This window comes from Methylobacterium sp. HMF5984, from assembly GCF_045033435.1.
GTDB lineage: Bacteria > Pseudomonadota > Alphaproteobacteria > Rhizobiales > Beijerinckiaceae > Methylobacterium.
In genome coordinates, this window is record NZ_JBJFLN010000001.1 from 3,470,515 (window position 1) to 3,526,836 (window position 56,322).

The 56,322-nt window shown below is 71.9% G+C and carries 50 protein-coding genes and 1 tRNA gene (2 of these 51 cut by a window edge); 21 read left to right on the forward strand and 30 right to left on the reverse strand.

Going from position 1 to position 56,322, the window contains the following annotated elements:
• The 3 genes in view from ACFZ8E_RS16810 to ACFZ8E_RS16820 are tightly spaced (at most 44 nt apart) and all read right to left on the reverse strand, a layout consistent with a single transcriptional unit that may run on beyond the window.
• On the reverse strand, positions 1–1,981 hold the 5' portion of the coding sequence (locus ACFZ8E_RS16810) for an ATP-binding protein (RefSeq protein ID WP_405043299.1). 731 nt of this gene lie to the left of the window's left edge; the window shows 1,981 of its 2,712 coding nt (coding positions 1–1,981); its start codon is at positions 1,979–1,981; its stop codon lies beyond the left edge, outside the window.
• A gap of 44 nt (positions 1,982–2,025) precedes the next feature.
• The gene (locus tag ACFZ8E_RS16815; RefSeq protein ID WP_243932138.1) at positions 2,026–3,063 is read right to left on the reverse strand and encodes an HD-GYP domain-containing protein; all 1,038 of its coding nucleotides are present in this window, start codon (positions 3,061–3,063) and stop codon (positions 2,026–2,028) included.
• A 37-nt stretch (positions 3,064–3,100) separates the two neighbouring features.
• Positions 3,101–4,513, reverse strand: coding sequence for a TadE/TadG family type IV pilus assembly protein (locus ACFZ8E_RS16820; RefSeq protein WP_405043300.1), 1,413 nt, complete (start codon positions 4,511–4,513; stop codon positions 3,101–3,103).
• Positions 4,514–5,093: 580 nt separating this feature from the next.
• Between ACFZ8E_RS16820 and ACFZ8E_RS16825 the strand changes: the two genes are divergently transcribed.
• Positions 5,094–5,651, forward strand: a complete 558-nt coding sequence (locus ACFZ8E_RS16825; RefSeq protein WP_405043301.1) for a TadE/TadG family type IV pilus assembly protein — start codon at positions 5,094–5,096, stop codon at positions 5,649–5,651.
• Positions 5,648–6,232 carry a TadE/TadG family type IV pilus assembly protein gene (locus ACFZ8E_RS16830; RefSeq protein WP_405043302.1) on the forward strand — a complete coding sequence of 195 codons (585 nt, stop codon included), beginning with the start codon at positions 5,648–5,650 and terminating at the stop codon, positions 6,230–6,232. The genes ACFZ8E_RS16825 and ACFZ8E_RS16830 overlap by 4 nt, the downstream gene beginning before the upstream one ends.
• 166 nt (positions 6,233–6,398) lie before the next feature.
• Here ACFZ8E_RS16830 and ACFZ8E_RS16835 read toward each other — a convergent pair.
• The 3 genes from ACFZ8E_RS16835 to ACFZ8E_RS16845 all read right to left on the reverse strand — a co-directional run bounded on the left by ACFZ8E_RS16835 (position 6,399) and on the right by ACFZ8E_RS16845 (position 7,784).
• Positions 6,399–6,473: transfer RNA gene (locus ACFZ8E_RS16835), tRNA-Gly, on the reverse strand.
• 118 nt (positions 6,474–6,591) lie between these two features.
• Positions 6,592–7,068, reverse strand: coding sequence for an NUDIX domain-containing protein (locus ACFZ8E_RS16840; protein ID WP_405043303.1), 477 nt, complete (start codon positions 7,066–7,068; stop codon positions 6,592–6,594).
• Positions 7,069–7,088: 20 nt separating this feature from the next.
• Complete coding sequence (locus ACFZ8E_RS16845; RefSeq protein WP_243988815.1) at positions 7,089–7,784, reverse strand: fumarylacetoacetate hydrolase family protein; 696 nt, start codon at positions 7,782–7,784, stop codon at positions 7,089–7,091.
• Positions 7,785–7,940: 156 nt separating this feature from the next.
• Between ACFZ8E_RS16845 and ACFZ8E_RS16850 the strand changes: the two genes are divergently transcribed.
• The 9 genes from ACFZ8E_RS16850 (at position 7,941) to ACFZ8E_RS16890 (ending at position 17,050) form a co-directional block, all read left to right on the forward strand.
• Entirely contained in the window at positions 7,941–9,404 is a 1,464-nt protein-coding gene (locus tag ACFZ8E_RS16850) for an FAD-binding oxidoreductase (protein ID WP_405043304.1), read from the forward strand.
• 321 nt (positions 9,405–9,725) lie between these two features.
• The gene (locus tag ACFZ8E_RS16855; RefSeq protein WP_147727054.1) at positions 9,726–10,019 is read left to right on the forward strand and encodes a DUF2218 domain-containing protein; all 294 of its coding nucleotides are present in this window, start codon (positions 9,726–9,728) and stop codon (positions 10,017–10,019) included.
• Between the two features lie 58 nt (positions 10,020–10,077).
• Complete coding sequence (locus ACFZ8E_RS16860; RefSeq protein WP_405043305.1) at positions 10,078–11,340, forward strand: aminopeptidase; 1,263 nt, start codon at positions 10,078–10,080, stop codon at positions 11,338–11,340.
• 64 nt (positions 11,341–11,404) lie between these two features.
• Positions 11,405–12,688, forward strand: a complete 1,284-nt coding sequence (locus ACFZ8E_RS16865; protein WP_243938276.1) for a beta-ketoacyl-ACP synthase — start codon at positions 11,405–11,407, stop codon at positions 12,686–12,688.
• A complete protein-coding gene (locus tag ACFZ8E_RS16870; protein WP_147727051.1) occupies positions 12,685–13,452 on the forward strand; it encodes an SDR family NAD(P)-dependent oxidoreductase in 768 nt (255 codons plus the stop codon). The genes ACFZ8E_RS16865 and ACFZ8E_RS16870 overlap by 4 nt, the downstream gene beginning before the upstream one ends.
• A gap of 2 nt (positions 13,453–13,454) precedes the next feature.
• A complete protein-coding gene (locus tag ACFZ8E_RS16875; protein WP_405043306.1) occupies positions 13,455–13,745 on the forward strand; it encodes an SH3 domain-containing protein in 291 nt (96 codons plus the stop codon).
• 395 nt (positions 13,746–14,140) lie between these two features.
• Positions 14,141–15,163, forward strand: coding sequence for a zinc-binding dehydrogenase (locus tag ACFZ8E_RS16880; RefSeq protein WP_147727049.1), 1,023 nt, complete (start codon positions 14,141–14,143; stop codon positions 15,161–15,163).
• Between the two features lie 113 nt (positions 15,164–15,276).
• Positions 15,277–16,278: a lipid A biosynthesis lauroyl acyltransferase gene (locus tag ACFZ8E_RS16885; RefSeq protein ID WP_243945498.1), complete on the forward strand. Its 1,002-nt coding sequence runs from the start codon at positions 15,277–15,279 to the stop codon at positions 16,276–16,278.
• A gap of 4 nt (positions 16,279–16,282) precedes the next feature.
• On the forward strand, positions 16,283–17,050 hold the full coding sequence (locus ACFZ8E_RS16890) for a thioredoxin family protein (protein WP_243988810.1): 768 nt from the start codon (positions 16,283–16,285) through the stop codon (positions 17,048–17,050).
• A gap of 128 nt (positions 17,051–17,178) precedes the next feature.
• Here the strand turns inward: ACFZ8E_RS16890 and tatC are convergent, their stop codons facing one another.
• The 7 genes from tatC to ACFZ8E_RS16925 form a co-directional block, all read right to left on the reverse strand.
• The gene (gene tatC / locus ACFZ8E_RS16895) at positions 17,179–17,979 is read right to left on the reverse strand and encodes a twin-arginine translocase subunit TatC (RefSeq protein ID WP_147727046.1); all 801 of its coding nucleotides are present in this window, start codon (positions 17,977–17,979) and stop codon (positions 17,179–17,181) included.
• Between the two features lie 3 nt (positions 17,980–17,982).
• On the reverse strand, positions 17,983–18,534 hold the full coding sequence (gene tatB, locus ACFZ8E_RS16900) for a Sec-independent protein translocase protein TatB (RefSeq protein ID WP_147727045.1): 552 nt from the start codon (positions 18,532–18,534) through the stop codon (positions 17,983–17,985).
• 101 nt (positions 18,535–18,635) lie between these two features.
• Positions 18,636–18,911, reverse strand: coding sequence for a twin-arginine translocase TatA/TatE family subunit (locus ACFZ8E_RS16905; protein WP_147727044.1), 276 nt, complete (start codon positions 18,909–18,911; stop codon positions 18,636–18,638).
• A gap of 159 nt (positions 18,912–19,070) precedes the next feature.
• The gene (nagZ, locus tag ACFZ8E_RS16910; protein ID WP_147858685.1) at positions 19,071–20,078 is read right to left on the reverse strand and encodes a beta-N-acetylhexosaminidase; all 1,008 of its coding nucleotides are present in this window, start codon (positions 20,076–20,078) and stop codon (positions 19,071–19,073) included.
• Positions 20,079–20,309: 231 nt separating this feature from the next.
• Positions 20,310–21,725, reverse strand: coding sequence for an SPOR domain-containing protein (locus tag ACFZ8E_RS16915; RefSeq protein ID WP_243937490.1), 1,416 nt, complete (start codon positions 21,723–21,725; stop codon positions 20,310–20,312).
• A gap of 38 nt (positions 21,726–21,763) precedes the next feature.
• Positions 21,764–23,524, reverse strand: coding sequence for an arginine--tRNA ligase (argS, locus tag ACFZ8E_RS16920; RefSeq protein WP_405043307.1), 1,761 nt, complete (start codon positions 23,522–23,524; stop codon positions 21,764–21,766).
• An 83-nt stretch (positions 23,525–23,607) separates the two neighbouring features.
• The gene (locus ACFZ8E_RS16925; protein ID WP_405043308.1) at positions 23,608–24,093 is read right to left on the reverse strand and encodes an acyl-CoA thioesterase; all 486 of its coding nucleotides are present in this window, start codon (positions 24,091–24,093) and stop codon (positions 23,608–23,610) included.
• 272 nt (positions 24,094–24,365) lie between these two features.
• On the opposite strand from ACFZ8E_RS16925, the gene rutA reads away from it, so the two are divergent.
• Genes rutA through rutD form a run of 4 tightly spaced genes read left to right on the forward strand, consistent with a single transcriptional unit; the run spans position 24,366 to position 27,421 of the window.
• A complete protein-coding gene (gene rutA / locus ACFZ8E_RS16930; RefSeq protein ID WP_243988821.1) occupies positions 24,366–25,466 on the forward strand; it encodes a pyrimidine utilization protein A in 1,101 nt (366 codons plus the stop codon).
• On the forward strand, positions 25,466–26,209 hold the full coding sequence (rutB, locus tag ACFZ8E_RS16935; RefSeq protein ID WP_244030238.1) for a pyrimidine utilization protein B: 744 nt from the start codon (positions 25,466–25,468) through the stop codon (positions 26,207–26,209). The genes rutA and rutB overlap by 1 nt, the downstream gene beginning before the upstream one ends.
• A 25-nt stretch (positions 26,210–26,234) precedes the next feature.
• Positions 26,235–26,654 (forward strand): pyrimidine utilization protein C, encoded by a 420-nt coding sequence (gene rutC, locus ACFZ8E_RS16940; RefSeq protein ID WP_147727583.1) that lies wholly within the window; start codon positions 26,235–26,237, stop codon positions 26,652–26,654.
• Positions 26,654–27,421 (forward strand): pyrimidine utilization protein D, encoded by a 768-nt coding sequence (gene rutD, locus ACFZ8E_RS16945; RefSeq protein WP_405043309.1) that lies wholly within the window; start codon positions 26,654–26,656, stop codon positions 27,419–27,421. Before rutC ends, rutD begins: the two co-directional genes overlap by 1 nt.
• Here rutD and ACFZ8E_RS16950 read toward each other — a convergent pair.
• Positions 27,390–29,243: an adenine deaminase C-terminal domain-containing protein gene (locus ACFZ8E_RS16950; RefSeq protein WP_405043310.1), complete on the reverse strand. Its 1,854-nt coding sequence runs from the start codon at positions 29,241–29,243 to the stop codon at positions 27,390–27,392. The two genes, rutD and ACFZ8E_RS16950, sit on opposite strands and share 32 nt — an antisense overlap.
• 108 nt (positions 29,244–29,351) lie before the next feature.
• Here ACFZ8E_RS16950 and hydA point away from each other — a divergent pair, with 108 nt between their 5' ends.
• Positions 29,352–30,761 (forward strand): dihydropyrimidinase, encoded by a 1,410-nt coding sequence (gene hydA, locus ACFZ8E_RS16955; RefSeq protein ID WP_405043311.1) that lies wholly within the window; start codon positions 29,352–29,354, stop codon positions 30,759–30,761.
• Positions 30,762–30,764: 3 nt separating this feature from the next.
• On the opposite strand, the gene ACFZ8E_RS16960 is transcribed toward hydA, so the two are convergent.
• The 11 genes from ACFZ8E_RS16960 to ACFZ8E_RS17010 all read right to left on the reverse strand — a co-directional run bounded on the left by ACFZ8E_RS16960 (position 30,765) and on the right by ACFZ8E_RS17010 (position 45,568).
• On the reverse strand, positions 30,765–33,659 hold the full coding sequence (locus tag ACFZ8E_RS16960) for a molybdopterin-dependent oxidoreductase (protein ID WP_405043312.1): 2,895 nt from the start codon (positions 33,657–33,659) through the stop codon (positions 30,765–30,767).
• Positions 33,656–34,477 carry a xanthine dehydrogenase family protein subunit M gene (locus tag ACFZ8E_RS16965; protein ID WP_147728322.1) on the reverse strand — a complete coding sequence of 274 codons (822 nt, stop codon included), beginning with the start codon at positions 34,475–34,477 and terminating at the stop codon, positions 33,656–33,658. The genes ACFZ8E_RS16960 and ACFZ8E_RS16965 overlap by 4 nt, the downstream gene beginning before the upstream one ends.
• 42 nt (positions 34,478–34,519) lie before the next feature.
• A complete protein-coding gene (locus ACFZ8E_RS16970) occupies positions 34,520–35,539 on the reverse strand; it encodes a biotin-dependent carboxyltransferase family protein (RefSeq protein ID WP_405043313.1) in 1,020 nt (339 codons plus the stop codon).
• On the reverse strand, positions 35,536–36,291 hold the full coding sequence (locus ACFZ8E_RS16975) for an allophanate hydrolase subunit 1 (protein ID WP_243937480.1): 756 nt from the start codon (positions 36,289–36,291) through the stop codon (positions 35,536–35,538). The genes ACFZ8E_RS16970 and ACFZ8E_RS16975 overlap by 4 nt, the downstream gene beginning before the upstream one ends.
• A gap of 4 nt (positions 36,292–36,295) precedes the next feature.
• Positions 36,296–37,057 carry a 5-oxoprolinase subunit PxpA gene (locus ACFZ8E_RS16980; protein WP_244030253.1) on the reverse strand — a complete coding sequence of 254 codons (762 nt, stop codon included), beginning with the start codon at positions 37,055–37,057 and terminating at the stop codon, positions 36,296–36,298.
• Positions 37,058–37,273: 216 nt separating this feature from the next.
• Positions 37,274–38,824, reverse strand: coding sequence for a Do family serine endopeptidase (locus ACFZ8E_RS16985; RefSeq protein WP_243945486.1), 1,551 nt, complete (start codon positions 38,822–38,824; stop codon positions 37,274–37,276).
• A 162-nt stretch (positions 38,825–38,986) separates the two neighbouring features.
• On the reverse strand, positions 38,987–39,682 hold the full coding sequence (locus ACFZ8E_RS16990; protein ID WP_243937477.1) for a DUF2459 domain-containing protein: 696 nt from the start codon (positions 39,680–39,682) through the stop codon (positions 38,987–38,989).
• 3 nt (positions 39,683–39,685) lie between these two features.
• The gene (locus ACFZ8E_RS16995) at positions 39,686–42,427 is read right to left on the reverse strand and encodes a valine--tRNA ligase (RefSeq protein ID WP_147858693.1); all 2,742 of its coding nucleotides are present in this window, start codon (positions 42,425–42,427) and stop codon (positions 39,686–39,688) included.
• Between the two features lie 93 nt (positions 42,428–42,520).
• Positions 42,521–43,096: a PopZ family protein gene (locus ACFZ8E_RS17000; RefSeq protein ID WP_187276683.1), complete on the reverse strand. Its 576-nt coding sequence runs from the start codon at positions 43,094–43,096 to the stop codon at positions 42,521–42,523.
• 197 nt (positions 43,097–43,293) lie between these two features.
• Positions 43,294–44,715 carry a TolC family outer membrane protein gene (locus ACFZ8E_RS17005; RefSeq protein ID WP_243988796.1) on the reverse strand — a complete coding sequence of 474 codons (1,422 nt, stop codon included), beginning with the start codon at positions 44,713–44,715 and terminating at the stop codon, positions 43,294–43,296.
• Positions 44,716–44,911: 196 nt separating this feature from the next.
• A complete protein-coding gene (locus ACFZ8E_RS17010) occupies positions 44,912–45,568 on the reverse strand; it encodes a protein-L-isoaspartate O-methyltransferase (protein ID WP_147729888.1) in 657 nt (218 codons plus the stop codon).
• A gap of 404 nt (positions 45,569–45,972) precedes the next feature.
• On the opposite strand from ACFZ8E_RS17010, the gene ACFZ8E_RS17015 reads away from it, so the two are divergent.
• Together ACFZ8E_RS17015 and ACFZ8E_RS17020 are read left to right on the forward strand one after the other, a co-directional pair.
• Entirely contained in the window at positions 45,973–47,166 is a 1,194-nt protein-coding gene (locus ACFZ8E_RS17015) for a PQQ-dependent sugar dehydrogenase (RefSeq protein ID WP_405044400.1), read from the forward strand.
• Positions 47,163–47,732, forward strand: coding sequence for a c-type cytochrome (locus tag ACFZ8E_RS17020; RefSeq protein WP_243938315.1), 570 nt, complete (start codon positions 47,163–47,165; stop codon positions 47,730–47,732). The genes ACFZ8E_RS17015 and ACFZ8E_RS17020 overlap by 4 nt, the downstream gene beginning before the upstream one ends.
• Before the next feature lie 8 nt (positions 47,733–47,740).
• Here the strand turns inward: ACFZ8E_RS17020 and ACFZ8E_RS17025 are convergent, their stop codons facing one another.
• Positions 47,741–48,247, reverse strand: a complete 507-nt coding sequence (locus ACFZ8E_RS17025) for a GNAT family N-acetyltransferase (RefSeq protein ID WP_243945665.1) — start codon at positions 48,245–48,247, stop codon at positions 47,741–47,743.
• A gap of 39 nt (positions 48,248–48,286) precedes the next feature.
• A complete protein-coding gene (locus tag ACFZ8E_RS17030) occupies positions 48,287–49,483 on the reverse strand; it encodes an MFS transporter (protein ID WP_147844362.1) in 1,197 nt (398 codons plus the stop codon).
• Between the two features lie 138 nt (positions 49,484–49,621).
• Here ACFZ8E_RS17030 and ACFZ8E_RS17035 point away from each other — a divergent pair, with 138 nt between their 5' ends.
• Positions 49,622–50,395, forward strand: a complete 774-nt coding sequence (locus ACFZ8E_RS17035) for a helix-turn-helix domain-containing protein (RefSeq protein ID WP_147860107.1) — start codon at positions 49,622–49,624, stop codon at positions 50,393–50,395.
• A 20-nt stretch (positions 50,396–50,415) separates the two neighbouring features.
• Positions 50,416–51,030, forward strand: coding sequence for an NIPSNAP family protein (locus tag ACFZ8E_RS17040; protein ID WP_243945667.1), 615 nt, complete (start codon positions 50,416–50,418; stop codon positions 51,028–51,030).
• A 10-nt stretch (positions 51,031–51,040) separates the two neighbouring features.
• Here the strand turns inward: ACFZ8E_RS17040 and ACFZ8E_RS17045 are convergent, their stop codons facing one another.
• From ACFZ8E_RS17045 to ACFZ8E_RS17055, 3 genes are all read right to left on the reverse strand, one after another.
• Positions 51,041–52,144, reverse strand: coding sequence for a microcin C ABC transporter permease YejB (locus tag ACFZ8E_RS17045; protein ID WP_147843590.1), 1,104 nt, complete (start codon positions 52,142–52,144; stop codon positions 51,041–51,043).
• A 63-nt stretch (positions 52,145–52,207) separates the two neighbouring features.
• Positions 52,208–54,064: an extracellular solute-binding protein gene (locus tag ACFZ8E_RS17050; protein WP_243945669.1), complete on the reverse strand. Its 1,857-nt coding sequence runs from the start codon at positions 54,062–54,064 to the stop codon at positions 52,208–52,210.
• Positions 54,061–55,959, reverse strand: a complete 1,899-nt coding sequence (locus tag ACFZ8E_RS17055; protein ID WP_405043314.1) for an extracellular solute-binding protein — start codon at positions 55,957–55,959, stop codon at positions 54,061–54,063. Before ACFZ8E_RS17055 ends, ACFZ8E_RS17050 begins: the two co-directional genes overlap by 4 nt.
• A gap of 170 nt (positions 55,960–56,129) precedes the next feature.
• Here ACFZ8E_RS17055 and ACFZ8E_RS17060 point away from each other — a divergent pair, with 170 nt between their 5' ends.
• Positions 56,130–56,322, forward strand: the 5' end (the start) of a protein-coding gene (locus ACFZ8E_RS17060; RefSeq protein ID WP_405043315.1) for an alpha/beta fold hydrolase. It continues 692 nt past the right edge of the window; 193 of the gene's 885 nt are visible here — the first part of the coding sequence; the start codon lies at positions 56,130–56,132; the stop codon falls past the right edge of the window.

A 56,322-nucleotide genomic window follows, 5' to 3' on the forward strand; every position in this document is an offset into this window, starting at 1 on the left:
CGCCGCAGCGCGCCAGCGCCTCGATCGCGACCTCCAGGTTCACGGCGCTGTCGTCGGCGACGAGCACGCGGGCCTGAGGGAAGCGCGGCAGGGCGTCGGCGGAGGTAGTGGAACGCGGCGCGTTCGCGGCGAACGGGCGGTCGGCGGCGAGCGCTGCCAGCACCGGCCGCCACTCTGCCTGCACCACGGGCCAGCGCAAGACCTCGTCGGCGAGCCCGGCGCGGAGCGCCTGCTGACCGGCCGGATCGCCCATCGGCACCACCGCGACCACCCGCAGGGCCGCGTCCGGGCGGCGCCCCCGCGCGAGCAGCTCGGCCGCATCCATGATCCAGGGTGCGCGATCCGGCGCGGTGTCCGCAAGCGGGGCGAGGTCCGCCTCGACGAGGCCCGCCGCCAGCGCCACGCGTGTCGCACCGCCGAGGCCGGCGAGCACGACGCCCTTCGGCGCCTCGGCCGACCGGCGGATCGTCTCGGCCGTCTCCGGCGCTTCGATCGGGATCCGCGCCCAGAAGGTCGAGCCCTCGCCGACGCGGCTCTCGAGGCCGACGCCGCCGCCCATCGCCGCGATCAGGCGCTCCGCGATCGAGAGGCCGAGGCCGGTGCCGCCGAAGCGGCGCGTGGTCGATTGGTCGGCCTGGGTGAAGGCGGTGAACACCCCGGCGATCTTGTCCTGCGGAATGCCGATGCCGGTGTCGACGACGGCGATCTCCAGCATCCGCCCGCCGTCGCAGGTCCTCATGCGGACGAGGACGTGGCCCGCTTCCGTGAACTTGAGGGCGTTGGAGACGAAGTTGCTGACGACCTGGCCGAGGCGCACCGGGTCGCCGACCATGCCGGCGGGCACGTCCGCGCCGATCTCGGCCGCGAGGTCGAGCCCGGCCGTGCGGGCGCGCTCGCCGAACAGCGTGACGACCGAGTCGGCGATTTCGGCCGGGCTGATCGCGGCGCGCTCTAATTCGAGCTTGCCGGCCTCCACCTTCGCGAAGTCGAGGATGTCGTTGATGATCGCCAGCAGCGATTGTCCCGAGCGCGCGATCACCTCGGCGTAGCGGCGCTGGCGCGGCGGCAGGTCGGTGGCGGCCAGGAGCTCGGCCATCACCAGCATGCCGTTCATCGGCGTGCGGATCTCGTGGCTCATGGTGGCGAGGAAGGTGGATTTCGCGGCGTTGGCGGCGTCCGCCTGCTCCCGCGCCTCGCTGAGATCGTGGGTCCGCACGCGGACCTCCTCCTCCAGCCCGGTGCTGTAGGCGGCGAGCTGCCGGTCGCGGACCTTCACCGCGCCGAGCAGGTCGTTGAAGGTCTGGGCCAGGGCCCCGACCTCGTCGTCGGTGGTGACGTCGGCCCGTCGGCTGTAGTCGTGGCGCGAGCGCACCGCGTCCATGGTGCCGGCGAGCGCGGTCAACGGCCGCGTCACGGCACGCTGAAGCCTGAGCGAGACCGCGAGGCCGACGGCCACCGCGACGAGGCCGGCGAGCAGCGCGTTGAGCGCGACGCCGCCGAGGCGGTCGGCGAGGTCGCCGGTCTCGGCCACCACCACGACCCGGCCGATCTCGCGCTGGTTCTCCAGCACCGGCTCGCCGACCTTGAGGGTCCGGGTGAGGAGCAGAGCGAGGAGCGACGGCTGCTCGGCGGCGTCGAGGTCGAGGTCGTTCGACAGCCTGAGCCCGATGCCCTGCTCGCCGAGGATGCTGCCGTCCGGGCGAATCAGCGCGGCGTAGACCAGCGAGGGGTTGCGCGCGATCGCCCGAAGGGTGGTGTCGGCCGCATCCGCGTCGTCGCTCGCGATGGCGCCGGCGCCGCTCTGCGCGAGCACGCGCGCGACCGTGCGCAGGGCCTCGCGCTTGTCGGCGGCGTAGCGGTCGACCTCGCGCCAGACCGAGAGCGTGGTCGCGACGAGGAGCGCCACCGCGACGGCGCCGACGACCGCCCAGGCGACCCGGCCCGCGAGGGACCGCCGCGGGTCCAGTGCCTTCCAACGCATCGTGCCCCGGCCTTCCTTCGAACGTCGCATCCGATCGCGTCGGCTCACGCGGCTGCGCGCAGCCATTGCCGCTCGACCTCGCCCCAGCCGGCCAGGAACGCCGCGACGCAGGCCGGGTCGAAGTGCGAGCCTGCGTTGTCGGACAGGAGCGCCCGCGCCTTCTCGAGCGACCAGGCCTCCTTGTACGGCCGCTCCGAGACCAGGGCGTCGAACACGTCGGCCACGGCGACGATGCGGCCCGACAGCGGGATCGCCTCGCCGGCCAGGCCCGCCGGATACCCGGTGCCGTCCCAGCGCTCGTGGTGGCTCGCGGCGATCTCGGCGGCGAGCTGAACCACGTTCGAGGTGCTGCCTTCGAGGATGCGGCGGCCGCGCTCGGCGTGCTTCTCCATCTCGCTGCGCTCGTCGACCGAGAGCGCGCCCTGCTTGAGCAGGATCGCGTCGGGCACGCCGATCTTGCCGACGTCGTGCATCGTCGAGGCGAGGCTCAGGAGGCGGCAATATTCGGCGTCGAAGCCGAGGTTCCTCGCGATGATGCCGACATAGGTCGAAACCCGCGCGATGTGGTTGCCGGTGTCGGTGTCGCGGTGCTCGGCCGCGCGCATCAGAAGGTCGATGATCTCGCGCTCGCGCGCCTCGATCACCGAGACGGCGGCGGCGACCTCGCGCGCCAGCCACGCCGCGCGGTCCTGCTCCTGGCGGTGGGCGTGGCTGATCTTCATCAGGTTGCCGACGCGCGCCCGGATCTCGGCGGGGTCGAACGGCTTGCCCAGGAAGTCGGTGGCGCCGGCATCGAGCGCCTGCCGGCGGATCGTGCGCTGGTCCATGCTCGTCACCATGACGATCGGCACGTGGGCGAAGCCCGCCACGCCGCGCGCGGCCGCAATGAACTCGAGCCCGGTCATCCCCGGCATGTCGTAGTCGGTGATGGCGATGCCGATGCGCTCGACGTTGTCGCGCAGGAACGCCAGCGCCGCGACGGGGCAGGTGAACTCGACCGGCTCGCAGTCGGGCACGGGCTTCAGCGCCTGGACGACGAGCAGGTTGTTGAGTTCCGCATCATCGAGGATCAGCGCGAGCATGAGGCTCCATCCCGTCGGCGGTGAAGGGGGCCCGTCGTCATTGCGTCAGCAGCAGCCGGCCGGAGACCGGGCCGACGCCCTTCGGCACCGGCACGCTCGTCGCGGCGTAATTCGCGTTGAGGACGAGGTTCGGGCCTTCGTAGAGGTTGATCTGCTGGGCCACGATCACGGTGTAGGCCGACTGGTCGGCCACCGGCCTGGATGCGTCGATCACCAGGCGGCCCGCCGGCAGGTAGATCGTGCCGAGCATGGTGCGGGCGTTGTCGCTGATGATGCGGTAGGTCCGCACCGGCTTGGTGAAGGCGAGCGGCGGCGGCGTCGGGCTGATGATGTCCCCGAGCAGGGTCTCGACGAGCGCCGTCGGATCGATCGGCAGGATGACCCCGCGATCCTCCGACAGCAGCAGGCCAGCCATGATCCCGGTCGTGGGGGCGGTCAGGCTGATGGTGGTCTTCTTGTCGAAGACCAGGCCGCCGTTGTTCCCGGTGAAGTAGAAGGCCACGTCGGTGCCGGTGAGCGTCGCCTTCTTGTCGACGACGAGCGGACCGTCCTTCATCACGTAGATGCCAGGCTTCAGCGTGACGACGGCGTCCTTGGTGATGTGCAGGCCGGCGCAATAGGTGCCCGGCTCCAGGGTGATGTCTCTGTCGATTGTCTTGATCGCGAGCACGTTGAGCAGGTTGAGCGGGAACGGCAGCGTCGCGCAGGCGCCGATCGGCGGCGCGGCGCGGTCCTTAAGCGGATCCTCGATCACCGGGCACCCGGTCTGCGGCGTCGGGCTGAAGTTCGCGCGCACGCCGAGGTAGCCACCGGCCGAGCAGATCGTCTGCGCCTTGGCGATTGCGTTGTCCTGGCCCACCATTCCCGTTCCCGAGACGGAGTTCGAGTAGAGGGCGCAATCGGTGGCGGTGACCTGCGCGTTCTTCTGCAGGTTGAACGCGCCGGCGGCGAAGGGGTCGAGCGCCAGCATGCACAGGCGCATCCGACCGACGACGCTCGCCTGCGCCTTCACCGCGAGCTTGGCGGCGGGCATCCCAACGAAGCTGCCGAAGGACAGATTGTAGCTCTCGGCGGCGATCGCCGCGACGTTGGTCTTGTCGGGCGCGACCGTGACCTGCACGGTCAGCGGCCGGTCCGGCGGCGATTTCGCCTCCGATCGCACCGTCTGCTCGGTGACGCCGACCACCGCGGCGGTGCTCGACAGGGCAAGCTTGAGGGCGTTGCCGCCGGCGAGCGCTCCGGCGTCGACGGCGGCCTGCAACTGGTTCCGCCGGGCCGCGAGGCGCGCATAGTCGACGCCGCCGCCGACGAGGCCGAGCAGCACCGTCGCGCAGAGGCAGAAGATGACGGCCACGGCGCCGCGTCCGTCGGCTCCGAACGCCCGGAAGCGAGACGCCGCGGACGCGAACGCCACGCCGCCGCGATGCTCCGTTCGCCACCCGCTCCCCATCCCGACCGCCTCCTCGGCCCATCTTGAACCGACGGGTCTACAGGCTTCGGATTAATGAAAGGCCCTCTCGATCCGATCGGATGGAGGCGGGCGCAGAGTGATCGCGTCTGGCGTGCAGGACTCTATGAAAACAATCAAGGATTGAATTTTTAGGGTCGATGCTCGTCTCCGGACGAGAACCATTGCAGGATCGAGCCTGAATCTACATCTACAGGTAGAAATTTGCGGCGGCCTGTCGACGACATCGACCGTAGCGCCCGGCCGGCATCGAATATCGGTATTACCCCAGGTTGTAGGCCTGTTCGCCGCTCGGATCGCGTCGTCGCCGCTGCGATTGCCTTGCCCGGCCTCAGGAATTTTAAAGCTCTACCACCGTAGACTGCGGTCCATTCGGGGTAGGACCGGGCCGACGATCGGCGGTCCGATGCCCTTCAGGCCGAGAATGCGTCGGACGCCCAGGACACGCTGCACGTTGCCGATCGATCGGCCCGGACCCGTCGGCTCGATCGCCGCTCGCGCTGCGGATCTCCGGGCGTGGCTTCGCCGCGCATCGGTTCACGCATGGGCGCGGGTCCGGTTCGTGCCCGCGGCGGCTCCGATCCGGGCGGGCCTGCTGGCCGACCGTCGCGGCGTCGCCGCCGTCGAGTTCGCGATGCTGGCGCTGCCCTTCATCGCCCTGCTCGGCGTCGTCGCCGAATCCGGCGTGGTCGTGCTGGCCCAGCAGACCCTCGACGTGTCCGTCGACCGGGCCTCGCGCCTGCTGCGGACGGGCGAGTTCCAGGACCGGGCCGACGGCTCGGACCCGGCACAGCGCCTGCGGCAGCTGATGTGCGGCAATTCCAGCCTGTTCTTCGCCTGCCGGGACGTCCGCCTCGACGTGACGCGGGCGGAGACCTTCAAGGGCTCGCAGGTGTCCGAGCCCTACGACACACAGACCAGGACCGTCTCGCAAAGTTTCGGCACCCAGTTCCAGTGCCCGACGGGGGACGACGTGATCGCGATCCGTGCGGCCGTCCCGATCCTGCGGCTGTTCGCGTTCCTCGACTTCACCGGGCGTCGCCTCGCCGACAACCGCCAGCTCCTCGTCTCGACCGTGATCTTCCGGGCGGAAGCCTACGACGCGAAGTCCTGCCAATGACGGCGGGCCGGGGCGGCCTCGGGCGGTTCGCGCGTGCGGAAGGCGGCGTCAGCGGCGTCGAGTTCGCCTTCATCGCCCCGATCCTGGTCCTGATGTTCATGGCCTCGATCGAGCTTCCGTGCGCGATCACCACGGGGCGCCGGGTCTCGCTCGCGGCGACGACGATGGCGGACCTGATCTCGCGCGCCGACGTGACCGACATTGCCGACGTCTACGCCGCCGCACAGGCCGTCTCAAGCCCGTACGACCTCGGCCGTGCCGGGATCGTGCTCACCGCCGGCGGGATCTACCTCGACGGGTCGACCCCCGTGGCGAAAGTCTGCTCCAGCGTCGCGCGCAACGACACGCAGCGCGCGGCCGGCTCGACGATCGGCCCCGCGCCGGCCGGAACGGCAAGCCCCGGGGACCGCCTGATGATGGCCGAGCTGCGCCTGCCCTACACCGCCGTGTTCGGCGTCTTCCCCGTCCTGAACCGCTGGACGTTCGTGGTCAGCAAGACCTGGCCGGTGCGGGCCGGCAAGACCTATCTCGGGCGCGAGGAAGTTGTGCTGCCCGGCGGAAAGCCCTGCGCGGCATTCTGAACGAAGACGCATCGCGCGCGCCGCGATGATCGAGCGGGAAGGCGCGGCCCACACGCACGAGGCGCGACGGCCGGCTCGATCAGGAAAGGCCGCGATTTCCGAAGACGATCCCGAAACGCAAAAAGCCGGCCTGAGCCAGCTCTTGCAGTTCGATCAGTGCCTGAATTGGAGCGGGCGAAGGGATTCGAACCCTCGACCCCAACCTTGGCAAGGTTGTGCTCTACCCCTGAGCTACACCCGCTCACAATGCTGGCCCGCTGGAAACTCTCGTGCCCGGCGGCCCCGGCGGCGCTCTCTAAACACCATTCCAACCGGCGTTGCAAGCGCCGGCTGCGAGGATTTTTCGCGTCCGTCCGATCTCACCAGAGATCGGCGGGCGGACGGCCGTCGCGGATCTCGCGCAGGCGTTCCACCGTCGCGCGGGTGGTCGCGTCCGGCAGGGCGTCGAGGGCGAAGAAAGCGCAGGCCGCGATCTCGCGGTCGGGCCGCTTCTCCCCGAGCACCGTGAAGGCGGGGGCGACGTAGAGGGCGACGTGGTCGCGCGGCGAGGCCGCGCGGTTGCGGTAGAAGCCGTGCAGGCGCAGCCCGACCGCGGGATCGACGGCGATCTCGGCTTCCTCCCGGAACTCGCGCGCCATCGCCTCCGGCGCGGTCTCGCCGCGCTCGACGCCGCCGCCCGGCAGCTGCCAGCCGCTGACGTAGGTGTGGCGCACGAGGCAGACCCGGCCCTGCGCGTCGAAGGCCGCGCCGCGGACGCCGAGCGTCATGCCGCGCGCCGCCAGCGCGCCGAGGTGGAACAGGTGGCGCGCCAGCGGCCGGTCGAGGAGCTTCGTCATTGGCGGAGCCGCGCGGCCGCTCAGGCCACGTCCAGGACGATCTCGCCCAGCCCCGCGATCGCCCCCACCATGCGCTCGCCCCGCCGCACCGGGCCGACGCCGGCCGGCGTGCCGGTGAAGATCAGGTCGCCCGGCTCAAGCGCGAAATAGGCCGAGAGGTAGGCGATCTGCTCGGCGACAGACCAGATCATGTCGCCGAGGTCGCCGCGCTGGCGCTCGGCGCCGTCGACCGAGAGGGTGATCGGTCCGGCCGCCGGATGGCCGATCTCGGCGACCGGATGGATCGGGCCGATCGGGCCGGAGAGGTCGGCCGCCTTGCCGAGGTCCCATGGCCGGGCCAGGGCCTTGGCCTCGTCCTGCAGGTCGCGCCGGGTCATGTCGAGGCCGATGGCGTAGCCGTAGACGTGATCGCGCGCGGCCTCGACCGGGATGTCGCGGCCGCCGCTGGCGAGCGCCGCCACCAGCTCGATCTCGAAATGGTAGTTCTCGGTGCGCGGCGGATAGGGGTGCCGCGTCGGCTCGGGCCCGCAGGGCTGCAACGCGTCGGCCGGCTTCATGAAGAAGAACGGCGGCTCGCGGTCCGGGTCCTTCCCCATCTCGCGGGCATGCGCCGCGTAGTTGCGGCCGACGCAGTAGACCCGGCGCACCGGGAACAGGTCCGTGCTGCCGGCGACCGGCAGGGCGACGCGGGGCGGGTTCGGGATGACGGACAGCATGGCGTGCCTCGTGAGACAGGGGCGGGTCGTCGTTCGGGCATCGGGTGGACCGGGCGCCCGCTGCGGCTAGTCTTAGGCCACCGACCGGTCCATGCCAGCCCGCAGCGTTTGCATCGCGGCCGCGTCCGCGAGCGAATCCCCGCCGAAGAACCGATCATGACCGAACCCGCCCTCGCCCCGGCCCCGTCCGCCGACACCCTCCTCGAAACCCTGCGCGCGCGCCTCGGGGCCCCCCATGTTCTGACCGACCCGTCCGACCTCGACCCGTATCTCGTTGAGTCCCGAAAGCTCTACCGCGGCTCGGCGCTCGCGGCCGTGCGGCCGGGCTCGACCGAGGAGGTCGCCTTCGTGGTCGAGGCCTGCGCGGCGGCGGGCGTCGCAGTGGTGGCGCAGGGCGGCAACACCGGGCTCGTCGGCGGCGGCGTTCCGCATGGCGGCGTGGTGCTGTCGCTCGCGCGGATGAACCGCGTTCTCGCGCTCGATCCGGTGAACGCCAGCATCGTGGTCGAGGCCGGCGCGATCCTCGCCGAGGTGCAGGACGCGGCCGACGCCGCCGGGCTGCTGTTCCCGCTCTCCTACGCCTCGCGCGGATCGGCGCGGATCGGCGGCGCGCTGGCGTGCAATTCCGGCGGGATCGCGGTGCTGGCCTACGGCAACGCCCGCGACCTCGTCCTCGGGCTCGAGGTGGTGCTCGCCGACGGCCGGGTGTGGAACGGCCTCAAGGCTCTGCGCAAGAACAACGCCGGATACGACCTCAAGCACCTGTTCGTCGGCTCGGAAGGCACCCTCGGCATCATCACCAAGGCGGTGCTGAAGCTCTTCCCGAAGCCCGCCTCGCGCACGGTCGGGTTTGTCGGGCTGCCCTCGGCCCGCGTGGCGCTCGACCTATTCGCGCGCCTGCGCATGCGCGCCGACCGGGACCTCACCGCCTTCGAGTTCATCCCGCCGGTCGGGCTCGACATGGTGCTGCGGCACATGCCCGGCACGGTCCGCCCGCTCGCGGGCGAGCACGGCGCCTACGCCCTGATCGAGCTCGCCTCCGCCCGGCCCGACGCCGACACCCGGGCCGAGCTCGAGGCGGCGCTCTCCGAGGCGATCGAGGACGGGCTCGTGGAGGATGCGACGCTCGGGGCGAGCGAGGCGCAGAACCTCGCGCTCTGGGCCTTGCGTGAGCATCTCTCGGATGCGCAGGGCTACGAGGGCGGCTCGATCAAGCACGACGTGTCGGTGCCCCTGTCGCGGCTCGCCGACTTCGTCGAGCAGGCGAGCGCGGCCTGCGAGGCGGCGATGCCGGGCCTGCGGGTCTGCGCCTTCGGCCATGTCGGCGACGGCAACATGCACTTCAACCTGAGCCAGCCGGTCGGCATGGACAAGGCCGCGTTCCTCGGCACCTGGGCGGACTTCAACCGCATCGTCCACGACATCGTGACCACGATGGACGGCTCGATCGCCGCCGAGCATGGCGTCGGCCTGATCAAGCGCGACGAGCTGCAGCACTACGCCGACCCGGTCGCCCTCGACCTGATGCGCGCGATCAAGGCCGGGCTCGACCCGCAGGACCGGCTCAACCCGGGCAAGGTCGTCGCTCTCTCCGACGATCCGCAGCCCGCCCTGCCCTGAGCCGACCGCCGCGGTGTGCCGAGCCGGCTGGATTTCGATTGTGCGACGCACCATGTCTTGCCATGATGCGATGACGCATCGCGCCATAAATCGGCTCTCCGGCCGGTCCAAGGTTCGAATCGCGACTGGTCGGGAGAAGACCGGGAGCGTGCGGGTTTCCCTGCGTTAGCGGGGCGTTAACGGCTGAGGTTGCGTTTTATCGTCAACCCCGGTCGCGGCGCCCGGCGCCAGGGTCCGGCACTTGCTTGGGTCCCCGCCTGCCTTCGCAGTCGCGAAGGCGACGGCCGGCTCGCGACGAGACGTTTCAAGGAGACCATCGAGATGCCCACCTCTCAGGCCCGCGTGCAGACCGCCGAGGCGAGCCGCTACCTGCAGCAGCTCTGCCGCCACTGGAGCCACAAGTTCCCGGTTTCGGCGACCCCCGAGCACGGCACCGTGCCGTTCAGCGAGGACCGCGTCTGCACCTTCGACGCCGAGCCCGACGCCCTGCTGATGCGGATCGCCACGTCCGATCCCGCCGGGCTGACCCGCCTGGAGAACGTCGTCTCCGACCACCTGATGCGCTTCGCCTTCCGCGAGAGCCTCGGCGAGATCACCTGGTCCCGCGCCGCTTGACTCGATGGACCCCGCACCGATCTTGCACCACAGGATCGGACGTTTCGAAGGGGTCGCGATGAACGCGCATGCTGAGCCGCCGGTCGCGAGGTCGGCGCACGAGGAGCGGCTCGACCGGCTCGCGACGGTTGCGGTCCGGGTCGGGCTCAACCTCCAGCCCGGGCAGGAGCTTGTCCTGACCGCGCCCCTCGACGCGCTGCCGCTGGCGCGTGCCATCACCGCCGAGGCCTACCGCGCCGGGGCGTCGCTGGTGACGACCCTGCTCGGCGACGACGCCGCGACGCTCGCGCGCTTCGCCCACGCCTCCGACGCGGCCTTCGATACAGCCGCCGGGTGGCTCTATGCGGGCATGGCGGAGGCCTACCGCAACGGCGCCGCCCGCCTCGCGATCAGCGGCGACGACCCGTCGCTGCTGTCGGCCCAGGATCCGGAGAAGGTCGCCCGCGCCAACCGGTCGCGCTCCAAGGCCTACGTGCCGGCGCTCGAGTTGATCGCCAACTTCGCCACGAACTGGACCATCGTCTCGGCCGCGACCCCGGCCTGGGCCCGCACGGTGTTCCCTGACCTCCCCGAGGCGGAGGCGGTCGCCAAGCTCTGGGATGCGGTGTTCGCCGCCTCCCGCGTCGACGGCCCCGATCCGGTCGCCGCCTGGGCCGCGCACAACGCCCACCTCCACGCGCGCAAGGACAGGCTGAACGGACACCGCTTCTCGGCGATCCGCTTCCGGGGGCCGGGCACCGACCTCACCGTAGGCCTCGCCGACGACCACGAATGGTGCGGCGGCGCGGCGACCTCGCGCAGCGGCATCACCTGCAACGCCAACATCCCGACCGAGGAGGTCTTCACCACGCCGCACAGGGCGCGGGTCGAGGGCCACGTCGCCAGCACCAAGCCGCTCTCGTACCAGGGCACGCTGATCGAGGGCATCCAGGTGCGGTTCTCGGAAGGCCGCATCGTCGAATCGGCCGCCACCCGGGGCGCCGACGTGCTGGCCCGCGTCCTCGACACCGACGAGGGCGCCCGCCGCCTGGGCGAGGTCGCGCTGGTACCGGCTTCCTCGGCGATCTCGGCATCGGGGCTGCTGTTCTACAACACGCTCTACGACGAGAACGCCGCGAGCCACATCGCCCTCGGCCAGGCCTACTCGAAGTGCTTCGTGGGCGGTGGCGAGGACTTCTCGGAGGACGACCTCGCGGCACGCGGCGCCAACCGCAGCCTGATCCACATCGACTGGATGATCGGCTCGGCCGAGGTCGACGTGGACGGCATCGCCGCCGACGGGCAGTCCGTGCCGGTGATGCGCCGGGGCGAGTGGGTCTGACGGCCGAGCCCGGTCCGTCACGCCGCGGGATGCACGGCCGAAAAAAACCGATTAAGACGGCGCCATGGCAGGACATTCCCATCGCGACGCCCGCGGTCGCCCGCTCGTCGCCGTCACCGGTCTCGGCATCGTCTCCTCCCTCGGGCACGGCCAGGACGCGACATGGACCGCCCTGACGCAGGGGCGATCCGGCATCCACGCGATCGCGCGCTTCCCGACGGACGGGCTGCGCACGCGCATCGCCGGCACGGTCGACTTCCTCGACACCGATCCACTGGTCGCCCCCGCCCTCTCCGAGCGCTTCGCCCGCGTGGCGGCCGAGGAGGCGGTGACGCAGGCCGGCATCGGCGCGGCCGGAGACTTCCCAGGCGCCCTGTTCATCGCGGTGCCGCCGGTCGAGATGGAATGGCCGCAGCGCCAGGCCCTGGCGGAGGCCTGCGGCGGCGACGGGCCGGTGACCTATGCCGGTCTCCAGCACGCGGCGGCCTCGCGCAAGTTCGACGCGTGGCACGACCTCTTCATCTTCGGCACCGTGGCCGACCGCATCGCCGACCGCTTCGGCACCAAGGGCTCGCCGATCTCGCTCTCCACCGCCTGCTCGTCGGGCGCCACCGCGATCCAGCTCGGCGTCGAGGCGATCCGGCGCGGCGAGATGACGGCGGCGCTCTGCATCGGCACCGACGGCTCGGTGAACCCGGAATCGCTGATCCGCTTCTCGCTGCTCTCGGCGCTGTCGACCCAGAACGACCCGCCGGAGACCGCCTCGAAGCCGTTCTCGAAGAATCGCGACGGCTTCGTCATGGGCGAGGGCGCGGCCGCGCTCGTGCTCGAGGACGCGGCCTCGGCCGTCGCGCGCGGCGCGACGATCCTCGGCTACGTGCTGGGCTGCGGCGAGAAGGGCGACGGCTTCCATCGCACCCGCTCCAGCCCCGACGGCGCGCCGATCATCGCGGCGATCCGCGCCAGCCTCGACGATGCCGGGATCGGGCCGGAGGCGGTCGACACGGTCAACGCCCACGGCACCTCGACGCCCGAGAACGACCGCATGGAGGCGATGGGCCTGATGGCGGTGTTCGGGGACGCCGCCGCGCGCATCCCGGTGACCTCGAACAAGTCGATGCTCGGCCACACGCTGACCGCCGCCGGGGCGATCGAGGCCGTGATCTCGCTGCTGACGATCCGGCACGGGCGCATTCCTCCGACGATCAACTACGCCGTGCCGGATCCGGCGATCCCGCTCGACATCGTCACCGCGGCGCGCGACCTGCCCGTGGCGCGCGTCCTGTCGAACTCGTTCGGCTTCGGCGGCCAGAACACCTGCCTCGTGCTCGGGTCCGAGCCGGCATGAGCGCGGCACCGACCGCGGCTCGCCGCATCCTCGTCACCGGCGGCGCCTCGGGCCTCGGCTCGGCGATCGTGCGGGCGATGGCGGCCGCCGGGCACGGCGTCGACTTCACCTTCCGCGCGTCGCAGGCGCCGGCCGAGGCCCTGCTCGCCGAGCTGCGCGACCGCCATCCCGACGCGGATTTCGAGGCGATCCCGCTGGATCTTGCCGACCGCGGCGCCCTCGACGCCTTCTGCGAGGCGGCGGAGGCGAAGAGCTATTACGGCTTCGTCCACAATGCCGGCCAATCCTACGACGCGCTCGCCGCGATGCTCGATCAGGAGCGTGCCGAGGCCCTGATGCAGGTGAACTTCTTCTCGCTGACGCGGATCGCCAAGAGCCTCGTGCGCGGGATGATCCGGGCGCGGGCCGGGCGCATCGTCGCGATCGGCTCGGTGGCGGCGCTGCGCGCCAACACCGGCAACGCGGCCTATGCGGCGACCAAGGGTGCGCTGATCGCCTATTGCCGCACCCTGGCGATCGAGTCGGCCAAGCGCGGCGTCACTGTCAACGTGATCGCCCCGGGCTTCGTCGACACACCGATGATGGCCGGATACGCCGCCCACCGCGCCGGCATGGAGCGCCAGATTCCCGCCGGCCGCTTCGCCGACCCGACGGAGGTGGCGGCGCTGGCCGCCTTCCTGATGGCGGATCCCGCCGCCTACGTCACCGGCGCGGTCCTGCCCGTCGACGGCGGCCTGACGGCGATGATGGGCGTCCACCGCTGATCATGCGCGCCTCGCTCCTCGTCCGTCCGGCCCTCGCCGGCCTGCTGCTTCACCTCGGCACCGGTGCGGTGCGGGCCGATCCGGTCCCGTACCGCGTCGACGGCCTGCCGCGCGGCGAGACGCTGAGCATCCGCGCCGAGCCCGACCCGGCGGCCGAGGTGGTCGGCGAGATCCGCACCCGCGCGCTCGTCGTCGGCTGCACCAACGATACGCCGAGCCGCACGACGTGGTGCCGGGTCAAGGTCGGCCGCACCGTGGGCTGGGCGCGGCGGCGCTACCTCGCGCCGGAATGAGATCCCCGTCTCGGATTCGGTCGTGCAGGCCGATGTGATGGCAGCTCGGGCTCCAAGCGATGCGGGATCGGACGACCCGTCGCTGCATCTCCTCGGTCTCGATCCTCGCCTCGAGGAATGGCGTGGCGAGCAGGATGCGGCGGTCCGTGACGATCTCGGCGTTGTCGCACCGCCATGCGCTGGTGCTGCGGACGGATGAGATATGTTACGGCCACCCCGCGCCCTCATCCCGAGGTGCCGGAGCGAAGCGGAGGCCTCGAAGGAGAACTCCAGGGATCGCTCCGCCCGCTGGAGGGCTCCTTCGAGGCCCGCTGGCGCGAGCACCTCGGGATGCGGGCGTGATTGGGATCGGCCGAGGTCCGGGCGGGGCCGGCCAAGCGTTTGAAAGTCATCCGATGCAAGCCCTGCAACTCTTCGGCGACCGCGACCTGCGCCTGACCGAGGTCGAGGCGCCCCCTCCCCCCGGTCCCGGCGAGGTTCGGGTGCGCGTCCGCGCGGTCGGCCTGAACTTCATCGACGTCTGGGGCTTTCGCGGGATGGCCTTCGCCAAGCGGCGTCTGCCGCTGACGGTCGGCGCCGAGGCCGCGGGCGAGATCGCCGAGCTCGGCGAGGGCGTCGAGGGGCTCGAAGCCGGCGACAAGGTCGCGCTCTACGGCGCGATGACCTGTGGCCGATGCCGCGCCTGCACCGAGGGCCGCGACAACCTCTGCGAGGATGTCGGCGGGGTGATGGGCTTCCACATCGACGGCTTCGCCCGCGAGTTCGTCACCATGCCGGCCCGGCTCGTGGTCAAGGTGCCCGACGCGGTCAGCCTCACCGACGCGGCCTGCGCCGGCATCGCCTTCGGCACGGTGCAGCACATGCTGTTCGACAACGCCAAGCTCGAGCCCGGCGAGAGCATCCTGGTCCATGCCGGAGGCTCAGGGATCGGCACCGCGGCGATCCGCATGGCCAAGGCCATCGGCTGCACCGTCTACACGACGGTGGGCGACGACGAGAAGGGCGCCAAGGCCGCCGCGCTCGGGGCCGACCACGTCGTCAACTACCGCACCGAGCGCTTCGAGGGCGAGGTCCGCCGGCTGACCAAGCGGAAGGGCGTGGACGTGGTGTTCGAGCATGTCGGCCCCGACACCTGGAACGGCTCGCTGCTCTGCCTCAAGCGCGGCGGCCGCCTCGTGACCTGCGGCTCGACCTCGGGCGTCTCGACGACGATGAACCTGATGCAGCTGTTCCAGCAGCAATACCGCATCACCGGCTCGTTCGGCTGCCGGCTCGCCAACATTGCGGAATCGCTCGACAAGATGGCCGACGGCATCCGCCCCGTCGTCGACACCGTCTATCCTCTGGCGGACTTCGCGCAGGGGCTCGAACGGCTGGAATCGCGCAAGGTCTTCGGCAAGATCCTCGTGAGCTTCTGACGCCCTCCCCTGTCGCGATGAAATGATCTAAGCCCGCGGAGCTTCCCGCGCGGCGTCGCCCGCCGCGCCCGCGCCCCGCCTCGACGGGACGCCTCCCACCCGAGAGTGACCCGTTGCTGCGCCTCGCCCTGACCCTGAAGCGCAACCTGCCGCGGCTCGCCGGCTATGCGATGCTGCCACTGATCCGCGCGGTGTTCTGGCTGTCGCGGGTCCTCGGCCCCGAGCGCGCGGGGGATGCCGGCGGCGCGCTGCTGCGCGCGCTCGGGCCCTGGCTGCCCTCGCACCGGACGGCGCTGACGAATCTGCGCGCCGCCTTCCCCGACGCGTCCGAGGCCGAGATCCGAGGGATCGCGCGGTCCGCCTGGGACAATCTCGGCCGCACCGGCGCCGAGTACGCCCATCTCGACACGCTGTTCGACTTCGACCCCGCCGACCCCGCGACCCAGCGCATGCAGGTCGAGGGCCTGGAGCATTTCCTGGCGCTGCGCGACGACGGCCGCCCGGGCCTCGTGTTCTCGGCCCATCTCGCCAACTGGGAGCTGCCGGCGATCTGCGCGGCGAAGTTCGATCTCGAGACCACCGCGGTGTTCCGCGCGCCGAACAACCCGGCCGCGGCGCGCCTCGTGCAGGAGGTCCGGCGCAAGACCATGGGGCGGCTCGCCGCCTCCGGGCCGGGCGGCGCCTTCGCGATGCAGGGCGTGGTCGAGCGCGGCGGCCATCTCGGGCAGCTGATCGACCAGCACTTCACCCGCGGCGTCGTGGTGTCGTTCTTCGGGCGTCCGTGCCTAGCGAACCCGCTGCTCGCCAAGCTCGCCCGCCACTACGATTGCCCGGTGCACGGCGCGCGCGTGGTGCGCCTTCCGAACGGCCGGTTTCGGCTCGAGCTGACCCCGCCCCTCGACCTGCCGCGCGACGCGGACGGGCAGATCGCGGTGGCCGGCGCGATGCAGGCGATGACCGCGATCGTCGAGGGCTGGGTGCGCGAGAATCCCGGGCAGTGGTTGTGGATGCACCGGCGCTGGCGGCCGAATATGCTGCCGAAGGCGCGTGCGACCGAGGTCGCCGAGCCTCAAGCCAACGTGATTTCCCAGCCGGCGTCGCGTGCGCTCTCCTGAGGCGATGACGGCGACCCACGCTCGTTCCCACGCGTTCGTCCCGATCCGCGTCCTGCTCGCGGCGTTGGCCGCCGGCCTGCCGTGCGGTCCGGCTGCGGCCGAGCCGTTGCGCGCGGTGGTCGAGCTGTTCACCAGCCAGGGTTGCGCCGCCTGCCGCTCGGCCGATCCGGTGATCGGCGACCTCGCCCGCCAGCCCGGCATCCTCGCGCTGACGCTTCCCGTGACCTACTGGGACTATCTCGGCTGGAAGGACACCCTGGCCCAGCGCCCGTTCGGCGAGCGGCAGCATGCCTATTCCGGCGTGCACGGCGCGCGCCAGATGTTCACCCCCCAGGCCGTGATCAACGGCTCCGCCTCGACCGTCGCCTCGGACAGGGCCGCCCTGGAGAAGCTGCTGCGCGAGGCGAACGCCCGCGGCGGTCTGCCCGTGCCGGTCCGCGGCGAGGAGCGCGACGAGCGGATCGTGATCGAGATCGGGGCCGAGCCGGTACCGAAGGCGGATCTGAAGGGCGACGTCTGGCTGGTTCCGGTCCTGCGCAGCCGCCCGGTCGCGATCGGCGGCGGCGAGAACCGCGGCCGAACCGCCACCTACGTCAACGTCGTGCGCGGCCTGCAGCGCCTCGGGCCCTGGACCGGCCAGGCGGTGCGGTTCGAGGTGCCCCGAACGGCGGCCCGCGTCGCGGAGGCCGATGCCTGGGTCGTGGTGGTTCAGGGGACGGTCGGCGGTCGGCCGGCCAGGATATTCGGCGCCGCCAAAGGGCCCGGTCTCTGAAGGGGCCCGGTCGCTGCGGCACGGAGCCTCGAACCGGAGCAAGCCCCGCCTGGGATCCTCAAAATCGAGCCTCACCCGCAGCCGGGTCATGCCCCGTCGTCGTCGACGCCCGGCGTCGCGGCTCGGTCTTACGGGTCGAGCCCTTCGGCGATGCGGCGGCGGGCGCGCAGCGTCTCCATGCGCGACACCGAGAACACCGAGGCCTCGTAGAGCAGCAGCATCGGCAGCGCGAGGGAGAGCTGCGAGATCACGTCGGGCGGCGTCAGCACGGCGGCGGCGACGAAGACGAGGACGATCGCGTAGCGCCGCTTCTCGCGCAGGAACTTGGCGTCGATGATGCCGATCTGCCCGAGCAGCGTCAGGATCACCGGCAGCTGGAAGGCGATGCCGAAGGCGAAGATTAGCGTCATGATCAGGGAGAGGTACTCGTCGACCTTCGGCAGCAGCGCGATCGTCGGCTCGCCGGCGACGCCGACCTGCTGCAGCGACACCGAGAACTTGATGAGCAGCGGCATCGCCAGGAAGAACACGACCAGCGCGCCGAGCACGAAGAACACCGGCGTGGCGACGAGGTAGGGCATGAACGCCTTGCGCTCGTTGCGGTACAGGCCCGGGGCGACGAAGGCGTAGATCTGCGTCGCGATCACCGGGAAGGCGAGGAACGCCGCGCCGAAGACGCTGAGCTTGATGTTGGTGAAGACCTGCTCGAGGAAGTGCGTCGCGATCAGCTTGGCGTTCTCGACCCCGACGATCGAGACGTAGGGGTGGACGAGGATGTTGTAGATCTCGCGCGAGAAGAAGAAGCACCCGAAGAACATGATCACGAACGCGATCAGCGACTTGATCAGCCGTGCGCGCAATTCGATCAGGTGGTCGAGGAGCGGCGCCCGCGACGCCTCGATCTCGGCCTCGTCCGTCTGGTCGATCATCGCTTAATGGCCTGCGGCCGGTGCGGAGGGGGCCGGGCCGTGCGGCGCGGGCGTCGGGTCCGGGGCCGGCCCGTAGGGGTCGTCGACGGATCCCGGGACGGGAAGCGGCTCGGGGGCGGCCTGCACTTCCGCGACGGGCTGGGCGACGGGCTGTTCCAGGGCCTTCGGCACGTCGTAGGCGCCGCCGGTCGTCGGAGCCGCGCTCTCGGCCGCCTTCAGCTGCGCGGTGGCGTCGGCCAGCGTCGCCGAGCTCGGCTTCGGCGCGCGGGCCTCGACGGCGCCCTTGAGCTCGTCGCGGATGGTCTGGACCGGGTTGAAGCCGCCGCTCGCGCCCCGCACCGTGTCGCGGATGCCGTCGACCTCCTTGCGGACGTCGTCGAGCTCCGCCTCGCGGATCGCCTCGTTGAACTGCATCTGAAACTCGCCCGCCATGCGGCGGACCTTCCGCGTCACCTGCCCGACGGTGCGCAGCGCCTTCGGCAGGTCCTTCGGCCCGATGACGATGAGGGCGACGCCGCCGATCAGCATCACCTCCCCCCAGCTCATGTCCAGCATGTCGTCGACGGTCCTGCAGCCTCGGGCCCGTCGCCACGGCGCCGACGGGCCTCGGGAAATGAGCCGTGCCCCCACACGCGGGGGCGCGGGCCCGGGCCTCCTCAGACGGGCTTGCGCTCGCCCTGCGGCAGGTGGCTCGCCGGGATCGCGGTGCCGGGGCTGGTCTCGCCCGCGTGCGGGATGGTGCGGACGGGCTCGGCCGGGGCGACGGGCGGGGTCGCGGCCTGCGTCGGCGCCTCGTCCTCGGCCATGCCCTTCTTGAACGCCTTGATGCCCTTGGCGACGTCGCCCATCAGGTCCGAGACCTTGCCGCGGCCGAACAGCAGCATCACGATGACGGCGACGACGACCCAGTGCCAGATACTCATGCTGCCCATGGCAACCTCCTGCGCCACGGGTCACGCATCGTGAGAGACGTGTCCGCGTCGGCACGTGTCCGCGGTTGAATTTCGGGCAGAACCTAGGGACCGCGCCGGGTTAACACAAGCGGTCAAACCCGGATCGCCCCGGCAATCCCATGCGGGGACCGCGCCCCGTCAGGCGGCCTGCGCTAGGGCCGCGGCGAATTGCGCACGGGCCAGCGGCAGGTCGAGGCCGTCGCGGGCGCCCCCGAGCCGGGCGAGCGCCGCCTCCGCGCGGCGCAGGGCGGCACCGGCCAGCGACGGCGTGCCCTCCGCGACGGCGCGCATCTCGTCCGCGTCGCCGTTGCAGTGGAGCGCCACGTCGATGCCGGCGGCGAAGGCCGCCTCGGCCCGGGTGCGGAACGGCCCGGTCAGGGCATGCATCGACAGGTCGTCGGTCATCAGCAGGCCGTCGAAGCCGATCGCGCCGCGGATCACGTCGGCGATCACGGGCGCCGACTGGGTCGCCGGCCGGTCGGGATCGATCTGCGTGAATACCACGTGGGCGCTCATTGCCATCGGCAGGTCGGCGAGGGCGCGGAAGGGCCGGAAATCCTGGGCCGCGAGGGATTCGAGGCTCGCCTCGACCACCGGCAGGCCGTGGTGGCTGTCGCAGGCGGCGCGGCCGTGCCCGGGGATGTGCTTCATCACCGGCAGCACCCCGCCGGCCATCAGGCCCTCGGCCACCGCCCGGCCGATCTCGGCCACCTGCTGCGGCGTCGTGGCGTAGGCGCGGTCGCCGATGATGTCGTGGGCGCCGGGCTCGGGCACGTCGAGGACGGGCGCGCAGTCGACGTTGATGCCGACGTCGGCGAGGTCGTGCGCCATCAGGCGCGCGCCGAGCCGCGCCATCGCGGCGGCCGCCCCGTCGAGCCGGCGGAAGCGCCCGCCGGCCGGGTAGGCCGGCCAGTGCGGCGGCCCCATGCGCTGAACCCGGCCGCCCTCCTGGTCGATCAGGATCGGCGCGTCGTCCCGGCCGATCGTGGCGCGCAGCGACGCGGTCAGCGCCCGGACCTCGTCCGGCGTGCCGATGTTGCGCTTGAACAGGATGAAGCCCCAGGGCCGCACGTCGCGGAAGAACGCGGTCTCGTCCGGCGACAGGGTCTTGCCGGCGCAGCCGAGGATCAGGGCACGGGAGGTCATCGGGGACGGTCTTCCCGGGAGGGTTGGGTTGCGGGCATCGCCTGCCCGGACGAAGAATACGAATCCGTGGCGAGCGTCCGACAGGAGATGCCCGCGCCGCAAGGCCAAACCGCGACGTCTGCCGGACCATCGGTCCGCGCACGCTCGGGTGTTGCGCCGGCGACTCAGGCGCGGCCCCGGCGGATCGCCGATCTCAGGCGATCCGCCGACGCGGGTTTTGTGGAGGCGGGCTCAGTTCTTGGCGACGAAGCACTGTCCGCCGGCGCCCTGAAGCTCGGTGCAGAGGCTCGTGGCTTCCGCCTTGGCCAGCGGCCCGACGCGGACCCGGAAGATCGTCTTGCCGTTGACCTCGGCCTGGCGGATCAGCTCCGGCTTGCCGGCGAGCTGGCTGTACTTGCCCTGCATCTCGCGGAAGGCGGTCTGGGCTTCCTTGGCGCTGGTGCGGACGCCGAGCTGGACCGAGAACCCGCCGACGGCGGCGTTGCTCACGGTCGCCGTCGTGGCCGGGGCCTCGACCGGGACGGCGGCCTCGGGCGCGACGGCGGCGACGCGCTGCGGTGCCTTCGGCTTGGCCGGCGGCGGGACCGCCGCAGCGGGCGTGCGCTCGGGCGCCGGCGGCGCCTGCGTTGCGGCGGGCTGCGAGGGCGGCTGCGCGGTCGCGGTCTGGCTCGGCATCTGCGGCGTCGAAGCCGCCGCCATCCGGCCGGGCTTGGGGCGTGCGGCGGATGCATCGTCGCCCGGCAGCGTCATGGTCGGGACCGGCGAGATCGGGGACGATTCCGCCTGGGCCTCGCGCTGGACCGCCGGGGGCGGGGTGTCCGGCCGGACCACGACGGTGCGGACCTTGCGCGGCTGGCCGAACACGTCGAACGAGGCCGAGCCCGGCGTGAGGTTGGCCGTCTCGCCGCGATCCTGTGCCGGCCGATCCTGCCCTTGCGCCGCGCGGGCGGCCTGGGCCACGTCGAGGGGCTGCTCCTCGCGGTTGACGATGCGGATCTGGCTGTCCTTGGCCTTGGGCTCGTAGATCTGGCGGTTCTGGTCCGGGATCTCGACGCCGTCGGCGACCTTCGGCGCGACCTTCACCGGCGAGGTGTCGGCCTGGATCACCGGCACGCCGCCGCCGCTGCCGCCGCGGCTCAGGCCCTTGTAGGTCAGTGCGCCGGTCACCGCGACGACGACGACGGCGACGCCGGCGCCGACCGTGACCAGCCGCCGGCGCGGCTTCACCCGCTTCAGGCTGCGCTGGTCGTAGGCCTCGGAACCGCCGTCCTGGTAGGTCTGCGCGTCGCCGTAGGCCACCGGCTGGTCGGAGCCGTGGTCGACCGAGGCGAGATACTGGTCGAACGCGTCGGCCGGGGTGTTGCGCTGCGGCTCGGCGTAATCGTTCGGATGATGGGCGGCCTCGTTGCCGAAGCTCGGCTCCTGGCGGCCGCGATGGGCGGACGCCTGGGGCGCGGGCTCGCGCCGGTCGTCGCGGGCGGCGAGGAGGGCGCGGAAAGGATCGTCCTGGCCGACGATGCGGGCGAGTTCCGCCAGCGGGTCGGGCTTCTGTGCGGCAGGTTCGACGGCCCGCGGGGCCGGCGAAGGCTGCTGCAGATCGCGCGCGAAGGCGTCGAAATCGACAGGCGCACGCGAAGCGTTCGTCATGGCAGCATCCTTATCCTACGCCGACTTAGGGGGCGCACTCATCGCATCGCGTCCGGAGCGCTCACGCCAAGCACGGCGAGACCGGATGCCAGGACGCCTCGCAGCGCTTCGATCAGCGCCAGCCTCGCCCGAGTCGACTTTCGGTCGGTTGGATTAACAAACCGTAATTGCGGCAAGTCTTTGCCCTTGTTCCAGAAACTATGCAGGCTGCTCGCCGTTTCATAGAGGTGGAACGCGATCCGGTGCGGTTCGTGGGCGGCGGCGGCCGCCTCCAGCACGCGGGGGTATTGCGCGATCAGCCGCAGCATCTCGGCCTCGCCCTCATCGGACAGCAGCGCGAAGTCCGCATCACCCAGCGCCGCCGCATCGGCGGGATCGAAGTCGGGGAACGCATCGCGTGCCTGCCGCTGCACCGAGCGGATGCGGGCATGGGCGTACTGGACATAGAAGACCGGGTTGTCCTTCGACTGCTCGACCACCTTGGCGAGGTCGAAATCGAGGGTCGCGTCGTTCTTGCGGTAGAGCATCATGAAGCGGATCGCGTCGCGGCCGACCTCGTCGATGACCTCGCGGAGCGTCACGAACTCGCCCGAGCGCTTGCTCATCTTCACGGGCTCGCCCGCGCGCAACAGCCGCACCAGCTGGCACAGCTTCACGTCGAGGCTCGCCCGCCCGTCGGTGACCGCCTTCACCGCCGCCTGCATGCGCTTGACGTAGCCGCCGTGGTCGGCGCCGAGGACGTCGATCAGCTCGGTGGCGCCGGCGAGGTACTTCGCCCGGTGGTAGGCGATGTCGGAGGCGAAGTAGGTGTAGGAGCCGTCCGACTTCAGCAGCGGCCGGTCGGTGTCGTCGCCGAAATCCTTGGTGCGGAACAGGGTCTGCTCGCGGTCCTCCCAATCCTCCGGCACCTGCCCCTTGGGCGGCGGCAGGCGTCCCTCGTAGACGAGGCCCTTCTCGCGCAGCTCCGCGAGCAGCGCGGCGACCGCGCCGCCGCCCTCCCCCTGCAGGGTGCGCTCGGAGAAGAACACGTCGTGGTGGATGCCGATCGCGGCGAGGTCCCCGCGGATCATCGCCATCATCGCGGCGATGGCGGTCTCGCGCACCACCGGCAGCCATTCGGATTCCGGTTGCCCGAGCAGCGCGCGGCCGTGGGTCTCGGCCAGCGCCTGCCCCAGCGGCACGAGGTAGTCACCGGGATAGAGACCCTCGGGGATCGCCCCGACCTCCTCGCCCAGCGCCTCGCGGTAGCGCAGGTAGGCGGAGCGGGCGAGCACGTCGACCTGCGCGCCGGCGTCGTTGATGTAGTACTCGCGCGTCACCTGCCGGCCGGCGGCGACCAGGAGGTTGGCCAGCGCGTCGCCGAACACCGCCCCGCGGCCGTGCCCGACATGCATCGGGCCGGTCGGGTTGGCCGAGACGTACTCGATGTTGACCGGGCCGCCCGCCATCCGTCCGCGCCCATAGCCGGCGGGATCGGCCAGCACGCCGCGCAGAACGTCGTGGAACACGGCGGGCGCGAGGCGCAGGTTGATGAAGCCGGGGCCGGCGACCTCGGCTCCGACCACGCGCGGGTCCGTGCGCAGCTCGGCGGCCAGCGCCTCGCCCAACGCCTTCGGGTTGGTCTTGGCCTCCTTGGCGAGCACCAGGGCGGCGTTGGTGGCGAGGTCGCCGTGGCTCGCGTCGCGCGGCGGCTCGACCACGACCCGGGCGAGGTCGAGGCCTTCGGGCAGCGTCCCGCCGCGGACCAGCGCCTCGACGGCCTCGCGCACGCGCGCCTCGAACAGGGCGAAGATGTTCATGATCGTGTCAAATCCGCTCGCACCGGCGCCCGACGATGCGACGGTGTCTCATCCCCGCGCCATAGCAAGGGGGGGCGGAGGTGTCACGGCAGGGACGGCTCCGCGGTGCTGGTCCACCCTTGCAGGACCGTGCGCAGCGGCTTCGGCAACGCGACGGGCCGGCGGGTGGCGCGGTCGACGTAGACGTGCACGAAGAAGCCCTCGGCCGCGGCCTCGTCGGCGTCGCCGCGGAACAGCCCGATCTCGTAGCGCACGCTCGACCGGCCGATCCGCGCGACGCGCACGCCGGCGGTGACCACGTCTGGGAAGGCGATCGGCGCGTGGTAGCGGCAGCCGGTCTCGACGACGAGGCCGATCACCGGGGATCGCGCGATGTCGAGCACGCCGGCCTCGACCAGCAGGCCGTTCACCGCGGTGTCGAAGAACGCGTAGTAGACCACGTTGTTGACGTGCCCGTAGACGTCGTTGTCGGCCCAGCGCGTGCCAATCGAGACGTGGCGCGGATAGGACGCCCGGTTCGTGGCGGCGCGGAGTGAGGTGGCGGCGTTCGGGGCAGGCGTCTCGCGCATCGCGGCGTCCATCGGGCAGGGCACGTGATGCCCGGTCTACCAGATCGCGGGCGGCGTTTCGCGCATCCGGGCGGCTCGATCCGCACCCGGGATCGCTTCCCGGCTAGGCGGATCGCGCGCATCGCCTGAGCAACCCGCGGAGATTTTGTGCAGAGCCGCGTCCGCGATTTGACGGGCTGGTTCGAGCGGTTACCGTTCCCCGTCTCGGGCCCGCCGCGAGCGGGTCGGGTCGCGTTCGGAAGAGGTGGCCGATGGACGAACCCGCCGCAGCGATGAATGTCGGGGTCTTCATCCCGATCGGCAACAACGGCTGGTTGCTCTCCGAGAATGCTCCGCAATACAAGCCGAGCTTCGCCCTCAACAAGGCGGTGACGTTGAAGGCCGAGGGCTACGGCCTCGACTTCGCCCTGTCGATGATCAAGCTGCGCGGCTTCGGCGGCAAGACCGAGTTCTGGGACCACAACCTCGAATCGTTCACGCTGATGGCCGGGCTCGCCGCCGTCACCTCGCGGATCAAGCTCTACGCCACGGCGCCGACCCTGTGCTTCCCGCCCGCGATCACGGCGCGGATGGCCGCGACGATCGACTCGATCTCCGAGGGACGCTTCGGCCTCAACCTGATCACGGGCTGGCAGAAGCCGGAATATTCGCAGATGGGCCTTTGGCCCGGCGACGCCTTCTTCGCCGACCGGTACCGGTACCTCTCGGAATACGCGCAGATCCTGCGCGAGCTCTGGGAGACCGGGCGCAGCGACCTCAAGGGCCAATACTTCCAGATGGACGATTGCCGCCTGAGCCCGCGGCCGCAAGGTGCGATGAAGGTGATCTGCGCCGGCCAGAGCGAGGCCGGCATGGCCTTCACCGCAACCTACGCCGACTACAATTTCTGCTTCGGCAAGGGCGTGAACACCCCTACCGCCTTCGCGCCGACGGTTGCGCGCCTCGAGGCCGCCAAGGCGAAGACCGGCCGCGACGTCTCCTCCTACGTGCTGTTCATGGTGATCTCCGACGAGACCGATGCCGCCGCCCACGCCAAGTGGGAGCACTACAAGGCGGGCGCGGACCAGGAGGCGATCGCCTGGCTCGGCGTGCAGGGCGCGGCCGACACGAAGTCCGGCGCCGACACCAACGTGCGCCAGATGGCCGACCCGACCTCGGCGGTGAACATCAACATGGGCACCCTCGTCGGCTCGTTCGAGAGCGTGGCGCGGATGCTCGACGCGGTGATGACCGTGCCCGGCACCGGCGGGGTGCTGCTGGTGTTCGACGATTTCCTGAAGGGGCTCGACGATTTCGGGCAGAAGATCCAACCGCTGATGCTGACCCGCCGGCACGTCGCCGCGGCTGCGGCGCCGCTCTCCGAGGTCGCGTGATGGAGGCGCCCGCCGGATACCGCGACGCCGCCGGCCGCTTCGGCGGCGTGACGCTGCCCGCGCGGCCCGAGCCGATCGCCTTCGCGCCCGAGGCCACCGCGCTCATCGTCGTCGACATGCAGAACGCCTACGCGACGAAGGGCGGCTACCTCGATCTGGCCGGCTTCGACGTGTCGCAGACCGGGCCGGTGATCGGCCGCATCGCCGCCGCCGTCGCGGCCGCGCGGGCGGCCGGCATCGTCGTGCTGTGGTTCCAGAACGGATGGGACGCCGACTACGTCGAGGCCGGGGGGCCGGGCTCGCCGAACTGGCACAAGTCCAACGCGCTGAAGACCATGCGCCGGCAGCCGGGGCTGAACAGCCGGCTGCTGACCCGCGGCACCTGGGACTACGACCTCGTCGACGCGCTGAAGCCGCAGCCCGGCGACATCGTCATGGGCAAGCCGCGCTACAGCGGCTTCTACAACACGGCGCTCGACAGCACCCTGCGGGCGCGCGGCATCCGCACCCTGGTCTTCACCGGAATCGCCACCAACGTCTGCGTGGAATCGACCCTGCGCGACGGGTTCTTCCTCGAATATTTCGGCATCGTGCTGGCCGACGCCACCCACCAGGCCGGCCCGCCGAGCCTGCAGGAGGGCGCGCTCCTCAACATCGAGACGTTCTTCGGCTGGGTCTCGGACGTGGCGGCCTTCGAGACGGCGCTCGGTGCCGAGCCGCGTCGCACCGAAGCCGCCGAGTGATCGCCAACGGAAAGTCCCGAATACAATGCCCAAGACCGTCGTGATCCCGCCCGGCACCGGCAAGCCGCTGGCGCCCTACGTGCCCGGAACCCTGGCCGACGGCGTGCTCTACGTCTCGGGCACGCTGCCGCTCGACGCCGACGCCAACGTCGTCCATGTGGGAGACGCGTCGGCCCAGACCCGCCACGTGCTCGAGACGATCAAGGGCGTCGTCGCGGCCGCCGGCGGGACCATGGACGACGTGACCTTCAACCACGTCTTCCTGAAGGACTGGGCCGACTACGCGGCGATCAACGCGGTCTATGCCGAATACTTCCCCGGCGAGAAGCCGGCGCGCTACTGCATCCAGTGCGGGCTGGTGAAGCCGGACGCGCTGGTCGAGATCGCCTCTGTGGCGCATGTCGGCAGGCCGGTCGGCGCGCTCGCCGTCGACACCTCGGTCTGATGCCGGTCCATCACGACGTCGCCGGCGACGGCGCGCGGACCGTCCTGCTCTCGCCCGGGCTCGGCGGGATGGCGGGCTACTTCGCGCCGCAGATGCCCGCGCTGGATCCGCACTTCCGCGTCCTGACCTACGACCATCGCGGCACCGGCCGCTCGAAGGGCCCGCTCGAGCCCGGCCACGACATCGCGGCGATGGCGGAGGACGCGCTGTCGGTCCTCGACGCCACCGGCACCGCGAGGGCGGACGTCGTCGGGCACGCGCTCGGCGGGCTGATCGCGCTGCAATTGGCGCTCAACCACCCGACGCGCGTCGGGCGCATCGTCGTGATCAACGGCTGGGACGCGATCGATTCCGCGACGCTGCGGTGCTTTTCCGCCCGCAAGGCGCTCCTGAACCATGCCGGCCCCGAGGCCTTCGTCCGCGCGCAGGCGATCTTCCTCTATCCCGCCCGGTGGCTGTCCGAGAATGCCGCGCGGGTGGCGGCGGACGAGGCGCATGCGCTGGCGCATTTCCCCGGGCCCGAGACGGTGCTCGCGCGGATCGGCGCGCTGGAGCGCTTCACCCTGGCCGGGCGGCTCGGCGCGATCCCGCACGAGACCCTGGTGATGGCCGCCCGCGACGACGTGCTGGTGCCCTACACCGCGTCCGAACGCCTCGCCGCCGGCCTCGCCAAGGCCCGCCTCGACTTGGTGTCCGAGGGCGGCCACGCCCACAGCGTCACGCGGGCGGAAGCCTTCAACCGGACGCTGTTCGACTTCCTGCTCTGATTGGGCGGAAACTCTCCGAGGCCGGCTCGAACAGCGGCACCTGGCGCATCTCCGGCACCAGCACCAGGCCCCTGTCGGTGATGCGGATCTGCGGGATCACCGAGAGCGGGATCAGGTTGAAGCCCATGTAGGGGATGGTGCAGCCGGCCCGCTCCCAGGCGACCTTCAGAGCGCGGACCTCCTCGGCGACCGCGCCGACGCGCTTGTCCGAGAGCAGGCCCGCCACCGGCAGCGGCACCATCGCGACGACCGCGCCGTCCTCGACCACGCAGACCCCGCCCTGATGCGCCGCGATGGCGTCGACCGCGACCCGCATGTCGGCCTCGTTCAGCCCGGCGACGATGAGGTTGTGCGAATCGTGGCCGACGCTGCTCGCCACCGCGCCGCGCTTCAGCCCGAAGGCGCGCAGCAGCCCGTGCGCGGCGTGGCCGCCGAGCCCATGCCGCTCCACCACGGCGACGTGGCACAGATCGTTCTCGGCGAGCGTCGTCGGCCAGTCTACGGCGGGATCGAGCGTGATGCGCTCGTGGACGAGCTCGATGCCGGGCAGCGTCGTGCGGATCGCGTTGACGGTGCAGGGGGCTTCCGGCAGCGTCGGGATCAGCGACGGCACCGGCACCGGCAGGTGGACGGTGGCGTAGGCGCGCGCCGGGTAGCGGTAGGGGCGCGACAGGGCCGCGTCGAGGCGCGGCGTGATCGAGCGGTTCTCGACCACCAGCTCGCCGCCGTACCAGGTCGATTGCGGCACGAGGTCGTCGTCGAGCAGCACGAGGTCGGCCCGCCGGCCGCCGCCGAGGCCGCCGATCTCGCCGTCGAGGCCGTAGCGCGTCGCGGGGTGCAGCGAGCCCATCGACCAGGCCGCCGGCTTCGGGATGCCCATCCGCACCGCTTCGCGCACCACCCAGTCGAGCCCGTAGGCGAGGAGGTCCTCGGCGTCGCGGTCGTCGGTGCAGCAGCAGACTCGCTTCCAGGCGGCGCCGTAATCGACCACCGTGCCGATCGCCTTCGGCAGCGAGTGCCACGGCGTCGTCGGCGGCCCGCCGCGCAGGAAGATCCAGATGCCGGCGTCGAGCAGGTCGTCGGCGATGTCGCGGTCGATCGCCTCGTGGGTGTCGGTGACGCCGGACGCGGCGTAGGCGGCGACGAAGTCGCGGCCGTAGATGTGGCCCGAGACCGGGCGCCCGCGCGACAGCGAAGCCGCGATGATCGCGTGGGCGCGGGGATCGCCCTCGGCGACCGCGACGAAATCCATCTTCTCGCCCAGGCCCAAGGCCTCGGGCCAGGCGTCGAACAGGGCGGCGATCTTCTCGGCGGTGAGGTCGCCGCCGGCGGTCTCCAGCTCCGGCGTCGTCGCCGGCACCGTGCTCGGCACGGTGAGGTAGATGTTGAGCGCCGCCGCGCGGGCATCCTCCAGCATCCAGGCGACGCCGTCGGCATCGAGCACGTTGCCGATCTCGTGGCTGTCGCAGACGATCGTCGTCGTGCCGTTCAGAAGTGCCGCCTCGGCGTAGGCGCAGGCGGTGATCATGCTGCTTTCGATGTGCAGATGCGGGTCGACGAGGCCCGGCGCGATCAGCCCGCCGCCCGCATCGAACCGCGCCGCGCCGCCGCGATGGCTGCCGGCGGGCTTCACCGCGGCGATCCGGCCGCCCGCGATCCAGACCTCGCGCTCGGGCAGGATGCGGTCGGAATAGGTCGAGAGCACCCGCGCGCCGGCGATCACGAGGTCCGGCTCGGCCCGGCCCGACGCCACGTCGGCGAGGCGGCGCGTCATCTGCGCGAGCGGCGCGACGGAGAAGCGGTTCAGCGGCGTTTGCGACATCGGGTCGGACACTCTCGCGGGCGGATGGAGGCGATCCGGGCACGCATCGTGCCAGGGCGGCCGGACCGGTCGACAGGACCGAGGTTCCACCCGAGAGGCGGCGAAACCATGCCCGACTTCGATCTCGCGATCCGCGGCGGCACCGTCGTCACCGCCGCCGACACGCTGCGTGCCGAGATCGGCATCCGCGACGGCCGCATCGTCGCGGTGGCCGAGCGGGTGGCGGACGCGGCCCGGACCATCGACGCGTCCGGGCTGCTGGTGCTGCCGGGCGGCATCGACAGCCACGTCCACATCGCGCAGCCCTCGGGGCCCGGCATCGTCATGGCCGACGACTTCGCCTCGGCGACGCGGGCGGCCGCCGCCGGCGGCAACACCTGCGTGATGCCGTTCGCGTTGCAGCCGCGCGGCAGCTCCCTGCGCGCGGCGGCCGAGGCCTATCGCGGTCTGGCCGAGGGGCAATGCCACGTCGACGCGGCGATCCACCTGATCGTCTCGGACCCGACCGAGGCGGTGCTCGGGCAGGAGCTGCCGGCGCTGATCGCCGCCGGCTACACCTCGTTCAAGGTCTTCATGACGTACGACGACTTGGTCCTGAACGACCGGCAGATCCTCGACGTGTTCGACGTCGCCCGGCGCGAGGGCGCCCGCGTGATGGTCCATGCCGAGGGCTACGACGCGATCCGCTACCTCGGCGAGCGCCTGGAGAAGGCCGGGGAGACCCGGCCCTTCGGCCATGCGCTGTCGCGGCCGCAACCGGTCGAGCGCGAGGCGGCGCATCGGGCGATCAGCCATGCCGAGCTGGTCGACCTGCCGATCGTCATCGTCCACGTCTCGGGCGAGCAGGCGATGGAGCAGATCGCGTGGGCGCAGGGGCGCGGCCTGAAGATCCATGCAGAGACCTGCCCGCAATACCTGACGCTGACGGCCGACGACATGAAGGGGATCGGCGACGACCCGATGTCGGGCGCGAAGTACGTCTGCTCGCCGCCGCCGCGGGATGCCGCGAGCCAGGCGGCGATCTGGTCCGGCCTGCAGCGCGGGATCTTCGACGTGGTCTCCTCCGACCATTGCCCGTTCCGCTACGACGACCCCCAGGGCAAGCTCAACCCGCGCGGAAGAACCTCCTTCCGCTGGATCCCGAACGGCATTCCCGGCATCGAGACCCGGCTGCCGGTGCTCTTCTCCGAGGGCGTGTCCAAGGGCCGGATCTCGCTGAACCAGTTCGCGGCGCTTACCGCGACGAACCACGCCAAGCTCTACGGCCTGTATCCGAAGAAAGGCTCGATCGGCCCCGGCTTCGACGCCGACCTGACCCTGTGGGACCCGAACCGCCGCGAGACGATCACGCAGGCGGCGCTCCATCACGGCGCCGACTACACCCCCTGGGAGGGGCTTTCGGTGACCGGCTGGCCGGTGATGACGATCGCGCGCGGGCAGGTCGTCGCCGAGGACGGCCGGGTGCTGTCCGTGCCGGGCCAGGGCCGCGTGCTCGACCGGAGCATCGTGCCGGGCTGAAGGTCAGGCCGCCCCGACATCCCGAAAGATCCGGTCCGGCGCGAACGGCGTCGCGGTGAGCCGCGCGCCGGTCGCGTCGCGGATCGCGTTGGCGAGCGCCGGGGCGACCGGGTTGAACGGGCTCTCGCTCATCGATTTCGCGCCGAGCGGGCCGATGCTGTCGTGGGTGTCGGCGAACAGCACCTCGGTCGCCGGCACGTCGGCGCAGGCCGGGATGTGGTAGTTCCGGAACGTCTGGGTGATCACGCGGCCGGCCTCGTCGAGGCGCACGTCCTCGTACAGCGCCGCGCCGAGGGCCTGCGCGACGCCGCCCTCGACCTGCCCGCGGCACTGCATCGGGTTGATCACGCGGCCTGCATCGGCCGCGTGGACGCTGCGCAGGATCCGGACCTCGCCGGTCCCCGGATGCACGGCGACCCGGAACGCCTGGACGTTGAAGGCGACCGAGCGCGGCGAGCCGTCGGCCCGGCCTTCCGCTTCGAGCGGACCCTCGGCGATGAGGTCGGCCAACGCGATGCGGCCCCCCGGAACGATCACGTGGTCGGCTTCGAGGCGGCAGTCGGCGGCCGCGGCGCCCGCCTGCGCCGCCGCCCGGGTCAGGATCGCGCGCGCGAGCGCCTCCGCCGCGTTCAGCGTCGCGCGCCCCGCCACGACGATGCCGGTGCTGCCGTAGGCGCCGGTGTCGTGGCCGACCGCGTCGGTGTCGGAGGCGCGGATGCGGATGCGGTCCGGCGCGGTGCCGAGGGCGGCCGCCGCGATCTGCGCATGCACGGTGGTGGTGCCGTTGCCGAACTCCGCGGTGCCGACCGAAAGCTCGTAGACGGCGCCGTCGGAAGGGTCGCCATCACCGCGACGGACCCCCTCTCCCGTGCGGGAGAGGGCTGGGGTGAGGGACGAGGACGCGCCGGAGAGGCCACGCCCCTCACCCTGTCCCGCTCCCCCTGGGAGAAGGGACCCGCGATCGGATGGCCCGGACAGGGAAAGCCGGATGCGCGCGTCCGAAAAATGCCCGCGCGGGGGGATCGTGTCGATCATCGCCATCGCCATGCCCTCGCCGACACGCCAGCCTTCCGGAGCCGGGTCGCCGCCGGGGGCCGCCATCGCACGCTCGGCGAGGTCGAGGCACTGGTCGAGGCCGTAGCTGCCGTATTCGACGTCGTGCGGCTCCAGGCTGGTCGAGACCATCGGGTCGCCGGGCCGCACCGCGTTGCGGCGGCGCATCGCGTAAGGGTCGAGGCCGAGGTCGCGGGCGAGCTCGTCCATCGCCGATTCGACGGCGAAGATCGTCTGGCTGAGGCCGTAGCCGCGGAAGGCGCCGGCCGGCAGGGTGTGGGTGTAGACGGCGTAGCCGTCGACGCGCTTGTTCGGGCAGCGATAGGCGCCGATCACCTCGTTGGTGCCATGGTGGAGCACGCCGCCGGCATGGTTGCCGTAGGCCCCGGTGTTCGAGACGACGTCGAGCTGGATCGCGGTGAGCGTGCCGTCGGCTCGCGCGCCGAGCTTCACCCGGACCCGCATCGGATGGCGGGTGGTGGTGGCGGTGAACTGCTCCTGGCGGGTGAGCTCCCACTTCACCGGGCGCCCGGTGCGGAGCACCGCCAGCGCGACGAGGTCCTCGGTCAGCATCTCCTGCTTGCCGCCGAAGCCGCCGCCGACGCGGGCCGCCATCACCCGCACCTGCGATCGGTCGAGGCCGAACAGCGTGCAGAGCGCGTCGCGGGTCAGGAACGGCACCTGCGTTGAGGAGCGGATCACGAGGCGGCCGTCCGCGTCCCGCCAGCCGATCGCGCCGTGGGTCTCGAGATGGGCGTGCTGCACCCGCTGCGAGAGATAGGTGCCCTCGTGGATGCGGTGCGCCTCGGCAAAACCCGCCTCGACGTCGCCGACCAGGCCGTGCGCCTCGGCCGCAAGGTTCGCGCGGAACGCCTGCGGCGGCGCGTCCGCCCCCGACACGACCCCGCCGTGGACGCGCGGCGCGTCGGGCCGCATCGCATCCTCCGGGTCGAACACCGCCGGCAACGGCTCGTAGGCGACAGCGAGCGCCCGCACGCCGGCCTCCGCCGCGGCTTCCGTCTCGGCGACCACCGCGGCGACGCGCTGGCCAACGAAGCGGACGGTGTCGTCGAGCACGCGGGTATCAGGCGCGTCGTCGGCCGGGTTCTCGTGTCGGCCGGTGGAGAAGCGCAGGTTCGGCACGTCCGCATGGGTGAGCACCGCGACGACGCCCGGGAGCGCCAGGGCCGCCGCGCGATCGATCGCGACGATCCGCGCGTGCGCGTGGTCTGAGCGGAGCACCCGCATGTGCAGCAGGCCCGGCATGGCGAGGTCGAAGGTGTAGCCGGCGCGGCCCGACACGATGTCCGGCGCCGCGGGCGCCGGCACGCTGCGCCCGATCGGGTCGCTCGCGGTCGCCGCCTCGGCCGAGGCGATGCCGGCGATGGCGTCGCGGATGGCGCGGTAGCCGGTGCAGCGGCAGAGATTGCCCTTCAGCGCCGCGCCGAGGTCGCGCTTCTGGCCCTGGTCGAGGGACGCCGCCGTCATGATCATCCCGGGCGTGCAGAAGCCGCACTGGAAGCCCTGGGCCGCGACGAAGGCCGCCTGCATCGGGTGCAGCGGGTCCGGCGCTCGATCCGGCGCCCGGTCCGGCACCCCCTGCCCCGGCCGGCACGGGCCGGACAGCCCCTCGATGGTGGTGACGCTGCGCCCCTCGGCCCGGAACGCCGGCAGCAGGCAGCTGTGGATCGGCTCGCCGTCGAGGTGGACCGTGCAGGCGCCGCAATCGCCGGCGTCGCACCCCTTCTTGACGCCGAACCAGCCCTGCTCGCGCAGCAGCGTGCGCAGGCACTGGCCGGGACGCGGCGCCACCTCCTCGGCATGGCCGTTGACGACGATCCTCATGCGCCCTCGCTGAGCTCGGCCCGGATCTCCTCGGCGAGCAGGCCGGTGACGTGGTGGCGCCAATCCGGCGCGCCGTGCACGTCGTCGTACCAGAGCGCGTCGTCGATCCGCGTTGCGATCGCGTCGGCGAGGTCGCGGGCGCTCGGCGGCGCCGGGAAGACGAGGCGCACCGGGCGGCGGGTCGAGGCCGTGACGGTGACGACGCGCGTGCCGTCGGCGTCCCGCGTGCCGATCAGCAGGGCGCCGGAGCGGCCGTTCGGGCTCAGCGAGATCCGGCGGAAGGCCGCGCGCCGCTTGAGGGCCGAGGCCGGCATGTCGAGGCGCAGCAGGACCTCGTCCGGGGCGAGCGCGGTCGCCTGCGGCCCGAGCACGAACTCGGCCACCGCCATCCGGCGCTCGCCGCCCGCGCCGGTGCGGATGGTGCAGACGCCGTCGAGCGCCACGGCGAGCGCGATCATCGGCCCGGCGGGCAGCGCAAGGCAGAGGTTGCCGCCCACGGTCGCCCGGTTCCAGATCTTGAACGAGCCGAGCAGCGCCCGGCAGCTCTGCCCGACGAGCGGCGCGGCGATCCAGGCGGGCGGCAGCTCGATCCGGTCCAGCTCGGCGATCGTGCAGGTGGCCGACAGGCTCAAGCCCGCTTCGGTCGCCGCGCTCGGCGGAAGCGCCAGGGCGGTGAGGTCGATCAGCCGCGCGAGATGCGGCTGCGGCTCCGAGAACAGCCAGGTGCCGCCGGCGAGCCACGCGTCGCCCGCGCGCCAGCCCGGCAGCGAGCCGGGCTCCCGCGGGGTGAGGACCGAGCTGATCGTATCGAGATCCATGCGGCTGCGCCCAAGCAAGTCTTCGTCCAACCGCCTGCGCGATCAGCGGCGTGCGTCGACGACGCCGTCCACGAGATTCAGCCCGAGCAGCAGCTCGGACGGGAATGCGGTGCGGACCACCGGCTCCACCCGGATCTCGGGCGCGAGGCACGCGGCCTCCGCCCTGCGGGCCGCGACGGCGTCCGCGATCGAGACCGCGGCGAAGCGCAGCCGGGTGCCGGCCTGGGCCTGGGCGAGCCGCCCGAGGTCGGGGCCGATCACCGTGGCGATCTTCGGGTAGCCGCCCGTCGATTGCCGGTCGGCCATCAGCACGATCGGCAGCCCCTCGCCCGGCACCTGGATCGCGCCCATGGCGATGCCGTCGGAGACGATGTCGTGGCCGCGTGCATGGGTCAGGCGCGGGCCGTCGAGGAAGCAGGCCATGCGGTCGCCGCGCCCGGCGACCGTCCACGGGCCGTCGAGGAACGCCGCGATCTGGTCCGCCGCGAAGGCGTCGTCCTGCGGCCCGAGCACCACGCGGATCGTGTCGGCCGGCCGGTCGAGCCAGGGCGCGACCAGGGCCTGCGGATCGCCGGCGCCGGCGCGCGCCGCGTCGATCGCGAGGCTGTCGCCGGCCGCCAGCGCGCGGCCATCGAGGCCGCCGAGGCCGGACCGGGTGTGGGTCGCGGTCGAGCCGAGCACCGGCGCGACGGCGATACGTCCGCACACCGCGAGGTAGCACCATGCCCCGGCCGAGCCCGCCCGCACCGCGAGCGTCCGGCCGGGCTCCAGCGTCAGCGCGACGGCGGCCGGCAGCGCCTGGCCGTCGAGGGCGATGCGGAAGCCCGTGCTCGCCAGGACGAGGCCGAGCGGGCCGCCCTCCGCCGCGACGGCGATGCCGCCGGCCGAGACCTCGATCGCCGTCGCGCCGGGCGGGTTGCCGGCGGCGCGGTTGGCGGTGTCGAAGGCGAGCGCGTCCATCGGCCCGGCAGAGGTGATGCCGTAGCGCAGGTATCCGTGGCGCCCGGCATCCTGCAGCGTCACGCTCGGCCCGGCGGCGAGGATCGCGAGGCGCGGGCTCACGGCGCCGGGTCCCCGGCATAGGCCTCGCGCCGGGCCACGACCTCGCCGGCTGCGGCGCGCCGCTCCAGGGCCGAAAAGGTCGCGGCGTCCACCGGCGCGAAGCGGATGCGGTCGCCGGCGGCGACCGGGAAGGTCTCGTCGCGCTCGGGCGCGTAGAGCCGGGCCGGGGTCCGCGCGATCACGTACCAACCGGTCGGCATCGGCACGGTGCCGATTGCGGCGAGCCCTCCGCCGACGAGGAGCGCGTTGGCCGGATGCGGCGAACGGGGCTTTGCCCGGCGCGGCACCGCCAGTTCCCTCGGCAGGCCGCCGAGATAGGCGAAGCCCGGCGCGAACCCGTACATGTAGACCCGGTAGGTCGCCCCCGCATGCAGGCCTGCCACCCGCGCCGCGGAAAGGCCGGTGCGCTCGGCGATGGCGGCGACGTCCTCGCCGCAGGGCTCGCCCGCGCTGGTCTCGGCATAGCAGCAGGGCAGCGTCCAGAGCGTCGGCGCGGCTCGGCCCGCACCGGCAGCGTCCGCGAGCGCGACGACCCGCGCAGCGAGCGCCGCGCGATCGAGCACGAGCGGATCGTAGTGCATCATCAGCGAGCGGTAGGTCGGCACGGTCTCGCGGAGGCCGGCGGGCGGGTCGGCGCGCAGGGCGTCGTCGAGCGCCAGCACCCGGTCGTTGATCGCCGGATCGACCGCGCTGCCGAACTCGGCGACGAGCGCTGCCTCCCCGGCATCGAGCAGGCGCGGAGGCGGTCCCACCTCTTCAGGCCCGGAACGGGGCGAGGCGGATGCCGGCGCCCTCGAGCCGGTCGCGCACCGCCCGGGCGGTGGCGACCGCGTGCGCGGAATCGCCGTGGACGCAGACCGAGCGGATCGGCGTCGGCAGGCGGGTGCCCTGCGCGGTGACGATCGCGCCGGCCTCCACCATGGCGAGGACGCGGCCGGCGGCCTCCTCCGCGCCGTCGATCATCGCCCCGGGCCGGCCGCGGGCGATCAGCTGGCCGTCCTCGGCGTAGCCCCGGTCGGCGAAGATCTCCTGGTGGACCTCGAGGCCCGCCGCCTCGCCGGCCGGCACCTGCGCCGTCAGCGCGATGGCGAGCAGCGCCAAGTCGCGGTCGACCGCGCGCACGGCCCGGGCGATCGCGTCGGCGACGTCGCGCTCGGCGGCTGCGAGGTTGGCGAGCGCCCCGTGCGCCTTCACGTAGGCGATGCGATGGCCGGCATAGGCCGCGAGCGCCTCGGCGGCGCCGATCTGATAGGCGACGAGGCGCTCGATCTCGGGCGCGGTGAACGGCATCCGCCGCCGCCCGAACCCCCAGAGGTCGGGAAAGCCCGGATGGGCACCCACGGCGACGCCGTTCGCCTTCGCCCGCGCGAAGGTCTCGGCCATGATCTCCGGGTCGCCCGCATGCATCCCGCAGGCGACGTTGGCCGAGGTGACGATGGCGAGCATCGCCGCGTCGTCGCCGCAGGCATAGGCGCCGAAGCCCTCGCCGAGATCGGAGTTCAGGTCGACGCTCGCCATCCGGTCGCGGATCCCGTGGAGTTCGCGGAGCCGACTATAGCGCGCCTAGAACGAATTCCGAAGCAGGCCCCGGCCGATCCGGTTCAAGATCCGTTCCATCGGCGCGAGCGAGCGGTCACGACGAGACGGCACCGGCCGAACGCGTCCGCGTCCTGCCGATGCCGTGCGTGGGTCGATCGGGATCGCCGGGGGCAAGGCCCCGGCGCGCGTGTCGGATCAGCCGTCGTTCTTGGTCAACGAGATCGCGACGAAGCGGGTCACGCCCTTGCTGCTCTTCACCCGCATCAGCACCGCCTTGCGCCCGCTGGATTCGGCCGTGCGGATCTGCTCGGCGACCTCCGAGGGGCGGGTCACGCTCTTGCCGGCCACGTCGAGGATGACGTCGCCCTGCTCGATGCCCTTGGCGGCGGCCGGACCGTCCGGATCGACCTGGACCACCGCGACGCCGCTGTCGGACAGGCCGACCTCCGCCGCCGGCGCCAGGCTCAGCCCGAGCCGCGGCTGGCCGCCGGCCATGCCGGTGTCCGAGGAGGCCACCTTCGACCCGTCGGTCGGGAGCGCGCCCAGCGTGATCGTCGCGTTGTCGGACTTGCCGCCGCGGAGATAGGCGATCTCAACCTTGGCGCCGGGCTTCAGCCCCGCGATCTTGCGGGACAGCTCCTTGGCGTCGTTGATCGGGTTGCCGTTGACCGACTCGATCACGTCGCCGGACTTGAGGCCGGCCTTGGCCGCCGGTGTGCCGTCCTCGGCGTGATCGATCAGGGCGCCCTTCGGCTTGGCCATGCCGAGCCCCTCGGCGATGTCCTGCGTCACCGGCTGGACCTGCACGCCGAGATAGCCGCGGGCGACCTTGCCGTCGGTCTTGAGCTGATCGACCACCGCCTGCACGGTCTCGGCGGGGATGGCGAAGGCGAGGCCGACGCTGCCGCCCGACGGCGAGGCGATGGCGGTGTTCACGCCCACGACCTCGCCGTTGACGTTGAAGGTCGGGCCGCCGGAATTGCCCTTGTTGATCGGCGCGTCGATCTGCAGGAAGTCGTCGTACGGGCCGGCGCCGATGTCGCGGCCGCGGGCCGAGACGATGCCGGCGGTCACCGTGCCGCCGAGGCCGAACGGGTTGCCGATCGCCACCACCCAGTCGCCGACCCGCGGGGCCGCCTTGCCGAACTGGACGTAGGGGTAGCTGCCGGAATCCTTGATCTTCAGGAGCGCGATGTCGGTCTTGGAATCCTTGCCGATCACCTTGGCGTCCAGCGTCCGGCCGTCGTCGAGCGTCACCTGCACGGTCTTGGCGTGGTCGACGACGTGGTTGTTGGTCACGACGTAGCCGTCGGCGGAGATGATGAAGCCGGAGCCGACGGCGCCGCGCGGGCCCTGGTGCTGCGGCTGCATGCCGGGCGGTCCACCGTTCGGGCCGTTCTGGCCGAAGCGCTTGAAGAACTCGCGCAGCTGCGGCGGCACGTTCTGCAGGTTCTGGCCCTGCTGGCCGCTCGGGCCGTCCTCGTCGTCGCTGGACGCGGAGTCGTCGAGCTTCACCTTCACCGAGACGACGCCCGGCTTCACCTTGTCGACGATGTTGGCGAACGAGCCCGGCGGGTGCTCCGGCGCGGCGATCGGGGATTGCGGCAGCGCCTGGGCGAGGGCCGGCGTAGCGGCCGGCAGATAGCCGCTGCCGAGGGCGCCGCCCGCGATGAGGGCGGCGGCGGCGACCGAGGCCAGGGCCCGGCGGCTGGTGCGGGCGGTGGTGCGGGTCTGCGGAACGGACATGCGACAAGTCTCCGGGGACATCTTCGGCGCCGCCGGCTCGGCGGGCGATGACCCTGTCCTAAGGCCCGGCGCCTCACCCGCCCGTGACGGGCGCATTACCGTTTCGACAGGTTGGCCGGACGCCGCCGGGCCGACGACGGCGCGCGCAGCGTGGCGCGAGCGTCACGGGACCGCCGTCGCGCCGGAGCGCCATTCGAGATCGAGGATGAGCCCGCGCGGCAGCGTCGCGAGCACCGGCGCGACGGGCAGGCCGGCCGCGTTGACGAGGCCGGCGGTCCAGTGGTTGCACACGTTGGTCCAGGAGAACCGGCCTGCGCCCCGGTAGAACAGGCTCGGCCCATAGAGGCCGGGGCCGACGTCGACCGGATGGCCGTCGGCGAGCGCGAAGCCGGCTTCCAGCCGCGCGAGGAGCTTTTCCAGCCCGGCGGCCGAGACCGGGATCGCCAGGATGTCGGCGTGCGGAAAGCTCGCGCGTGGGTTCGCGTCGAGGCCGACCACCTGGATCACGCCGTCGCTGCCGCCGGGCGTGAACAGGGCGCCGAGCGCCAGCCGCCAGTCGAACTCCGCCAGCGTCGGCGTCGCCGCGTAGAACCGGGCCTCGCCCCAGCCGAACTCGAGCGTCGGGTAGGCGCGGAACCGCACGGCGATGTCGCGGAGCGCCGGCCCCGCCCCCGGCCCCGTCAGCGTCGCGACTGGAAGCGCGATCCCGCTGTGCCAGCCGTGGCTGACCACGTGGATCACCTGCGGCGCCGCCTCCGCGGGCGGATAGAGGGCCGGGTCGCCCGGTCGCGCCGTGAGGATCACGGCAAGGACGAGCGCTCCGACGATGCCGGCCAGCGCCTTCGCCAGCCGGCGCAAGGCTCAGGACGCCGGGTCGCTCAACCGCGCCAGCGCCTCCTGAAGCTTGGCCAGCCGCTCGGCCTCGGCCTCGCGCCGCTCGCGGCTCTCCTCGATCACCTCCTCGGGGGCGCGCGCCACGAAGTCGGCGTTCCCGAGCTTGCCGTCGAGCTTCCTGATCTCGCCCTCGGCCTTGGCGGCCTCCTTCTTCAGGCGCGCCACCTCGGCGCCGAGGTCGACGATGCCCTCCAGCGGCAGGGCCGCGACGCTGCCGCGGACCAGCAGTTGCACCGCGTTCTTCGGCGCGGCGTCGGCGAACCCGATCTCGGAGAGGCGGGCGAGGCGCACCAGCGTGTCGTGCCAGGCGCCGATCCGCGCCCGCACCGCCGCATCGGCCCCGACGATCACCAGCGGAACCTGCGCGCCGGCCGGCACCCCGGTCTCGGAGCGGGCCGAGCGCACCTCGGAGACGAGGTCGACCACGAAGCCGATCTCGGTCTCGGCCTCGGCATCCGCCAGCCCCGACAGGTCGGGCCAGGGCTGGAGCGTGAGCAGGCCGCGATCGGGCAGTGCCGCGCCCTTGATCGCCCACAGCTCCTCGGTGAGGAACGGCATGAACGGATGCAGCAGCTTCGCGATCTGGTCGATCAGGAAGGCGATGGTCGCTTGCGTCTCGCCCTTCAGCGCCGGGTCGACACCCTCGCCCTGGAGCACGGGCTTGGCCAGCTCGATCGTCCAGTCGCAGAAGATGTTCCAGACGAAGCGGTAGGCGGCGGCCGCCGCGTCGTTGAAGCGGTAGGCCTCCAGAGCGGCGGTGACCTCGGCGACGGCACGCGCGGCCTCCCCGAGCGCCCAGCGGTTCAGCGGCTCCCGTACCGCCTTCGGATCGAAGGCGGGATCGAGGGCGCAGCCGTTCATCTCGGCGAAGCGCGCGGCGTTCCAGAGCTTCGTCGCGAAGTTGCGGTACCCTTCCACGCGGGCCGGGCTGAGCTTGATGTCGCGCCCCTGCGCGGCGAGCGCCGTCAGGGTGAAGCGCAGCGCGTCGGCGCCGTACTGGTCGATCAGCCCGAGCGGGTCGACGACGTTGCCCTTCGACTTCGACATCTTGGCGCCGGAGGCGTCGCGCACCAGCGTATGCAGGTAGACCGTGTCGAACGGGACCTCGTCGGTGACGTGCAGGCCGAGCATCATCATGCGGGCGACCCAGAAGAACAGGATGTCCTTGCCGGTCACCAGCGTGTTGGTCGGGTAGTAGCGCGCGAGCTCGGCGGTCTTCTCCGGCCAGCCCAGCGTCGAGAACGGCCACAGGGCGGAGGAGAACCAGGTGTCGAGGACGTCCTCGTCGCGGCGCAACGCGACCGGCGAGCCCTGCTTGGCCGCGGCCTGCGCCTCGGCTTCCGCCTCGCTGCCGGCGACGTAGATGCCACCCTCCGCGTCGTACCAGACCGGGATCTGGTGACCCCACCAGAGCTGGCGCGAGATGCACCACGGCTCGATGTTCTCGAGCCACTGGAAGAAGGTCTTCTCGGAATTCTCCGGCACGAAGCGCGTGCGCCCGTCGCGCACCGCCTGAAGCGCGCGCTCGGCCAGCGGCTTCACGTTCACGTACCACTGGTCGGTCAGGTAGGGCTCGATCACCACGCCCGAGCGGTCGCCGTGCGGGACGGCGTGGGTGTTGGCTTCGATCTCGCGCAGGCGTCCCGCCGCCTCCATCAGCGCGACGACGGCCTTGCGGGCTGCGAACCGGTCGAGGCCGTGGAGGGCCAGCGCCTCCGCATCCGGGTTCGCGTCGGCCAGGAAGTCGGCGTTGCCGTCGAGTGCGATCCGCGCCTCGCTGTCCAGGATGTTGATCGGCCGGCAGCCGTGGCGACGGCCGACCTCGAAGTCGTTGAAGTCGTGCGCGGGCGTGATCTTGACCGCGCCGGTGCCCTTCTCGGGATCGGAATAGTCGTCGGCGACGATCGGGATCAGGCGCCCGACCAGCGGCAGGCGCACGTGCTTGCCGACGAGCGCGGCGTAGCGCTCGTCCTCGGGGTGGACGGCGACGGCGGTGTCGCCGAGCATGGTCTCGGGGCGCGTCGTGGCGACCGTGATGATGTCGCCCGTCTCGATGCCGGCCGCGTCCACCACCGGATAGTCGAAGTGCCAGAGGTGGCCCTTCACCTCGACCTGCTGGACCTCGAGGTCCGAGATCGCGGTCTGGAACTTCGGGTCCCAGTTCACGAGGCGCTTGTCGCGGTAGATCAGCCCCTGCGCGTGCAGGTCGACGAACACCTTCGTGACCGCGCGGACCATCTGCTCGTCGGGCGCGCCGCGCTCGCCCATGGTGAAGCGCTCGCGCGACCAGTCGCAGGAGGCGCCGAGCCGCTTCAGCTGCGAGACGATCGCGCCGCCCGATTCCGCCTTCCAGGCCCACACCTTGTCGAGGAAGGCCGCGCGGCCGATCTCGCGGCGGCCCGGCTCCTGCGCCTCCATCATGCGGCGCTCGACCACCATCTGCGTGGCGATGCCGGCATGGTCCATGCCCGGCTGCCACAGCACGTCGCGGCCGCGCATCCGCTCGAAGCGGGCGAGGATGTCCTGCAGCGTGTTGTTGAGGGCGTGGCCGATATGCAGCGAGCCCGTCACGTTGGGCGGCGGGATGACGATGCAGTACGGCTCGGCACCGGCCCGGTCGGGCCGCCCGGCGCGGAACGCGTCGGCGCTCGTCCACGCGGCGCTGGCGCGCGCCTCGGCGCCGGCCGGGTCGAAGGTCTTGTCCATCATGGGCGGGCGATCGCGGGTCCGTCTCGAGAATTTCGAGCCCGCTTTCAACCCGTCACGGGCCTCCCGTCAACACGGGCGGCGACACGCGCGACCTCAGCGGCCGCGGGCGACCCGCTCGATCTCGACGCGCACCAGCCGCTCGACCATCACCGGCAGGTTGTCGTCGAGCCAGGCCTTGAGCATCGGCTTCAGCATGTCCTGGACGAGGTCTTCCAGGCTGCGCGCGTTCTGGCTCGACACCGTGTTGGCGAGCAGGTTGAAGGCCTGGTTGACGCTGGCGCCGGCCGCGGACGAGATCAGCCCGGGCTCCGGCGCGGGGTCGGGCCTGCGCGCCGGCTCCGGCGCGGCGGCCCGCGGCGCGGGGGCCGGCTCGGGCTCGGGCTCCGGCTCCATCGCGTCGAAATCGATCGCGTCGAAATCGAGCGTTTCGAGCTCCAGCGGCACCGGCTTGGCGGCCGGGCGCGGCGGCGGCGCGGGTTCTTCCATCTCGGCAAGGTCGAGCACGTCGTCGTTCTCGTGCGAGGGGGGGCGAACCGCGGCCGGCTCGGGCGGCTTCACCGCCTGATCGTCGGCGATGATCCGGCGGATCGACGCCAGGATCTCCTCCATGGAGGGCTCGTGCGCCTTCTCCGCCGCCTTGTCCTGGATCTTGGGGCTCGCTGCACTCATCCGGACGGCGCTCGAGAAGGTGGGAGGGACGAAAAACGGCTGTCGAATGGAGTATTCCACGCCGCGCGCACGCGACAAGCGCAGCCGGAGCACAGTCCTCGGGAAATCACCCGCCGGGCGCCGTTATTCCGCCTGCCCGTATTCCGCTTGCCCGCGCCCGCCCGAACCCTCGGGTCGCGGGCGCGAATCACGCCGCCTCAGCGGCCGTCCGGTGAGCGGACGCCGTACCAGAGGTCCTTGACCTGGTCGTAGTGGACCTTGGCGCTGTAGACCGCCACCGGCACCGCGGTGTAGCGCACCGTCAGCCGGCCGATCGCCTGGACCACGCCGTAGGAGAAGATCACCCGGTCGCGCTGGGCGGTGATCAGGTTCACGCGGGCGTTGAGCAGTTCCTGCTGCGCGTTGAGCACGTCGAGGGTCGTGCGCTGACCGACGCGGGCTTCCTCGCGGACGCCGTTCAGCGCGACCTCGTTGGCCTGGACCTGGGCCTGGGCGGCGATCACCTGTGCCTTGGCGGCCTCGAGCCGGCCCCAGAAGTCGACCACCTGCGCGCGGACCTGATCGCGGACGAGGTCGGCCTGGATGCGGGTCTGGCCGACGACTTCCTTCTGCTGGCGGATCTGCGCGTATTCCTGGCCGCCCTGGTACAGCGGGATCGTCACCCGCCCGACGATCGACGCCGACACGAAGTTGTCGCCGGGGAAGGTCTGGTCGTAGCGCTGCTGCACGCTGCCCTGCAGGCCGACGGTCGGATACAGCGCGGCCTCGAGCACCTTGACCTGCGCCTCGGCCGCGTCGACCGCGTGCAGCGCCGAGAGGATCTGCGGATGCTCCTGCAGGCCGATCGCGATCGCCGAATCGAGGTTGGCCGGCACGTAGCGGTCGAGCGGGCGGCCCGGGGCGAGCTGGCGCGGCTCGACGCCGATGTTCTGGCGATAGGTGCCGATGCTGGTGCGCAGGGCCGATTCCGCGACGCTGACCTGCGAGCGGGCGCCGGCGAGGCGCGCCTCGGCCTGGGCGACGTCGGTGCGGGTGACCTCGCCGACGTTGAAGCGGTCGCGGGTCTGGCGGAGCTGCTCCTCCAGCACCTCGACGTTGTTGCGGTTCAGCTCCAGCGTCGCGGTGTTGCTGAGCACGTTCATGTAGGACTGCACGCCGCCGTACAGCACCGACATCTCGGTGGAGCGCAGGCTTTCGCGCTGGCTGTAGACGTTCGACTCGGCGCGGCGGGTGTTGTTGTCGGTCTGGAACCCGTTGAACAATGTCTGGTTGACGGTGAGGCCCGCACCGCCCGGCGTCGTCGTCTGCGCGAGCTGCGCTCCGGAGACGCGGCCTTCGAGGTACTGGGAGCCGATGTCGGCGCTGATGCTGGCGGTCGGGCGATAGCCGGACTTCGCGATCGCGACGCCCTCGTCGGTCGCGCGGACGCCGGCGCGGCTGGAGTTGAGCTGCGGGTTGCCGCCGTAGGCCTTGGCGAGCGCCGATTCCAGCGTCTCGGACGCTGCCGGACCGGCCGTCAGCCCGGCGGCGACGGCGAGGCCGGCCAGCCGAAGCGCGGGGCGCGTCGCAGGTTTGCGTTGTGTCACGTCGATCAGCCCTTGCGGTTTCTCGAAGACCATCTTGCCCGTCTTGCGACGGCCACGGCGCATGAGCGCCGGCCCGGTCACGCCCGCCCCGGGGCAGACCTTAACCCATTCACGAAGACGTGGCCCAGGGCGAGGACGGCCCATCCCTCGAATCGTCGGGACGTGGCGCATAAAAGCGACACCCCCCCCCCGCGCGATCGGAGCGCGATGCCGAGAGCGCGCCGACCGCTCAGAACGCGAAGCCGGCCTCTTCGCGGAACGCCGCCAGGCCCGGAAGCGCCGCGTCGAACAGCGGGCGTGCGCCGAAGGCGTCGCCGGCGCGGACGAACAGGGTCGCCTTGGCGGACTTGTCGCGACCGAGGACGCAGACGAGGCGGCCCTCGTCCTTCAGCTGGTCGAGCAGCGCCTGCGGGCGCACCTCGACGCGGCCGTTGATCAGGATCGCGTCGTACGGGCCGGCCTTCGGCAAGCCGGCGGCGAGGGGCCCCTCCACCACCTCGACCTGCGTCCCGTCGAGGCGCTCGCGCGCCGCCTCCGCCAGGGCGGGGTCCGATTCGAGGGCGGTGACCCGGCCGCCGAGGCGCGCCATCACGGCGGCGGCGTAGCCGTATCCGGTGCCGACATCGAGCGCCCGGACGCCGCCGCCGATGCGCAGCGCCTGGATCATCCGCGCGAGCAGCATCGAGGCCGGCATGTAGCGCAGGTCGCCGTCGCTGCCGCCGAGCTTCAGGTTCTGGTCGATGTAGGCGAAGGGCTCCGCCCCCGGCGGCACGAAGTTCTCGCGCGGCACCGCGTCGAACGCGTCCAGCACCGCGATGTCGTTCACGTCGAAGGTCCGGAGCTGGCAGTCGACCATCAGGCGTCGGGCCTGCGCGTAATCGAGCATGGAGACGGGTTCCTCGACGCGGTTCGAACGAGCCGGTTCCGCGAGACGCCCGCCGAGGCCGCGCTCACGCTTCCGGATCAGCCGGTTTCTCGGGGATCGGGTGCCAAAAGGCAAGGTTGCGCCGGGCGGGCCGCCGGCCCGCGAACCGGTTCGGTGAGACATCCGCGCCCGCTCGACACGCCGCAGCGGCGCCGGGATGCAACCGGTGGTGACGGTGCGGGGAACCTGTTTCCCGGGGCGCTCGCCTTCGCCGGTTGGAGCGTGAATAACGGATCCGATGACGAGCGGGGGCCGGCGCGACGCGCCGAGATCCCGCCGAGCCCGGGAGACGCCGCGTGACACCCGTCCTGAGCCGAAGCCTCGCCGCGCTGGCGTTGACGACCTGCCTCGCCGCGCAAGGCGCCCTGGCGCAGCAGCCGGCGAGCTCCGCCCCGGCTGCCGCCGCCCCCGCGGCCCCTGCCGTCGACAAGGGCTCCGCCCTCTACGGGCGCCCCGAGGGCGGGGACGCCGCCAAGCTCGCACCGATCTCCGGGCCGCCGCTCGCGACGCCGCTGGGTAAGCTCCCGCTCGACAAGCTGACGGTGCCCGACGGCTTCAAGATCGAGGTCTATGCCAGCGGGCTCGCCAACGCCCGCTCGATGCGCCAGAGCCCGGACGGGACTCTGTTCGTCGGCACCCGCGCGGTCGGCAAGGTCTACGCGATCCCGGCGAAGGTCGGGCCTGACGGCAAGCGCGAGGTCAAGACCATCGCCACCGGCCTGCACCGGCCGAACGGGCTCGCGTTCCACGACGGATCTCTGTTCGTGGCCGAGCTCTCGAAGATCTGGCGCTACGACGGCATCGAGGCGCATCTCGACGAGGTGCCGAAGCCGGTGCTGGTCTACGACGACCTGCCCAAGGACGAGGCGCACGGCTGGAAGTTCATCGCCATCGGCCCCGATGACAAGCTCTACGTCCCGGTCGGATCGCCCGGCAACATCACGATGCCCCCCGACACCCACGCCCAGATCCGGCGGATGGACCTCGACGGCAAGAATGTCGAGGTGATCGCCCGCGGGGTGCGCAACACCGTCGGCTTCGACTGGAACCCGATCACGAAGCAGCTGTGGTTCACCGACAACGGCCGCGACTGGGTGTCGGAGGACATCCCGAACGACGAGCTCAACGTGCTGACCGAGCCGGGCAAGCAGCATTTCGGCTTCCCGTACTGCCACCAGGGCACCTTCACCGATCCGGAATACGGCTGGGGCCATTCCTGCGCCGAGTTCACGGCGCCGGCGGCGCTGCTGGGCCCCCACACCGCCTCGCTCGGCCTGCGCTTCTACACCGGCGCCATGTTCCCGGCGGACTACAGGAACGCAATGTTCATCGCCCGGCACGGCTCGTGGAACCGAACGCGCAAGCTCGGCGGCGACGTGGTGGTGGCCCGCCTCGGTTCCGACGGCAAGGTTGCCTCGGTGGAGCCGTTCCTCTCCGGCTTCCTGCAGGACAACAAGTATGTCGGCCGCCCCGTCGACGTGCTGGTGGCCGACGACGGGGCGCTCCTGGTCTCGGACGACTACAACGGCGCGATCTACCGGATCAGCGCCGCGCAATGAGCCGCGCGATCGCCCCGGCCCTCCTCCTCGCGACGCTCCTCCTCGGGACGGCGACGTCCGCCCCGCTGGGGGAGCGGCTGGTGCCCTGCCTCGCCTGCCACGGCGAGCGCGGCACCTCCGGGACCGAGGGCGTGCCCTCGCTCGGCGGGCAGATGCCCGACTACGTCGTCACGCAGCTGTTCCAGTTCCGGGAGCGGCAGCGCGAGGCGCCGCCGATGAACGACATGGCGTCGGCTTTGTCCGACGACGACCTGCGCGGCTTCGCCGACGCGGTGGGCGCCCTGCCCGCACCGGTCCCTGCCGGCGGCCCGCCCGATCCAGCACTCCTCGCGCGGGCGCAGGCGCTGGTGTCCAAGCACCAGTGCAAGTCCTGCCACGGGGCCGAGCTGACCGGGCGCGACGCGCTCCCGCGCATCCGCGGCCAGCGCGAGGACTACCTCAAGGCGGCGCTCACGGCGTATCGCTCGAACGCCCGGCCCGGCTACGACCCGGCGATGAACGAGGTCGCGCAGACGCTGAAGGACGACGAGATCGCCGACCTCGCCGCCTACATCGCGCGGCTCTGAGCGAGGCTTCAGCCGGTGCGGATCGCCGCGACCGCCCCGCGGGCCGTGGCGAGGAAGCCCGGCTTCAGCTCGAGGGCGAGGAAGCGGGCCGGGTCGACCGGGCCGGGCAGGACCAGATGCTCGGCCGGCACCGGCGAGAACCCGAACCGGGCATAGAACGGCGCGTCGCCGACCAGGATCACCAGGCCCTCGCCGGCCGACGTCGCCGCGGCGAGGCTCGCCCGCATCAGCGCCGTGCCGACGCCGCGCCCGGAGAAGCTCGGGTCGACGGCGAGCGGCCCCAGCGCGAGGAAGCCGGCGCCGCCGGCCGTCACCGGCGCCATCCGCACCGATCCGACGAGGAAGCTGCCGACCGAGGCCGTGACGCTGAGGTCGGCCCGGTGCGCCGAGCCCTCGCGCAGCCGGAACGCGGTGCGCGCGTAGCGCCCAGGCCCGAAGGCGCGGGCGTGCAGACGCTCGATGGCGTCGCCATCGTCGGGGTTCTCGGGGCGGATGACGAGGGAGAGGGCTGGCACGAGGTTCGGCGTAACAGGTTTCGACGGCGCCCGCAGCCGCTACGCGGCGGCGGCGAGAACGGGCTGCGCGTCGCTCCGCACCAGCCGGTAGAACCCGAACGCGGCGACCCAGATCAGGCCGCCGAAGGCCGCCGCCGTCCCGAGCACGAGGCCGAAGCCGCCACGGTCGTGCAGCAGGGCGATCAGGGGCACCACGAAGCCGCTCGCGGTGAAGCCCACGAAGTAGCGCAGGCTGTAGGCCTTCGCGCGCTGGTGCGCCGGGACGTAGCGCGCGATCATCGCGTCGTTGATGACGACCTGCCCGTAGATCGCGGCGATCGCCAGCACCAGCCCGAGCAGCAACAGGGGGCCGGAGGACGCCGCCGCGAGGCCGAGGCCGAGCGGCTGCAGCACCGACAGGCCGAGGAACAGGCTCGGCAGGCCGAAGCGGTCGACGAGGCGGCCCATCAGCAGCTGGGTCAGCGCGCCGAAGACGAAGACCGCGGTGGCGATCGAGCCGATCAGGGTCAGCGACAGGGCCTGCCCGACGCCCTCGTCGATCACCTTCGGCAGCGAGATCGTGGTGACGTTGAAGGTGATGCCGCCGGCGAAGATCGCCACGCCGAACATCGCCAGAAGCGCCATCGGCCGCGTCACCGGGATGATTGCCGCCCCGCCGGCCTTGCGCGCCTCGCCGTCCCCGTCCCCCGGCACCATCGCGACGAAGGCGGTGCCGCAGGCGAGGCACACGAGGCCGGGCACCACGAAGGCGGCCTGCCAGCCGAGCGTCGTGGCGAGCAGCGCCGTCGCGCCCGAGGCGCTGGCGGCGCCGAAATTGCCCCAGACCCCGTTGATGCCGAGGTCGTGCCCGAGGCGCCGCGCGTGGGTGACCAGCATGGTCGAGCCGACCGGGTGGTAGATCGCCGAGGCGAGGCCGAGCACGCACAGCCAGATCGCGAACGCGGTCGGCGTCGCGGCGCTGGCGACCCCGAGGCAAGACAGCCCGTAGCCGAAGAAGAACACCGCGAGCATGTTGCGCCGCCCGAAACGGTCGGCAAGCGAGCCCATCGGCAGCGAGCACAGCCCGAAGGCGACGAAGGCGCCGGTCGCGAGCCCGATCAGCTCGCCGTAGCCGAGGCCGGTCTGGCTCGCGATGGCGATCACCGCGGTCGGGTAGATCAGCAGCACGAAGTGGTCGAGGGCGTGCGCCACGTTGACGAAGCGCAGGGTGCGGCTGGAGAGATCGTCCGGGCTCATCGCGGCGTATCCTTCGGGACCGCCGCCTCATACCCTGACCCGATGGACGGTGTCGGGCCGCAAATGTACGCTCCCGGGCCATTCTTCGACGCGCCCGTGCATGCGCGGACGGAAAGCGACCCTTTGCGAGGATGGGCCATGCCGCCGCGCTCGACCGATGCCGCCGACTACCAGGACGTGCCCCGGTCGGTCGCGGTGATGCCCAAGGCCTTCGCCGCCGCGAGCCGGACCGACCGGCACTTCCACCCGCGCGCACAGCTGCTCTACGCCACCGCCGGGTTGATGATGGCCTCGGCCGACGACGGCACCTGGGTCGTGCCCGAGGGGCACGCGCTGCTGATCCCGCCGCGGCTGCCGCATGCGGTCGCGATGCACGGGGCGGTGGCGATGTGCTCGGCCTATCTCGATCCGCGCGCCTTCGCCGTTCCCGATCGCTGCCGGGTGATCGCGGTGTCGCCGCTCCTCGTCGCGGCGCTGGCGGCGCTCGCCGAGGAGCCGGTGCTCTACGACGAGGCCGGCCGCGGCGGGCATCTCGCCGCCCTGGTCCTCGACGAGATCGGCCGGGCCCCGGAGACGCCGCTGGCGCTTCCGCTGCCGCGCGACGCGCGCCTGCGCCGGGTCTGCCTCGGGCTGATCGAGGATCCGGGCTCGGCCGACGACCTCGATGCCTGGGCGACGCGCGCGGGCGCGAGCCGGCGCACGCTGACCCGCGGGTTCCGCCAGGAGACCGGTCTCAGCTTCGGCGATTGGCGCGCGCGGGCGCGGGTGATCCGCGCGCTGGCCCTCGCCGCCGACGGCCGCCCGGCCGGGCACGTCGCGGCGGCGGTGGGGTATCGCAGCCGCCACGCGCTGCGAGCGACGGTCGGGCGGGTGCTGGGCCCGCACGGCGCGCGGCCCCATATCCCCGGCTGATCAGCCGGAGGCCGATGGGCATGCTCTACGAACTCGCCGCGCTCTCATGCCCCCTGAACGCGCTCGATCGCGCCTCCGAGGGGGCGGCGGCCTGGGTCGGCGCGCCCGCGGCCGGCGGCAGCGTGCTCGGGAGCTGGCGCACCGAGATCGGGATGCTCGGCCGGCTCCTGGTCCTGCGCGGCTTCGAGGCGCCGGAGGATATGAGCGCCGAGCGCCGTCGCGCCCTCATGAGCGCGAGCCCGTTCAACGCCGGCGGCGTCGCGACCGCCCTGGAGATGGACAGCTACGCCGCCTTTCCGTTCCTGCCGCCGGTGCGCACCGGCGCCCGCGGCGGCGTCTACGAGTTCCGCACCTACCGCCTGAAGCCGGGCGGCCTGCCGCCGACGCTCGACGCCTGGGAGGCGGCCGTGCCGCCGGCCAAGCCCTACACCGACCACCTCGTGACCAACCTGTACGCGCTCGACGGCGCGCCGCGGATCACCCACATCTGGGGCTTCCCGAGCCTGGGGGAGCGGGCGTCCCTGCGCCGCGCGGCGCAGGGCTCGGGGCACTGGCCGCCGAAGGGCGGCCCCGACCACATCGCCGAGGCCGTCTCCAGCATCGGCCTGCCCGAGGCCTGGTCGCCGCTGACCTGATCGTTGCCGCTCAGGTGGCGCGGGCGGAAAAGTCGATGCGCGGATCGATCCAGACGTAGATCAGGTCGGAGAGCAGGTTCACCGCCAGCCCGAGCAGCGAGAAGATGTACAGGGTGGCGAACACCACCGGATAATCGCGCCCGACGATCGCCCGGAACGAGAGCTCGCCGAGGCCGTCGAGCGAGAAGATCGTCTCGATCAGCAGCGAGCCGGTGAAGAAGGCCGAGATGAAGGCTCCGGGAAAGCCCGCGATGACGATCAGCATCGCGTTGCGGAAGACGTGGCCGTAGAGCACCCGTCGCTCCGACAGGCCCTTCATCCGCGCGGTGAGCACGTACTGCTTGCGGATCTCGTCGAGGAACGAGTTCTTGGTCAGCAGCGTCGAGGTCGCGAAGGCGCCGATCACCAGGGCGGTCAGCGGCAGCACCATGTGCCAGGCGTAGTCGCCGATCTTCTGCCAGGTCGAGAACGTCTCCCAGCCCTCGCTGGTCAGCCCGCGCAGGGGGAACCACTGGAAGAACGAGCCGCCGGAGAACAGGATGATCAGCATCAGCCCGAACATGAAGCCCGGCACAGAGTAGCCGACGATGACGACGAACGAGGTCCAGCGGTCGAAGCGGGCCCCGTCGGAGACCGCCTTGCGGATGCCCAGCGGGATCGAGATCGCGTAGGACAGGAGCGTCATCCACAGGCCGAGCGAGATCGAGACCGGCAGTCGCTCCTTGATCAGCTCGATGACGGTGACGTCGCGAAAGTAGCTGCGGCCGAAATCGAAGCGGACGTAGTCCCACAGCATCTTGGCGAAGCGCTCGGGCGCCGGCTTGTCGAAGCCGAACTGCTTCTCGAGCTTTGCGATGAAGTCGGGGCTCAGCCCCTGCGCCCCGCGGTAGCGCGAGCTCGCCTCGCCGCCCGAGGCCGGCCGGCTCGCGCCGCCGAGGTCGCCGGTGCCGCCGGTGACGCGCGAGAGCGTGCCGTCGCCCTGCCCCTGCATCTGCGCGAGCACCCGCTCCACCGGCCCGCCCGGAGCGAACTGCACGATGGTGAAGGTGATCAGCATGATCCCGAACAGGGTCGGGATCATCAGGCCGATGCGGCGCAGGATGTAGCCGAGCAACGAAGGTGTCTCCTGTGTCGCCGACGCCCCGAGGGCCGGGGCTCGGCGGTCCGGCGCCGCGCGTCAGTTCCAGCCAATCCGCTTGGCCTTGTCGGCGTCGAACCACCACACGGCCGGGGCGCCGAGATCGTATTTCGGGCCCTCCGCCGGATGGCCGTAGACGTCCCAGAGCGCGAGCTTGTGCGTGCCGGCATACCACATCGGCACCCAGTAGCGCCCGGCGCGCAGCACCCGGTCCAGCGCCCGGCACGCGGCGTTCAAGGCGTCGCGGGATTTCGCGTCGGCGATGGCGGTGAGCAGCGCGTCGATCGCCGGGTTCGCGATGCCCGACAGGTTGTTGGAGCCCGCCGTGGCGGCCGAGCGCGAGCCGTAGGTCTCGCGCAGCTCCGCCCCGGGCGTGACGCCGCTGGCGTAGCGCCGCGAGGTCATGTCGAAGTCGAAGTCCTTGAGACGCGACTGGTATTGCGAGGCGTCGACCGTGCGGATCGTCGCCTTGATCCCGAGCAGGCCGAGGTTGCGGATGAAGGGATGGGTATGCGGCTCCAGCGCCGGGCTCGAATCGAGGAACTCGATCTCGAACGGCTTGCCGCCGGGCAGCGTGAGCAGGCCGCCGTCGCGGGTGCAGCCGGCCTCGCGCAGCAGCGCGTCGGCCCGCCGCAGCAGCGTGCGGTCCTGCCCCGACCCGTCCGAGACCGGCGGCGTCCACGGCTCGCCGAACACCTCCGCCGGCAGGTCCTTGCGCAGGGGCTCGAGCAGCGCCAGCTCGTCCGGGGACGGCGTGCCGGTCGCCTTCAGGACGGAGTTCTCGAAGAACGAGGCCGTGCGCGTGTAGGCGCCGAACATGATGTTCTTGTTCGTCCACTCGAAGTCGAAACACAGGCCGATCGCCTCGCGCACCCGCGGATCGCGGAACTGGGGCCGGCGGGTGTTGATCCACCAGCCCTGCGTGCCGGAGGGACGGGCATCCGGCACGGTGGTGCGCACCACGCGGCCCTCCGTCGCCGCCGGGAAGTCGTAGCCGGTGGCCCAGACCCGCGCGGTGAACTCCTCGCGGAAGGTGAAGGCGCCCCCCTTGAACGCCTCGAAGGCGACGTTGCGATCGCGGAAATACTCGTACCGGATCGCATCGAAGTTGTTCTGCCCGACCATCACCGGAAGGTCCGCGGCCCAGTAGTCGCGCACCCGCTCGAACTCGATCGCACGGCCGACATCGACGCGGCCGACCTGGTACGGCCCCGAGCCGAGCGGAGGCTCGAGGCTGGAGGCCGCGAAGTCGCGCTTGGCGTAGTAGGCCGCTGAGAAGATCGGCAGCTGCGCCACGGCGAGCGGCAGGTCGCGGGCGCGGCCGGGGGCGAAGCTGACGACGACGGTCTCGTCGTCGAGCGCCCGCGCATCCGTCATGTCCCGGATCACCTCCGAGATTTCCGGGTGGCCCTTCTCGCGCAGCAGTGTGAGGCTGAAGGCGACGTCCTTCGCGGTCAGCTTGGAGCCGTCGTGGAACCGCGCCTGCGGGCGCAGGGCGAAGGTGTAGGCCAGCCCGTCCTCGGACACCGTCACCGCGCGCGCCACGAGGCCGTAGAGCGCGTCCGGCTCGTCCAGCGCCCGCACCATCAGGCTGTCGAAGGTGAGGTTCATGCCGGCGGCCCCCTCCCCCTGCAGCACGTAGGCGTTCAGGGTGTTGAAGGTGTCGGGCGCCTGGTTTCCGAAGGTCTGGCTCAGCTGCGACGAGAAGCGGCCGCCCTTGGGCGCCATCGGGTTCACGTAGTCGAAGCGCTGGAAGTCCTTGGGGTATTTCAGCTCGCCGAAGCTCGACAGGCCGTGCGAAGCTTGGCTTTCCGCGGCCGCCGCGCGGGGAAGGGCCACGCCGGCCGTCAGCGCGCCCGCGCCGAGGACCAGGGTGCGGCGGGAGACGCCGCTCAACGCGGCGCCCCGGTCTTGGCGGCCGCCGCCGCGTCGTACCACCAGGTCGTCGGGAAGCCGGACGAGCCGTAGAGCGGCAGCACGGCGGGGTGCGCGAAGCGGTTCCAGCGCACCGTCCGCGAGACGTTCGAGGCCCATTGCGGCACGACGAACTCGTGGGCGAGCAGCACCCGGTCGAGGGCGTGGGTCGCCGTCAGGACGCCCGGTCGGTCCTTGGCGAAGATCACCGTCTCGATCAGCGCGTCGATCGCGGGATCCTTGATGCCGATGAGGTTGCGCGAGCCCGGCTTGTCGGCGGAGGCCGAGCCCCAGAACTCGCGCTGCTCGTTGCCGGGGGAAAGCGATTCCGGCCAGGAGCCGGTGGTGACGTCGAACTCGAAGTTGCGCATCCGGTTCTGGTACTGCGCCTGGTCGATCACCCGCAGGGTGGTGCCGATGCCGATGAGCTTCAGCTGCGCCGAGAACGGCAGGATCACCCGCTCGAAGGTGTTCTGGAACTCGAGGAACTCGACGGTGAGCGGCTCGCCCGTGGCCTTGTTCACCATCCGGCCGTCGCGCTGCTCGTAGCCGGCCTCGCGCAGCAGGCGCACCGCCTCGCGCAGGTTCGTGCGCACGGCTTCGGGCGTGTCGCTCACGGGGTTCTTGTAGGGCGCGGTGAAGACGGAGGGCGGCACCTTGTCCTTCACCGTCTCCAGCAGCGCCTTCTCCTCGCCCTCGGGAAGGCCGGAGGCGGCGAGCTCGGAGCCGTAGAAGTACGAGTCGATGCGCTTGTAGAGGCCGTAGAACAGGGCCCGGTTCATCTCCTCGAAGTTCATCGCGAGGTTGAAGGCGCGCCGCACCCGCGGGTCCTTGAACTTGTCCCTGCGCGTGTTGAAGATGAACGCCTGCATGTTGCCGTTGCCGCGATCGGGGAAGGCCTCCTTGATCAGGCGCCCGTCCTTCACCGCGGGGACGTCGTCGTAGGCGGTGGCCCAGTTGCGTGCGATGTTCTCGACGCGGAAATCGTAGAGGTCGCCCTTCAGCGCCTCCATGAGCACCGTCCCGTCGCGAAAGTACTCGTAGCGCTGGGTACCGAAGTTGTTGCGCCCCGCATTCACGGGCAGGTCCTTGCCCCAGTAGTCGGCGACGCGGACGTAGGTCGCCGAGCGGCCGGGATCGAATTTTTCCAGCTTGTACGGGCCGGAGCCGAGCGGCGGCTCCAGCGTCGTCTCCGTGACGTTGCGCGAGCGCCCCTGCGCATCCTTGCCCGTCCACCAGTGCTTGGGCAGCACGCGCAGCTGCCCGATCACCTGCGGCAGCTCGCGGTTGCCGGTCTCGGAGAAGGTGAAGGTCACCTCGCGCGGGCCCGTGGCCTCGGCCTTGGCCACGGTCTGGTAGTAGGCGGCGTAGAACGGGCTGCTCGCCTTGAAGGTCTCGAACGACCAGACCACGTCCTCGGGGGTGATCGCGACGCCGTCGTGCCACTTCGCGGTCTCGCGCAGGCGGTAGGTCACCGAGCCGAGGTCGGGCGCGACGCGCAGCGCCTCGGCGAGCAGCCCGTAGGAGGTGAAGGGCTCGTCCAGCGACTCGGTGGTGAGCGTGTCGTAGAGCAGCGCGATCCCGCCCTCCAGGTCGCCCTTCAGGCCCGAGACCACGAGGTTTAAGTTGTCGAACCCGCCCTGCGCCCCGAGGCGCACGAGGCCACCCTTGGGGGCTGCTGGGTCGGCGTAGTCGAAATGCTTGAAGTCCGGGCCGTATTTCGGCTGGCCCATCAGCGTCACCGCGTGCACCCAGCCGGCACCCGCCGCCGGCGGCGCAGGCTCGGATTGCGCGCCCGCGGGTCCTGCGAGGCAGGCGAACGCCAGGGCGGCCAAGGTGCCTGCGAACAATCGTCCGATCACGGGATGCGCTGTCACGAGGGGGCAGTCTCCGGTTCGTCGGTGATCGGCCGTTCGGCGGGCCGTTCCCGCCTGCTTAGGACGGACCGCACCGCCACGCCAACCCGGCGCGTCCGCGCACGCCCTGCCGGCCCGGTGACAACCCGACGGCCTCCGGCGCGTTGGAGGCGATCAGGACAGGAACACCGATGCCGAGCATCCGCCACGACACCATCCCGCTGAATGGCCTCGACATGCACGTTGCCAGGCTCGGCAGCGGCCCGCCGCTGCTGCTGCTTCACGGCTGGCCGGAATTCTGGCTGACCTGGGAGCCGGTGATGGCGCGGCTGTCGGACCGCTTCACCTGCATCGCGCCGGACCTGCGCGGCTTCGGCGCGACCG

Coding starts and splice junctions, on each gene's coding strand:
- rutD (WP_405043309.1), top strand. CDS start 26,654: ATGCCGGTCCATCACGACGTCGCCGGCGACGGCGCGCGGACCGTCCTG.
- ACFZ8E_RS16840 (WP_405043303.1), bottom strand. CDS start 7,068: ATGACGAAGCTCCTCGACCGGCCGCTGGCGCGCCACCTGTTCCACCTC.
- ACFZ8E_RS16870 (WP_147727051.1), top strand. CDS start 12,685: ATGAGCGCGGCACCGACCGCGGCTCGCCGCATCCTCGTCACCGGCGGC.
- ACFZ8E_RS16985 (WP_243945486.1), bottom strand. CDS start 38,824: ATGTCCGTTCCGCAGACCCGCACCACCGCCCGCACCAGCCGCCGGGCC.
- ACFZ8E_RS16875 (WP_405043306.1), top strand. CDS start 13,455: ATGCGCGCCTCGCTCCTCGTCCGTCCGGCCCTCGCCGGCCTGCTGCTT.
- ACFZ8E_RS16915 (WP_243937490.1), bottom strand. CDS start 21,725: ATGACGAACGCTTCGCGTGCGCCTGTCGATTTCGACGCCTTCGCGCGC.
- nagZ (WP_147858685.1), bottom strand. CDS start 20,078: ATGACCTCCCGTGCCCTGATCCTCGGCTGCGCCGGCAAGACCCTGTCG.
- ACFZ8E_RS16830 (WP_405043302.1), top strand. CDS start 5,648: ATGACGGCGGGCCGGGGCGGCCTCGGGCGGTTCGCGCGTGCGGAAGGC.
- ACFZ8E_RS16965 (WP_147728322.1), bottom strand. CDS start 34,477: ATGGATCTCGATACGATCAGCTCGGTCCTCACCCCGCGGGAGCCCGGC.
- ACFZ8E_RS16880 (WP_147727049.1), top strand. CDS start 14,141: ATGCAAGCCCTGCAACTCTTCGGCGACCGCGACCTGCGCCTGACCGAG.
- ACFZ8E_RS17035 (WP_147860107.1), top strand. CDS start 49,622: ATGCCGCCGCGCTCGACCGATGCCGCCGACTACCAGGACGTGCCCCGG.
- tatB (WP_147727045.1), bottom strand. CDS start 18,534: ATGCTGGACATGAGCTGGGGGGAGGTGATGCTGATCGGCGGCGTCGCC.
- ACFZ8E_RS17005 (WP_243988796.1), bottom strand. CDS start 44,715: ATGGTCTTCGAGAAACCGCAAGGGCTGATCGACGTGACACAACGCAAA.
- argS (WP_405043307.1), bottom strand. CDS start 23,524: ATGAACATCTTCGCCCTGTTCGAGGCGCGCGTGCGCGAGGCCGTCGAG.
- rutB (WP_244030238.1), top strand. CDS start 25,466: ATGGAGGCGCCCGCCGGATACCGCGACGCCGCCGGCCGCTTCGGCGGC.
- ACFZ8E_RS16865 (WP_243938276.1), top strand. CDS start 11,405: ATGGCAGGACATTCCCATCGCGACGCCCGCGGTCGCCCGCTCGTCGCC.
- ACFZ8E_RS17000 (WP_187276683.1), bottom strand. CDS start 43,096: ATGAGTGCAGCGAGCCCCAAGATCCAGGACAAGGCGGCGGAGAAGGCG.
- ACFZ8E_RS16850 (WP_405043304.1), top strand. CDS start 7,941: ATGACCGAACCCGCCCTCGCCCCGGCCCCGTCCGCCGACACCCTCCTC.
- rutA (WP_243988821.1), top strand. CDS start 24,366: ATGAATGTCGGGGTCTTCATCCCGATCGGCAACAACGGCTGGTTGCTC.
- ACFZ8E_RS17020 (WP_243938315.1), top strand. CDS start 47,163: ATGAGCCGCGCGATCGCCCCGGCCCTCCTCCTCGCGACGCTCCTCCTC.
- ACFZ8E_RS17030 (WP_147844362.1), bottom strand. CDS start 49,483: ATGAGCCCGGACGATCTCTCCAGCCGCACCCTGCGCTTCGTCAACGTG.
- ACFZ8E_RS16855 (WP_147727054.1), top strand. CDS start 9,726: ATGCCCACCTCTCAGGCCCGCGTGCAGACCGCCGAGGCGAGCCGCTAC.
- ACFZ8E_RS16860 (WP_405043305.1), top strand. CDS start 10,078: ATGAACGCGCATGCTGAGCCGCCGGTCGCGAGGTCGGCGCACGAGGAG.
- ACFZ8E_RS16820 (WP_405043300.1), bottom strand. CDS start 4,513: ATGGGGAGCGGGTGGCGAACGGAGCATCGCGGCGGCGTGGCGTTCGCG.
- ACFZ8E_RS16925 (WP_405043308.1), bottom strand. CDS start 24,093: ATGCGCGAGACGCCTGCCCCGAACGCCGCCACCTCACTCCGCGCCGCC.
- rutC (WP_147727583.1), top strand. CDS start 26,235: ATGCCCAAGACCGTCGTGATCCCGCCCGGCACCGGCAAGCCGCTGGCG.
- ACFZ8E_RS16980 (WP_244030253.1), bottom strand. CDS start 37,057: ATGGCGAGCGTCGACCTGAACTCCGATCTCGGCGAGGGCTTCGGCGCC.
- ACFZ8E_RS16950 (WP_405043310.1), bottom strand. CDS start 29,243: ATGTCGCAAACGCCGCTGAACCGCTTCTCCGTCGCGCCGCTCGCGCAG.
- ACFZ8E_RS16815 (WP_243932138.1), bottom strand. CDS start 3,063: ATGCTCGCGCTGATCCTCGATGATGCGGAACTCAACAACCTGCTCGTC.
- ACFZ8E_RS16905 (WP_147727044.1), bottom strand. CDS start 18,911: ATGGGCAGCATGAGTATCTGGCACTGGGTCGTCGTCGCCGTCATCGTG.
- ACFZ8E_RS16960 (WP_405043312.1), bottom strand. CDS start 33,659: ATGAGGATCGTCGTCAACGGCCATGCCGAGGAGGTGGCGCCGCGTCCC.
- tatC (WP_147727046.1), bottom strand. CDS start 17,979: ATGATCGACCAGACGGACGAGGCCGAGATCGAGGCGTCGCGGGCGCCG.
- ACFZ8E_RS17040 (WP_243945667.1), top strand. CDS start 50,416: ATGCTCTACGAACTCGCCGCGCTCTCATGCCCCCTGAACGCGCTCGAT.
- ACFZ8E_RS16995 (WP_147858693.1), bottom strand. CDS start 42,427: ATGATGGACAAGACCTTCGACCCGGCCGGCGCCGAGGCGCGCGCCAGC.
- hydA (WP_405043311.1), top strand. CDS start 29,352: ATGCCCGACTTCGATCTCGCGATCCGCGGCGGCACCGTCGTCACCGCC.
- ACFZ8E_RS16890 (WP_243988810.1), top strand. CDS start 16,283: ATGACGGCGACCCACGCTCGTTCCCACGCGTTCGTCCCGATCCGCGTC.
- ACFZ8E_RS17010 (WP_147729888.1), bottom strand. CDS start 45,568: ATGCTCGATTACGCGCAGGCCCGACGCCTGATGGTCGACTGCCAGCTC.
- ACFZ8E_RS16845 (WP_243988815.1), bottom strand. CDS start 7,784: ATGCTGTCCGTCATCCCGAACCCGCCCCGCGTCGCCCTGCCGGTCGCC.